Source organism: Paenibacillus sp. FSL R5-0473 (assembly GCF_038004565.1).
GTDB lineage: Bacteria > Bacillota > Bacilli > Paenibacillales > Paenibacillaceae > Paenibacillus > Paenibacillus amylolyticus.
Window position 1 is genome coordinate 3,056,587 of the sequence record NZ_JBBORL010000001.1, and the last position, 57,671, is coordinate 3,114,257.

The window sequence follows — 57,671 nt, forward strand, 5'->3', positions numbered from 1 at the left end:
TGCTACATATGAGCTACCACTTGGAATGTTATCCCTCAATGTAACGTTGGCAGCAACATTCCCTCCGTTGTTCACTTGCAGTGTATAGGTTACCAGGTCACCCACCGTGGCATTGGTGGTACTCGCCGATTTCACAATGGACAGGTTTGGCGAATAAACCGTAAGGGTGGAGTTGTTGGACGGAATAACTCCGGTAATGACCGGCCCCCCTGCTACACTTTGAAATGTAAAGGCTGCATTGGCCGAATTCACCAGTTGCAGGATGCTTGCATCCTGACCGATGAGTGCTCGATAGGTTACAACAACACTGCTGGATAAAGTTAACGAACCCAGCGGGATGCCTGCCGTCACATCAAGTGTTGGACGGGATACACCTGCAACCGTGACACTACCTGGAATAAAGGTAAGACCTGCAGGAAGTGAATCGGATAAAACAACACTGGCCGCACTCGCAGTGCCTGCATTGGTAACGGTAACCGAATATAGAATACTATCCCCGGCAACTGCACCGGCGGCGACCGTTGCCTTAGCCAATGTGATCTTGGGTGCATTAATATCAACTTGAATTGCATTGGCGTTGACAATGTAGGCATCCCCCGAGGTCGTTAATGTCAACACCGCAGATGACTGGTTATTAATCAGTCTTGCTGAAACATCCACATTGGTAATATCCCAGCCTTGACGTCCACCGATAATATTCGTACCTGGAGCTCCGTTGATCTGATTTCGTGTTCCAAACGTTCCTGTTGTATTAAGCGCTCCGGTATCTCCGTTAATCTGAGAGGCAAAAAAGTTCGCAGCTAGATTATTGGGCCCAGACAAAGCAACCGATGTAGCTGAGGTCGGCCCGAATAATGCCTGGTCACCGGTCCGGTTCGCGTCGCCCTCCTGTGCACTGAACAGTATTCTTCCTCCCAATACACCGGAAAGGGGCGTTGCAAATCCAGTCAGTGTGGTAACAACAGGTGGTGAAGTGGATTGAACGAGTACGCCCCCTGCACGCAAAGACATGTTGCGAAAAGGCAGATTGGGATTCTGATAAATGACTCCAAGTGTCCACCCCGCATGATTGGCCGTGGAATCATTTGTAATAACAATAGTCCCTACCACTGCTCCGGTGATATATGTACCTGCTCCCCCATTTTGTACAAGTGTGGTCACATTAGCGGAACGTACATAGCCAGCAGCACCGCCCCCCAGATCGAATTGATTGTAGGTAAGTGGATCAGGGGTAACACTGGAAGTCCCTGCGGGTGTAATAAACGTAACCGGATTGTTGATGGCAGCACTCAGGTTGACTGTACCATTAATGTAACTTCCGCCCCAGATCAATTCTGCATACAGAACGGTACTTCCAGCAGGTAGTGTAAGAATGGCTGCTGAACTGTTGCTCTGATACAGGCTTGTCGTTCCCAGTGGATAGGTGCCGTATTGGAGGCTGGTGTTGGTTGTGATAAAACCTCCAATACTATCCTGTGTTCCGGGTACTCCCGCTGTTTCCGAACGACTCAGTCCAAGCGTATTTCCTGTAAATGTAATTGCTCCCGTAGCATTAACGGTTGAACGAACGACAAGAGGAATGAAGATCACCTCCCCTTCATCAATGATTTCCTACATATGGAACGGAGCCATGTATATAGTCTATGAGTGTATTGTTGAGTTTTGTTTGTCCTCCATAAAAAGTTTGTGACAACTCGAAACTTCTGTGAGTCTTGTTCTCTCATAACAGTTAAATACATTTGCGTTTTGTTCATTGTGATTTATAATTATCATATACGAGAGTAATTCTGTCGTACCATTATGATGCAGTCAGCGGTGATATATGAAAGGTTTCCATACGCACAATAGTCACATTCCAACAGAGTACGAGTTCAAACATTCCAAATGGATTCAAAAAATGCTTCATGCCTACTGGGTTGTTACGATTGCACATTTCGCCATTCAGATTGGCTGTTTCCTGTTTCTGGAGTACGATCGCACACCTACAGATTTCTTGATGAATGTCCTCTTCTGGCCTACGGCCGTCAGTAGTTCATGCATTTTGTTCGCAAGCTGGGTTGATCGGCGCTTCAGTTCATATTCCTTTTACACCATGTCTATAGCCAGCACGGTTATCGCGTGGACGATTATTCATGTCAATTATGACATTCGGATTATATTAGCAATCTGTCTGTTGCCCATCTTTGCTTCGGTGCTGTTCTTCAGTAAAAAAAGAGTCTGGATTGTCTTTCTGATGCAGATGACTGGTTACTTTCTGGTTTTGTTCGATCCGGCCTACCGGTTGTACCTGTCTTCATTTGACATGGTATCCATTCCTGCTTTTCTAATCCTAGGTACATATGTAGCACAGGTTATCGTAACCAGCGGCGTTGAGGTGCTCGATGATCTTCAGGCCAGCATGCTTGCCAAGCAGGACCTTATTGTGCGAAATGCCATTATGACCAAACAGTCCAAAACAGACGGTTTAACCAACCTTTATAATCAAAGTTCATTCAAGGATTATTATGAAAAAGCATTTGAGTATGCCAACAGTGGCATGAGTCTGCATCTGGCCCTGATCGATATTGATGACTTCAAATCCATTAATGATACGTATGGTCATCGGGTTGGAGACATTATTCTGGAGAAAGTGTCCCTGATCATTCAGGAAACCATTACCTCAAGTGATATTGCAGCACGGTACGGGGGCGAAGAGTTCGCCTTATTGATGTTTGAGCAATCTTTCAAGCAGGCTTATGCCTTGGTGGAACAGATTCGTCAGAAGATTGCCCTGATGGGCCATCTGGAACTTGAAGGAGCTTCCATCACGGTGAGTATCGGTCTCAAAAGCTACAGCCCTAATCTAACCAAAGACAAATTGTTCGAGGAAGTGGATGCCTGTCTGTATGCCGCCAAACGAACAGGTAAAAATAAAACCGTAACATCACTTGATCTGACTTCATCCTTGGCAGAGAAAATATAAATAAAAAAGTTGTGCTGTACACCGGAATTCCGGTTTGTACAACACAACTTTTTTTGGGTCTGAATATGATCAGCAGGCCGATCTTTTTCATACATCTATGTTCTCATTCCGCCCATTCCCAGCGATGACGATTTTGCTCCAGCATCGGATGCAGGTATTCGGACGATCCATCAATGATGAGACGCAGCTCTTTGATCCAATCCTTGAAGGAATCAAATGAAGCAAACATATTCGCCATCTCTATCGTCAAATACAGAAAGTGAGGGGCTGGATATTCCGCAGTGATATGGCGCAGCGCGCTATCCACAGGTGTATATTTCTTTCTCTTGCCCTCAAGCCCCTCCACACGTATACGCGAAGTTGGATGTTCCCGCCGCCAATCATGCAGGCGGTCTTCTCTTTTGTAATATGCCTGTATCGAATCCTTGCTCATTCGTTTAAACGTGCTCTCGTGTAAAGGATACAACACAAGCTGTATGAATGAACGGGTATCTACCGTTGCAGCGGCGCGCTCGAGTTGCTCATCCGTCACATGTTCAAACGAGTCATAAAAAGTCAGTGTGCCTTTGCGGCTGGCCGCCGGTGGCTCATAACCATAAGGTACAGATGTATATTTTCCAGACATTTCACCCCTCCTTGTTTATACGCACATTCGCACAAAGGTGATTGGGATAACCCAGCTCATGTTATTATACGCTAACGATCTTGCTTCAACTCGGAATAAAATGTCATTCTGTTCTTGCCTGCACGTTTGGACTCATACAAAGCTTCGTCCGCCATCCGAATAATCTCACTTGGGTTGTCGCTGTTGGTTGGATATTCGGCACCTCCGATGCTACATCCAATTCGAATTCGCTCGTATTCGATAATAAACGGCTTGTTCAAGCTTTGAATGATGGCTTCTGCATAAGCCATGGCTTCTTCCCTCGGATGACTTCCAACAGACTGAAGTACAATCAGGAATTCATCTCCGCCCAATCGGACTGTTATCCCCTTCACCTGACCAAGAGCAGACAGTCGCTGGGCCACTTTCTGTAACAGTACATCTCCAGTCTGATGTCCAAGTGTATCGTTGACCCGTTTGAATCCATCGAGATCCAGATAGAGAAAAGTCAGCGTGTGATTTTCACTTTCGGTCTCCAGAGACTCCTCCAGATACACTTCTAGGGCAGTGCGATTTGGCAGTCTAGTCAACTGATCAAAATGCGCCAGATTCTGCATCACGACCAGCTCTGAGTTTTTATTCATAAGAGAGGTCAGCATATCCCGAAGTGAACGGGACAACACTTCAATCTCCTTAATCCCCTTAATCGCAGGAATCTCAAGCTCTTCCCCTGCACGCAGTCGATTGGCTACTCTGGTAAGACGCACAAGCGGGGCAGAGATCAGACGTGAGACAACCCAGCCAATCAGTGCAAACAGCACGGTAACGGCGAGTCCAGACCACACATTAAACCACATTAGGTCAAACACAGACGCAAAAGCAGATGACTTGACTTGACGAATGACTACGGTCCAGCCTAATCCGGGAAAATCCAGATGACCCTGGCTGTAGGCAAACCCTGTCACATATTCATTACCGTCAGGCCACTTTTCAATGGACCAACTGCTCTTGTTGAGCTGGGCCTCTTCAATGCCAGGCAATACTAACGGTTTACCGATCCATTCCTTCGGCCCGAGCAGCACTGTATGTTCCTTTTTGCTAACGATAAAAAATTCAATGTCCTTTTCTTCCCTTTTTAATGGGGCAAGTACGGATTCCTCAACTTCCTTCGCCCATTCCCAGCTTAAATGTGCAGCGAGCACACCTTGAATCATTCCTTTGCTATCCTTCAGCGGAAAACTGATATCGACAAATTGCAACGGCTCTCCCGTTGGATTCGGAAGCAGCTTGGCAAGAAGTACTGCATTATGCACATCTCCAATGAATTTACCCTTGATTCCCTCCTGATACACAGGTCGCTCTGATAAATTTTCCCCAAGCAAGATACCATCCGTAGCAGCTAACACTTTTCCCTTCGGGTCCATGAATCCAACCCATGAGAATGAGGGAAAGCTATCTTGTAACTGATCCAGCAGCATCTGAATCTCATCAGGTTGGAATTCATCTTCCAACGAAGCCATTCGGCCCAGCAGGTCCAGTTCACCCGCGCGAGCGGACATGAATCGATCCAGCTTGTCCGAAGCCTGTGAGGCCGTGCCTGTAAGCGAGTGACCAATCTCAGTCTCTACAGCAACAAATGACTTTTGGCTAAAAATAGACCCAATTGTCAGAGTAACCAGCAAGGATAACACAGCAAAGATGACTGTAAGCACAGTTCTAATTTTGAATGACATTACTTCCTCCATTACACGGTGAAACCATCTTGCTTCTCAACATAACTATGCTGTAAAGAGTACACGGAATGTCACCTCGGACGTGTCTCAAAACTCGCTGAAGTGCATCTTTTACCGCCTTTTCGCCCCCTGCTGCGTCACTTTCCCTTGACGTGCCCCGGCACGCCTGCGGAAAACTTCCTGGCTTGGAACGAAAATTCGGCAAAATCTGCTTCTTCGGAGTTTCAGACACGCCCTAATCGTTTTCATATTTATCGGAACTTGTGTGTTTTTTTATTATACATGCCCATACAATATTATACTGAAATCTTCACTGTGTTTCTTCCATTCAAAGAATAGACACGATTCTGTATATACATACTTGGGTTATGAATATAGAGAGCAAGCATATCCTTCAAAGGATCATGCGCCTGTATGTCACAGAGAGAGTAATCGAAATACTAAACATTGGGGGTGTTATGTTGAGCCTGCTTCATGTTGCTGTTATTCTGCCTTTTGCCGCTGGCATTCTTCTTGCCATGCTGCATCGTTTCTTCCGTAAATTACATTTGGGATGGCCGGTTCTCCTTGTCCCGGCACTATTATTTGTATACTTTGCGAGTCTCATACCCGCTGTGTCACAGCGCAATACCGTATCCGGAAATATCCCATGGATTCCTTCACTGGACATTGGATTTAATCTGTATCTGGACGGTCTGAGCCTCATGTTGACACTGCTAATCACCGGAATCGGTGTCCTCGTTGTTCTCTACTCCATCTTCTACATGGATATGAAAGAAGCGCTGAACCGTTTCTACCTGTATCTGTTGATGTTCATGGGAGCCATGTTGGGCGTGGTGCTGTCTGATAATATGATCGTGCTCTACGGATTCTGGGAATTGACCAGTATTACGTCATTCCTGTTGATTGCATTCCATTACAAACGTAAAGCCTCGACTTCAGGAGCACAAAAATCATTCCTGATTACGGTATTTGGCGGTTTCGCCATGCTTACCGGATTCATGATGATGTATCTCATTACCGGAACATTCAGTATTCGTGCAACCATTACAGGATTGGGTCAGTTTCAGGAAAGTGCACTATTTCTACCCGCACTTATCTTGATCCTGATTGGAGCTTTCACCAAGTCAGCTCAGTTCCCGTTCCATATCTGGTTGCCGGATGCCATGGAAGCTCCGACACCTGTGAGTGCCTATCTTCACTCAGCCACCATGGTCAAGGCCGGACTGTACGTTGTAGCACGGTTTACACCAATCTTCGGTGGACAGGGACTCTGGTTCTGGCTCGTTACCGGCGTTGGTCTTCTGACTTTGTGTTATGGATCATTCCTGGCGGTGAAAAAAAACGATCTCAAAGCGATTCTTGCCTATTCGACCATCTCTCAACTTGGTCTGATCATGTCCCTCTTAGGGGTTGGATCTGCTGCTCTCTACTTCGGATATGGCGAATCCTCTGCGATGTATACTGTTGCAATAACCGCTGCGCTGCTTCACCTGTTTAATCATGCAACCTTCAAGGCCGCTCTGTTCATGGTCGTAGGGATTGTTGATCATGAAACGGGTACACGTGACATACGGAAGCTCGGTGGACTTGCTTCATTCATGCCAATCACATTCACCGTGGCATTGATCGGCTCACTTGCCATGGCGGGTATCCCGCCCTTCAACGGATTCCTGAGCAAGGAGTTATTCTTCCAAGCGATGGTGGAAGTCACGCATCTACGAATCTTTGGACTTGGGTCCTGGAGTGTTCTATTGCCGGTATTCGCTTGGCTTGCAAGTGTGTTTACCCTGATCTATGCGCTTATTATCGTGTTCAAAACATTCCTCGGTCGTAGCCAAAGCGAGATCCCTGCCGAGAAGCTGCACGAAGCGCCCGCTGGCATGCTCATTCCGCCTGTTGTTCTAGGTGTTCTTGTCGTTGTATTCGGACTCTTCCCGAATCTGCTGGCCGGATCACTGATTGAACCGGCAATGGCCGCTGTGCTTCCATCCCTCTTGAATGGGAATGAGCGCTTCGATGTACATTTCTCCCTGTGGCATGGATGGACTCCGGAACTAATCATGACAATCGGAGTTGTAATTCTCGGAATCACTCTCTACAAGCTATTGCCACGATGGAGGAATATTTATGAGCATTATCCACAAGGATTAACAATTAACAATATGTACCATGTTGTGCTGGATAATCTTCAGCATTATGCACGCAAATGGACGGAAGCCTATATGAATGGCTCGGTTCGTAATTATCTCGTTTACATTTTCTCATTCACGGTCGCGTTGCTGGTCTATGCCTTCTTCCGTTCAGGAGAAAATATTACCTGGAATCTGCAAGGCAATGCACCTTACTCATTCTATGAGGTGGTACTACTAGTCACGCTCATCGGTGCTGCAGTTTCGATTCCTTTTGCCAAGAACAGACTGTCGGCAGTCATTATGACCGGAGCGGTTGGTTACCTCGTAACTCTGCTATTCGTACTCTTCCGGGCGCCAGATCTGGCGTTGACACAGATGATTGTTGAGACGGTATCGGTTGCACTGTTCCTGCTCTGCTTCTACCATCTGCCTGAGCTTCAACGTGGCAAATCAAGCCGCAGTTATCTCACGGTGAATATGATCGTAGCGATTGCAGTCGGAATCGTGATGACTTTTGTGGCACTGGCTGCAAGCGGAACAGCATCACTCGACAGCATTTCTACTTTCTTCCTTCAGGAAGCCTATGATTCGGCCGGTGGTAAAAATGTCGTGAACGTGTTATTGGTGGATTTCCGAGGCTTCGATACGTTATTGGAGATTATGGTGCTTGGGGTTGCTTCATTGTCCATCTACTCCATGATTAATCTGAACCTCGAAGCGAAGGATCTGGGAGCCCGCTTGAAGTTCCGTAAGAAGGACGAAAGTCAGGATTCCGAGCCCGATCTGGATGATGAAACAGACAATACGAAAAAGTATGGTAACCGGGAACGCAGCTCATCCTCGTGGGATACTGTCCCCCTGCAGAGTAATGATGTATTGCTACAAACGACCACCAAGGTCGTTGTGTTCATCATTCTGACGTTTGCCATGCATCTCTTCTTTGCAGGTCACCACAATCCGGGCGGAGGTTTCATCGGCGGCTTGGTAACAGCGGCAGCGCTCGTATTGATTGCCTTGGCATTCAGTACTGATACAATACGCAAAGCGTTACCCGTTGACTTCCGTGTTCTCACAGGGATCGGATTGGGTATAGCGTTACTTACGGGTGCGGGTTCATTTATATTCGGAGTCCCGTTCCTAAGTCAAACCTTCGGCTATTTCGAACTTCCTTTGCTGGGAGAGACAGAACTCGCCACGGCCATGCTGTTTGATCTTGGCGTGTATCTCGCTGTCCTGGGTGTCACCATGACCATCATTCTACAGATCGGGGAGGATCGCTGATATGGAAATATTGATGTGTGTAGCCGTTGGCATTCTGTTTGCGGTTGCCGTCTTTTTAATCTTGTCGCGGAGCCTGCTCCGCATCGTACTTGGCATGTCCATACTAACCCATGGCGTGCATCTGCTCTTGATCACCATGTCACGTCTCAAAACTGGGGCACCACCACTGCTTGGGGAGATGGCTGAACGTTATGTCGATCCACTTCCTCAGGCTTTGATACTAACTTCAATTGTTATTAATTTTGGCCTCACTGCGTTCTTCTTTGTTCTCTCCTATCGTTCTTATCTGAAGTTAAAAACAGACGATATGGAAGAAGTAAGGGGGCGCCCATATGAATAATCTCGTCGTTCTGCCGATTCTGTTACCTTTGATTACAGGTGTTCTGGCTCTGCTATTTTTCCGAAAAACAAATATCCAGCGGATCATTAGTGTCATTGGACTTTTGTTTACAGCAGCGGTGTCAACGATACTCATTACGCGGGTAGCACAGACTGGAGTTCTAACGCTTAATATGGGTGGATGGGCACCTCCCTATGGTATTGTGCTTGTTGCGGATATGGTGTCGGCGCTACTTGTCGTAGCCGCTTCCATCATTGCACTGGCGTGTCTACTGTATGCTTTCCGCAGTGTGAACAAGGAACGGGAAGAGCACCACTTCTATCCGTTCTTTCATTTCCTGATTGCGGGAGTTAATGGATCATTTCTAACCGGAGATTTGTTCAATTTGTTTGTCAGCTTTGAACTGATGCTCATCTCTTCCTATGCACTGATCGTATTGGGAGGTACGGAAAGACAGCTTCGGGAAACGATCAAATATGTCTTGATTAACATCGTTTCTTCAGCTCTTTTTGTCGCTTCCATCGGCTTCCTCTACTCCATAACTGGTACACTGAACATGGCAGATTTGTCCGTCAAAATTGCTGAAGTGGGACAGAGCGGAGTCATTACCTTAATTGCTGTTCTCTTTCTGATCGTATTTAGCATCAAGGCCGGGCTGTTCCTCTTCTTCTGGCTGTCGGGCTCTTATGCGGCACCACCTGCTGTTGTCACTGCATTGTTCGCAGGATTGCTTACAAAGGTTGGCTTGTACGCGATTGTGCGAACATTCACACTGATCTTCTATCATGATCCTGATTTCTTCCATGCACTAATCGGATGGATGGCTGGAGCAACGATGGTCCTGGGTGTCATCGGTGCGATCTCATACCGCGATGTAAACAAGATTCTCATCTACAACGTGGTCGCAGGTGTAGGGTTTGTCGCTTTTGGTATGGCCGCGGCCAGTCGCCCTGCACTGGAAGGTCTGCTCTTCTATATGCTGCATGATATGTTGATCAAAACATTGCTCTTCCTGCTCGGCGGTGCCTTGATCGCTGTTGCCGGAACATCCAAACTCGACAACATGGGCGGGCTAATCCATCGCTATCCGCTGCTAGGCTGGATGTTCTTCATTAGTGCACTTGCCTTGGCAGGTTTGCCGCCATTTAGTGGATTTCCAGGGAAGTTGCTTCTCTTTGAAGGAGGCTTGCAGGCAGGCTTGTATGGTCTTACCGGCATTGCGGTGCTTTCGAGCTTGTTGATGTTATATTCGGTACTACGCATCTTCATACAAGCGTTCTGGGGCGAACCACCTGCCGGGGTTACAAGACGCCCTTACGCGGTGAACGGCCTGCTGATTCCTGCCGGAATTCTGTTTGTATTCATCATCGTAATGGGTGTGGGGGCTGAAGGCATGTTCCAATTGACCTCCCGCGCAGGCGATATTCTACTGCATCCCAATATTTATATTGATGCCGTATTGAAGGAGTAGATGTCTATGGCCTTTCAGATTGTACTGAATCTTATCATTGCTTTTGTATGGATGTTTCTGAACAACGCCTGGAATGGTGTTGGTTTTCTCATAGGTTACCTACTCGGACTGCTTCTCATCGGGGGGATGCGCAGATTCTTCCCCCAGCGCTTCTATATTGTGCGAGTCTGGGCCATCTTCAAACTGATTACTCTGCTATTCAAGGAACTGGTGCGAGCCAGCATTGAGGTTATACGCCAGATTATCAAGCCTAAGCTCGATATAAGGCCCGGTATTTTTACGTATAAAACTCAATTGTCCTCGGATTGGGAAGTTACTCTGCTCTGCTTACTCATCTCATTGACACCAGGTTCTCTGCCGCTTGAGATCTCGGGTAATCAACGCAAACTGTTTATTCACGCACTGGATATCAAGGATGAACAGAAAATGAGAGATGATATCCAAAATACATTCGAAAAAGCAATTATGGAGGTGACGCGTTAATGTTATCCTCACTGTTGTTCATCTCATTGCTCATTCTCTCCTTAGCCATTCTGGGTTGCTTGTACAGGGTGCTTCGGGGACCATCCATGGCTGACCGGATCACGGCACTGGATACCATCGGTATCAATGTGATTGCCATCGTTGCCGTTCTGTCGATGATGCTGCAAACCCAAGCCTATCTGGATATTATCTTGCTGATTGGCATTTTGGCTTTTCTAAGTACAGTGGCATTTGCACGTTATATTGAACGGGGGGCGGTATTCAAAAATGATGGAGATCGTTAAAGTAGCCGCTGAAACCGCTATAGGTCTACTCGTACTGCTCGGTGCACTACTCAGTGCACTCAGTGCATTCGGACTTATTCGTCTGCCTGATGTATATCTACGTGCCCATGCCGCAACCAAAAGTATGACACTTGGAGTGTTCTGTGTATTAAGCGCTACATTTTTCTACTTCTGGTATTTCGATAACTATATCAGTGCCCGCTTGTTGTTAGGTATCCTGTTTGTATTCATCACGGCTCCGGTCGCCGGACATCTGAACGGACGGGCCGCCTATCGCACAGATGTACCACTGTGGGAGCAGAGCGTGCAAGATGAACTGGAACCCTTGTTAAAAGGAAAAAAAGTGAACCATGAAGCCAAGGATATGATGGAGTAATCCCCAGTCTAGGCATAACAAATACCCCCGAGGATCAGCCGCCCGTTTCGCGGCATGTTCCCGGGGGTATTTGTTTATTTTGCATACACGGATCATATCAAGCACTGATTATGCAGACTGATTAAGTAGTAAAGTCAGAATCCATTCAGTCCCTGTCTTCTCAGGTCCGCAGCCACAATACGTGCAAGCTCCGCAGCCCCTTGACGATTCGGATGCAGACTATCCCCTGTCATATACAGAGCAAGTGTTGCTGCTGGACCAATGGACGTGAAATAAGCAGAACTTAACTTATTCAGTTCAACCAGGGTGACTCCCTCTTCCTGAGCGAGTGCACGGGTTGATTGATTGTACCAGCGGTTCTCCGCTTGATGCACATTGGCTGTATTAAAATCTGTTGCCCGGCCCTGAGGTGTGGAGAGGATAACCGTTGCTCCTTTGTTCTTCGCCTTACGTACCATATCCCGCATAATCTCTTTGAACTGCGCCTCCGTTGTATTGTTCTTGGCATTGGTATCGTTAATTCCGAATTGCAAAATAAAATAATCTCCCGGCTTGATATACTTGAGAATCGCTTCCATCTGACCATCATCGCGGAAACCTCTCGCAAATTGACCACTTGCCGCCATATTTCGAACCTGGAAGATGGAATTGTTCACATAGGACGGAAACAGCTGTCCCCAACCTCCTTGTACACTGCTACCCAGCGGATAGTAATTACAAACTGTTGAGTCACCACCAATGTAGATTGTGCGGTTGGTAACGGTCTGATTGGATAACTTCCGGATTTCGAGTGCACTAAGTGTGAAGGCCGTACCTGTCTTTCCTTCTGTAACCAGCAGGTTTAATTGCCCGTCAGTCACCGGAATTTGAAATTGGTCCGTTGCCCCGTTGCCTGTCATATTGATGATCTGGTAGACACCTTCTGCAGCCACGCTGGCTCTGGAAGTATTACCCAGGATCACTTTAACTTCATATAGGCCATTGGACAGATTCACATTGAAGGTATTGTTGCTCTTGGTACCAAAAGCTAAAAACTGCACAGCGTCACTCTTAACCCCGCTTCCTGAGGCAGACACATTTCTCATATTGGCAGGTGTGTTGAAGCCATAACCTTTTGTAGGCGTATAGGCATCTCCTGCGGACACGCCTGTGTAACCGCTCTCAACAGCGCCCGAACCAAAGTCAAATCTGTAATTGTCCGTTGCCGCTTCAGCGACTTGCCCTCCACTGCTTCCCAAACCGATGCCCATTGTACTTGCAAACAGAACAAAACAGAGCAGAAGCTTTACCGATATTGACCATTTCATCACTGAATTCTCCTCTCGAATCAGAATTATATTAGTGCATGATGCACAACTTCACAGAATTTGGTCAAGCCAGTCATAGGCTTTCGCTCCGCTAATCTCATGTCCACCTGTAAAGAAATCCGCATCCAGTGATTCTGCTGCTCCCGCCTGCTCATATATGTGTGTCAAACGGGCATATGCCTCTCTCGCTGCATGGATTGGGAACACCTGATCATCACTTCCAGTTTCAATAAAAAGTGGCCTAGGCACAATCAGGCCGATGAGATCCGGCAACTCCGCTTCACGCAGGATACCTGGCACATAGTTGTCGAGACAATGGTTCCGATCCAATATGCTACCCTGGAATGTATTTGCATAACCGCTTACCACAGTTGCCCTGAACCGTTCATCCAACGCGGCTGTAAATGCGGTCACCAGCCCACCGCCCGAGATACCCATGCTTCCAATTCGCTCCAAATCCACTTCTGGCCGAGTCGATACATAATCCAATACACGTGTTGTTTCATACACCCTATGACCGGCGAGGGTCTTCCCCACCATGAGCAGATGCGCAGCAATCTTCGTACAGGAGCTTACCCCTGGTGGCGCATCGCGGTCCTCTTCCAGTCTTCGATCACCAAATCCGAGCAGCTCTGGAGCCGCAACCACATAACCACGCTTCACAAGAGCTACTGCAAAGTCCTTGTGTAATCCGGGCTCTCCTGTCCGTAGTGACCCATCCGGTTCCATACCCGATATCTCTCGGCTACCGTAGCCATGCCCATGACAAGCAACGATAGCAGGTCTCTTTGTATCAGTAACGCTTCCATCACCCGGAATTAATAAATACACTGGCATGCGAAGTCCTGCATAGGTCGTGATTTCAATCCGCTCCCGAATATATCCGTCACATGTAATGCGCTCCAGTAAGACAGGATTCAGTGCGGCCGCCATCGTGGGAAAACCTCCCAGCCGTTCTTTCACGCGAGTACGTAACTGACTGCGCCATAACTCCAGGGGTTGATCTGCATGATACGCGGAACGACCACGAAGATTCGTTTGTTGTTGTAGATAGGCTTCAATATCAGACATGGGCCTGTGTCCCTCCTGTTTTTCATAGGATAACGTAGATAAAAGACTGTTATATGGAATTAATCCCATCCATTATAGAACATCTATGTCACCCATGAATTGAACATGTTTGCCTGTTTTGAATAGAATCACACGCTTTCTAGCCAAAAAAAGGATATCTCCAACCTGAAGACAGGTTACGGAAATACCCTTCATTTCATCTGACCTGGCAGCCACCAGTTCCACCTGCCCATTAATTTCATCAATGCAGGTACCAGTATTAGACGGATTAATGTAACGTCAATCAACACCGCTGCCGTGATTCCGATCCCTAACTGCCTCACACCTGCGACTTCAGCAAAAGCAAACGGCACAGTCACCGCAAGCAGAATGGCCGCTGCGGAGGTGACCAGACGACCTGTAGAAGCCAATCCCTGTTGGACAGCCACATCACTGTCTCCGGTTCGTCTATACACTTCCTGAATACGGCTCAGCATAAACACACCATAATCCATGGATATGCCAAACACCAATCCTGCAATGAATACAGGAATCATAATGGCAATGGCTGACGGCTCCATACCTAGATGTCCTTCATTGAACACCCACACCAATATGCCAAATGAAGCGGCTAAGCTGAGCAGATTCATCAGAATTGCCTTAATTGGAATGAGCATCGATCGGAATGCCGCCAGTAACACAAGATAATTGGTGACCACTACAAATACCAGCACTTTGGGCAGTTGACTTGTGACTTCCTGCATTATTTCATACTGCTTGGCAGCTTCCCCACCATAACGTAGTTTTACGTTGTTGGAACCTGGTGCATGATCGCTATTCCTCATTCGTTCCAGCCAGTCTGCAACCTGTTCCGAACCAGGCTCCCCGTGCACGGTGGCTATCAATCGTATGGAATGGTCAGAGACCGTTGAACGCAGCCATGCCGTCCTGGTTGACTCCTTGCCTTCTATGGAAGGAGTTAGCGCCGACGGTGGAATTTGAAAAAGGCTTTGCGAACCGTTTTGATTCGGCTGTAATAGGCCCCATGGTGAAACAATGCTCAATACGCTTGAGTCCTGCAGTAGTTGACGGGCTTTGTTGTGGGCCAACTGCCAGTGAGAGGCAGTCAACAGTTCCTGCTGTCCGCCAATCACAATCTCGATGGTGGAGGTATTCTTTTGCCCCAAATCATGTTGCAACTGCTCTGCTGCCTGGCGGGAGTCCATTCTCTCTGGCAGTGAAGAGGCATCCGGGACGGACAGTTCCAGCCGGGTTACTGGATAAACACACAGGAGAAGCACAACCGTACCTCCAATGGCCATACGGACGGGTCGTTTCATAACCATTGCTGACCATCGATGCCAGACCGAGCGTCTGGGTAACCAATGGACTAACTTTCGCCTGAATACCCGATCCGCAGACAGTGACAGCAGAGCTGGCAGCAGTGTTACATTTAAAAGTAGCGATAGGAGCAGAACGATGATGGCCCCCAAGGATACACTCAGAAACATCGGCAGTCTGATCCAGAGCAGACCCAGCAGCCCAAGGAGCACGCAAGCTGCCGAGAACAACACCGCTCTGCCTGCTGTACGCAGTGTTCGCTGAAGAATCTCCCTCCGCAAAACCTCGTTCTGCATAAACAGACTTCTGCCCTGGACATTAGCTTCGCCTTCATCTTCATAAGCCCGCTGAACTTCTTCCCTGTACCTGCTCAGGATGATCAGGGCAAAGTCTATACTCAGTGCCATGCCCACCATGGGAATCACATTAATGATAAAGTTGGACAATTCCAGATGATAACCAAGGAGTGACGTGACTCCCATCGCGGTAATCACAGCACTGATCCCCATCATGACAGCAATCAACGCGGCATATAGCCCCCTGAATGCAAAACACAAAACGATCAGGGCAATCGGTAGGCCCACCATCTCTGCCCGTTCCAGATCACGAAAGCTCAGATGATTGACATCCTGCTGCACGACTGCCTTCCCCGTCAATTGCACCGTACCTGGACCGTCTGTTGCCAGCACGGCGCGCAACTGCTCCAGTAGGGGATCCATCTGATGCGCGGGCACATCCATTTTCACAAGGGCATATGCCCTTTGGTCTTGCAGCGTCACTCTTTCGCTAACATCCAGAGGGGACGTGATAGAGGTTACCGCAGGCAACACTTGAACCTGTGTCAAACGATCCTTGATCCACTGCCGGAACTGTAACGGCGAGGTATTTTCCTTTTTTTCAAAAACAAGAATAACCGGATCAGCAGGAGATCCGAATTCGTCCTCCAGAACAGCTTCAACTGCTTGCGCATCCCCGTGAACCCGTTTTAATCCGTGATCTTGAACAATGTCAGGTAACTTCCATGCCCAGACCGCTGACATCCCGATGATAAATACCCAACAGAGAATAATGAACCGCGGATATCGGCTGATGAAGGCAGCAAGTCTGCGATAACCCATACCTAAGCTCCTCTGCGATCAGATTAGTCATTCGATTATGTTCATCGGTAAGATCATAAGCACATTCATACACTTACGGTGTATATATCCTTCACTCGGGTTCGCGAACTATTGAATGCCATGATTCACAGGTGTTCTGTTCGCAATGGGGGCAGGGATGTATGTGAAAGGAAGTAACTCTGCCGTCAGTCCCGGGCCAAAGGCCAGCGCTATCCCACTGGAATGCTCTTCCTTCTGTCTGTAATCCTCACGGATGGCTTGAAGAACAAAAAGAATCGTCACGGACGACAGGTTGCCATAATCCCGCAGGATGTTTCGGCTGTAGGAGACCTGCTCATCTGTCAACTGATACAGCTTCTGAACGGCATCCACGATGCCTCTGCCTCCCGGATGGATCGCCCATATTTCCGGTAAACCGCTCCCCTCCAGCAACCGTTCTACCTCTGGACCGAGATGCAAACCAAGCAGCTTCGGAATCTGTGGTGACAGGTAGAGATCAAAGCCTGTATTGCCGACTTCCCAGATCATTTCTTCTGCACAATCCGGGAGCAGCGTTGAGTGCCCTCGGCCTAGTCGAAAACATTCATTGCGGTCTGTTCCGGACGCACCAATAACACAGGCAGAGGCGCCGTCTCCGAAGAACGATGCAGCATACAGGTCGTCCCGTTTGGCAGATGGCTGAAAGTGAAGTGTACATAGTTCCACACACACGATGAGAACTGTAGCCTTCTGATCTGCCGTTACAATGGAATTCGCCAGTTGAATCGCCTTCAGACCGGCTGCACATCCCTGAAACACCAGTGGAATCCGGTTGATCTGCGGTGACAGTTCAAGCTGTTGGATCAGCCGAACATCAAGTCCGGGCAGGAATTGCCCCGTGCAACTCACCGTAATGAGATGTGTAAGTTCCGAGGAGGTTACGTCTGCATCCTGAAGGGCCTGTCCGGCCGCCTCGAGACCAAGTGGAACAGCAGCGGCTTTGTATTTGCCCATACGCTCGGATGTAGTCGGAACCTCGTCCGCATTGGTAAAGGGTAAATATCGGCAAGAATCAACAGGCTCAAGCAGATTCGGTTCACACGTATACCGAGTCTCCACACCGCACTGATTAAAGATCCGTTTGGCCCATCTTCTCGCATCTGGCTCATGTTCCAGCGCTTGCGCGAGACGGGCAGATACATCCTTTTGCTCAATACGGTGGGCAGGCCACGCCGTTCCTATTCCCATAATACTTGCCCCAGTAGTTGCCTCAAGCTGGTTCATCGGCTTAACCCCCTTATAGTACCTGTTCAAAAGTAGGCTTTTTAAACAACCTATATATAAAATAGGTTCATATGACATGTGTGCAGGATATAGTACAAGTCTATTCACTACCTGTCCTGTTTATGTTCATATTAACAAGCAAAGGCGGACAACATATGCGAGTTTCGCACGTGCTGTCCGCCTTTGCTACCGGATTAAACCCGTTCCTATATTACATATTCGATCTGTCAGAACTACTCAGGCCGAATTATCGTGAATCTCTCCCCAAGCTTGGCATAATCATTACCCGCGAGTCGGCTGACTGGTTTCAAATGATCCATCAGGATATAGCCCTTGTCCGGATTGTAGACTTGTTCGCTGAAATGATACTGCACAATGCGTACCAGCAGCAGGTCACTCACTGGTTTGCCCTCATCATTCGTGATCGGAATGTGCTGATACAGCTCACACTCCATCCGAATGAGTGCTTCCTGAATTCCTGGCACAGCAACCTTGCTACTTGGCACTGTAGTAAGGTTTGTCCGCTCAAGCTCACTTTCGTGGGGTTCCAGTATGGCTGCTGTCTCATTCACTTCTGTTATGATTGCTTCATCACAGATATGCACGACCAGTTCTTGATGAGCAAGCACATTACGTGCAGTATCTTTCATGATACCGTCTTTACGTGCAATGGATATCGATAACAGCGGTGGGTCCGAACTAACCACATTAAAGAAACTAAAAGGCGCTGCATTAATTACACCATTCTCATCTGAAAGTGTCGTCACAAAAGCAATTGGACGTGGTACCACCGAACCACTCATCAGTTTATAGTTGTCTCTTCCCGTTATTTCACGTGGATCCAATGTATACATATGTAAATATCCCCTTCCATGCTCGTGAAGCAAATGACAACTCTACTTCATGATACGACAATGTTTCTACTTCTTTATTATATATCGTAAAATACTAAATTAACAAAAAAACTCCTTGGTGCCCACTGCACCAAGGAGTTTGAACATGCCATTTCGTATTGGCTATTTCTTATTTAACGATGCTGTTCTGAATGTCTTCCATAATTTGAAGGTTCGCTTGAACTCCGCTGTACAACCAGCTACTGGACCGGGTGAATTCAAAGACATTACCTGTCTTTACAGCAGGAATGCTCTGCCATACGGCATCTTTCAGCGCTTCTGAGCCTGCTCCCTTGTCACTGTTCACCAGGAATAGATAGTCTGCGTCCATTTCCGCGATCTTCTCCAATGAAATCTCAGACCAGTTACCCGTTGCCTTCGCAGATGCTTCCTTCACAACATTAGGCTCTGCAAGTCCAAGTTCGTTGTACATCACTTCACCACTGGAAACATTGTTGCTTACAACATAAAACTTGTTATTGAATAACCACAACGCTGCAGCGGATTTTGTTCCTCCAGTAACAGCAGTTACTTTTTCTTTGATTTCCTTTGCCTTGGCATCATAATCATCAAGCGCCTTCTGCGCTACATCCGATTTGTTCAAAAGCTCGCCGATCTTGAGCAGAGCCTGACGCGAGTCCTTGTTGACCTCATCTCCGAGTACATAAGTAGGGGCAATTTTGTTGTACTGTTCGTATTTCTCCCCTTCCACTGTACTTTCAGAACCCATAATAATCAGGTCAGGTGAGAAACTGGCCATGGCTTCAAAAGGTAGATCACTTGCAATACCAGGTATGCCATTCAGATCATTTTGCAGATAATCCTGCAAACCACTGCCGTTGTTGATGGACCACTGTGCCGCTGGCTTAACACCGAGTGTAACGAGATGGTCTTCCAGATAAGACGCGATGACACGTTCAGGGTTAGCCGGGATGGTAACCTCGTGTCCCATTGCATCTGTTAATGTGCGCTCTGTAGCGGCTTCTGTTTGTGTCTCTGTCTCCGTTGTTGTATCGTTCTCTCCTGCTGCTCCATTCTCTGCCGTCTTTGTTCCACACGCGACCAACCAGATGGACATAACCATCACCGTCATTAGAAGCATGATCATCTTTTTATTTCTCTTAAACACTTGATATATCCCCTTTCAATTCATTATAGAAACCTTATTCGGCGTTATTGTGACAGATTTCAATGTTCAAAAATATTGACACTATTATTGATACATATAATATCCGTATGTACATTTGTCCGATTCCATTGACAATGATAATTGTTATCAGTTCAGTTGTCAATTCGATTATACGGCGAGGTGATCATATAAATCTTCTTGACGGCATTCACATATAGGCGGATGCCGCCATATGCTGAATGCAGAATACGACGACAGGAAGGATGTTCTGTACATGTATTACGAATATAACCCTTATCTAAGTTATGGAGAAGACCGTTCCTTTCAATTGCCTCCACTGTTCCCAGGCGGTGGCGGCACACCGGGTGGTCCGACGTTTCCTGGTATACCTGGCGGTCAAGGCCCCTATCCTCCATACATTCCAGGCGGAGGGCCCGGTCCATATATCCCTGGAGGCATTCCAGGTACAATTCCGGGTACAGCACCGGGCGTACCTGCGCAACTGACTCAAGGCAACCTGCCCACCCTACTTAGTGCCTATCCTCGTCCGGTAGGTCAGCCTCCGGCAGAAATGCTTTTTCTGTATAACCTGATCAAAAGCAGCCCGGGTCTGCTTCCGCTCTTCCTCCAGCAACAGCCGCAAAGTCTCACTCAAGCTGTGCAATTTGCACAGACTGGTGCAGCGGCACCACGAGATAACGAAGAACGTGCGCTGCCCAACTTTTGCTATAACCGGTGGTCCCTTGTCTTCACATACAATGATGTCTACCTGATGTGGCCTGCAATTAATCTGTTTGGTTTTGTGGTGGGGTACTTCTATCCATTCCTCACGCCAGGTATACTGTCCAATACACAGATTTTGTTTGCGCTCTGCTAAACCTCTCCTTACCTACAGCAAGAGCCCCACTTGGAAGCATAATTCCTTCCAAGTGAGGCTCTTTTTCGTCCTTTTATCCAGATGTACCTTTACATTACTAAGACTCCATAAACGCAAGGTGTACAGAATCAGTACCTTTAACTCAACACTTGATCGTTCTGGCGCTTCCCGCCTCTACTGACCATTAGGAAGTAAATCACCAAGGCACCGAGATCAGCACACGCGATAACGATTCCCATTGGCACGGCTGTTCCTTCTCCCCCGAGACCTACGAGGGGAGCGACAATACCTCCGAACAGGAACGTCATCACACCAATTAGCGCAGACGCACTGCCTGCCGATTTCTCCTGATTGGCCATCGCCAAAGCGAAGGACGCGGTATTGACCAACCCAACACTGGATACCACCAAAAATAGCGGAATCAGTACAGAGATTAGATTACCTCCAGCCAGAATGGCGATGAGCAATGAAGTTCCTCCGAGCGCCGCGGTTAGCAGCCCCGCGATTAACAGGCGATTCTCTGATACCTTTCCTGCAAGTCTACCGGCAATCTGACTGGCCAGAATAATGCCTAACCCGTTAATGGCGAAGCATACACTGAACATTTGCGGGGATACCCCGTATATTTTCTGAAGCACAAACGGTGAACCTGATATGTACGCAAACATGCCAGCAGCTACAAATCCTTGGGTTAACGCATAACCCATAAACTGACGATCCCCCGCGATTTGGCGAAACGTAAGTAATGTCTGCTTCAATCCTCCGCTTGATCTGCGATTGGAAGGTAAAGTCTCTCCAAGACCGAAAATGACAGCCAACAACGTCAGTATACCGATGAGGCTAAGCAAAATAAATACGCCGCGCCACGATGTATACGTCAACAATTGTCCACCAATGATTGGTGCAGCAATCGGGGCTACGCCGTTTATCAGCATTAACAGAGAGAAGAACCGTGTCAGTTCCGGGCCCGAATATACGTCTCTTACGATTGCGCGCGAGATGACAATCCCTGCCGCTCCAGCTACACCTTGAATGAACCGTAGCACAACAAAAGAGCCCATCGTCGGGCTGACCAGGCAAAGTATGGAGGCAATCGTATAGAGCACAAGCCCTGCAATGAGCGGTGTTCGCCGACCACGTACATCACTTAGAGGTCCGGCAAGCAACTGTCCAACCGCAAGTCCAATCATACACGCCGTCAGACTGAGTTGAGCATACGAAGTAGATGAACCAAACTCATCAGCCAGCGTGGGCAATGCGGGTAAATACATATCCAGGGACAACGGCCCGAAGGCCGACAGTGTCCCCAGAATTAAAGCCATCCGTACACGAGATGTGGAGTTTGTGTTCAATGAAACTGTTGTACTTTTCATCAAATACTACTCCCCGCTACCCAGCAGCTTGAGCAAGTTGGATGGCAATGTGAACTGTTGATTGTTAATAATAATACGGCGCAATTCTTCTTCATCCCGCTCATTGTCGGCGTCCTTAATCTCCTGAATTTCCCGGTGAAGTCGCTCCATCTGTTGATCCAGCGCATTTGCCGAATCTGCCGCACTCTTTAACTCTCTCGTCAAATGCTCGGGAACATCCTTATTGTATTTATAAAAAATCTTATGCTCCAGACTCGCCCAGAAATCCATCGCGATTGTACGGATCTGGATCTCCACACATGCTCGTTCCTCGCCATTGGACATGTACACAGGCACTTCCACCAGAAGGTGAAGGCTTTGGTAGCCGTTTGGCTTTGGATTCTCGATGTAATCTTTGACCTCCAGTACACGCAGATCACTCTGGTTGCACAACATATCCTTAATGCGATAGATATCCGAGATAAAAGAACATGTAATCCGCACCCCGGCGATATCCTTGATATTTTGCTTGATGCTCTCAAACGTTAACTCATGATTTTTGCGGAACATCTTGTTCATAATGCTCTCAGGAGATTTCAGTCTGGACTTTGTATGCTCAATTGGACTGTAATCATGCAGAGACTGGAATTCTTCCTTCAGGACTTCAATCTTGGTCTCCATTTGATCCAGAGCAAATTTATAAATCATCATAAATCTGGTAATTTCATATTTGAATTTCTTGAATTGATCGATTGGATGTGGGGCGTTCATCATGGCTTTCTCCCTTTCTTTCTGCACACTAAAATTAGTTTTATGAATATGAGAACAAGCGGTCAATCCACAGGTCTCCTGAACCATTATAAATCATATGGAGCCAATAAACGAATTTCTCACATTTGGGCTGGCGATTCAGCCTGGAAGGTATGGGAACTTATTTTACGCGCATCCTATAGAAGCATCCCTGTCATTTGGCCTGTTATTACCGATGAAAGAGGTTGATTTTCCTGCTCTATCAAGTGACGTATTCATCCGATACACTTCGGGTTAAAGCTTATTTATACCTGCCACAAGGGTGTTCATTACCTGATATCACGACATATGAAACTTCTCATCCCGGCTCTATCTCCTCTGCCTTTCCGGAATTTGCTTCCATACATACATCTCTACATTTGCAACCACTCGCCAGCCATTACCCTTCTGCCAGAATGCATGATATCGCACACACACAGGAACAATGGCCTGTGCTGATCTATTGTCGCGGCGGACTTGGCAGCTATGGCGGGGTAAATACCGTTTGGCTTGAGCAGTTTGTACATAAAGGTTATATCGTGTTCGCCCCATCCTATCGTGGCAACGAAGGCGGTGAGGGTCGTGACGAGTATGGCGGGAAAGATGCCGAAGATGTGCATGCCGCTTACCGGTTAGTGCAACGTTTGCCTTTTGCCGACCCGACTCGGATATCGTTAATGGGGTTCTCCCGTGGAGCCATTAATGCTGTACATACCGCAACTGCCTATAATGAGGGACCGGACAAAGTACATAAGTTAGTTCTTTGGAGCGGTGTCTCCGATGTGGAACGCACTTACCATGAGCGAACCGACCTGAGGCGCACATTGAAACGGGTGCTAGGTGGTTCCCCACGCACGGTTCCAGAAGCTTATCTCGCCCGTTCTCCCTTGTCGAAAGCGAACAAACTATCTTGTCCCGTGCTGATCATGCATGGTACATCAGATACACAAGTGAATTATAGTCACGGAACCCGAATGTATCACTGGCTTAAGCGGCGAGGTGCAGACGTCACATTTCACGCTTATGGCGGGCAGGATCATCATTTTCACGAGAAAATACATGAGTCAGCGGTGAACAATATGTTTGATTGGCTCGCTGCACCTTAAGTCTTGCGCGATGAATTTCATTTTGAAGATGCATGGGTTATGGCTGTATACTGGAGGAGCTACGTTTTTTGAAAGGACGGATAGGATGAATCAAAGCACCCTCCAAAAATACGCCATGTTGCTTCTCTGTATGTCTGCCGGAATGGTGGACCTGATCGGATATCTGGGACTGGGGCATGTGCTCACAGCCAATATGACGGGAAATATTGTTTTGTTGGGTATTGCCATTGCCCGTGCTCAGGAATTTGTCGTGCTGCGGTCATTGCTTGCTCTCATCGGTTTTATTGCCGGCAATGCCATTGCAGCACATATGGTTGGACCTGTGCAGACCAAAAATGGCTGGTCTTCTAAGGTCACAGCTGTATTTACTGTTGAAAGCATATTGCTCCTGCTGTTCGCGATCGCCATGATTAGTCCATTTTCAGAACAACTGTCCTATCTGTTAATTGTCATCCTAGCCGTTGCAATGGGGATGCAAACAACTGCGGCACGCCGCATTGGCATTGCTGGCATCTCAACAACCGTGCTCACCAATAATTTGGCCGCTGTGGTTGAGGATACCGTGAGCATCCTCAAAAAGCTGCGACATGCCAATATCCGATCGTTAACCAAAGCCTTGTCCACAGATTCCTACCTTCGTGCAGGTGCTGTTGTCATCTATTTGATCGGCGTCATTGCAGCCGCATTGTTATTCCACCGTGTGCCCATGATTGCAGTCTGGATTCCTGTCCTGATCATTGGCGGCGTAACCCTATACGCCCGATTACATGCATGGGGAACTTCACAACAAAGCGAAAGTTAATAAAAGTTAATAGTAGAAGAAGTAACCTGTCCATGTTCAAGTGGCTGTTCAAAAGTCCGCTTTAGGATACTGAAAACTGGTCTTTTTGAACACGTACTTTAAATTGTTTTAAGTACAATCACGCTATTTATTTCATCAAAGCAGCTTGTTGGCGGATAAGCTTGACCAGATGCTGTGCAGCAGGTGATAATACCTCCCCGGCTCGTGTACATACGGCAACCGTATTTCTCAGCTGTACACCTCGAACAAATACACGTGCCAGCCTGCCTTGCTGCACATCTTCGTTCACAACCAAAGAAGATATAAAGTTGGCCCCATAACCTGCCTTCACCGCACTAATCGTTTCGTTCAGCCCGTTGAACTGAAGCGCAATGCGGGGAGCGGCCAGGTTATTTGTTGTGCAAAGGGAAACGAGTCGCTCACGTGTAGCACTGCCTTCTTCGCGCATGATGAACGGTTCTGCCATCATCTCATGCAGCTCGATTTCTTTTCCCGCATACGGATGGTCAGGGTGCACAACAAACCACATCTCATCGTCAAACAATTCATCCCATTGGACACCTGCATGTGTAATGCCACTTCCACCATACACTGCAATCTCTGCCTCATAACGAAGTAATTGGTCAAAAGCCATCCGGGTGTTGGTTGTGCTCACAACAATCTCCACATCCTCGTGCATTTGCTTAAACCGAGCAATCCAGCCCGGCAACAGAAAATTTGAAGGCAAGTAGGTTGCCGTAAGACGGATCAGTCCTTTCTTGCCCTCCCGAAAATCCTGCACAAAATTCTCGACATCCTGCTCCAGCATGAACAGACGTTCCGCATAACCTGTCAACTGTATCCCCGCATCCGTAAGCACCAGTCTTCTTCCCTCCGAAACAAAAAGCTGGATTCCTAATTCACGTTCAAACTTCTTCACCTGAGAAGATACCGCAGGTTGACTAATATTTAGTTCCTCTGCGGCACGAGTGACCCCGCCATATCTCACGATGGCATGAAATAATCGTAATCCATGCAGATTCATGTTTACACCTCTTCCACGTCAAATTACATAATCTAAAGTTATATTATCATACATAATATATATTTTATTTATATATCTGCTCCATTTATAGTTGAAATATGAAATCCAATACAAGGAACAAGGAACAAGGAACAAGGAACAAGGAAAGGAACATGTGAACATGAAAAATATAAATACGACGAACCTACAGCATACCTGGACTCAAGTCGACGACTACATGAATGATCTGCTGATTCCGTCAGATTCCCTGCTGGAACATACACTGCAAAGCAATACCGAAGCTGGACTCCCTGCTCATGACGTAACACCGAATCAAGGAAAGTTACTTCAGCTCATGCTGCAAATCCAAGGCGCATCCCGTGTACTTGAAATCGGCACTTTGGGTGGATACAGTACCATCTGGATGGCAAGAGCGCTGCCTGAACACGGACGCATCGTCTCACTGGAATCCGAATCACACCATGCAGACTTGGCCCGGGCCAATCTCACACGAGCAGGACTGATGCACAAGGTTGACCTGAGAGTTGGTCCTGCCCTAACCACCCTTCCCGATGTTCAGGAAGAATACAGGGAACCGTTTGATATGATCTTCATCGATGCTGACAAACCGAGTAATCCCGATTATCTGAGATGGGCCCTGCGACTGACTCGGCCGGGGAGTCTTATTATTGGTGATAATATCGTCAGGGACGGTGAAGTGATCCGCACAGACAGCACAGACCCCAGAGTTCAGGGCGTTCGATCATTCCTGCAGTTGATCGCGGATCACCCTCGACTTGAAGCTACAGCACTGCAAACGGTCGGTAGCAAAGGTTACGATGGATTCGTCATTGCTCGTGTGATTGATGCCCCTGAACCAAAATAAACAGTGGTCAATTCTTCCGCAAATTCCCCTTTCCTGTTAAACTGGAATCACTGCACAGGCAGACTGGGGGGAACCACTTGAGAGTTTTACAACATATTAATGATGAAATTCGCGGCTGGTCCCGCAATATTCAACTGTTTTTCCTGGCTAGCATTCTGTATCAGATCGGAAATGGTATGTTCTCTGTCTTGTATAATCTGTACATTCAGGGTCTGGGCTATAATGATACAATGAACGGCCAAATTGTAAGTATTCAATCACTCGCAACAGCCATTATGTTTGTTCCTATCGGTCTATGCGGTGATCTGTTCAGCCGCAAGCGATTACTCATTACCGGGGCGTTATTCAGCGGAATCTTTCTGATCGGACGCTCCTTCGATTATTCGGCTACAGGACTGATCTGGTTCGCGGTATTCTCTGGCCTTTTCGCTGGAGTATTCCAAGTACTGGCCATTCCTTATCTGGCGGAAAACGTCAAGAAAAGCCAGCGGCTGAAGATGTTCAGTTATTATTCATCTCTTGTGCTCGCTTCCCAGGTGCTTGGTAGCCTGGGTGGCGGTGTATTCGCAGATTTGTTACATACGGCAGGACTCGCCAAGGTGACCGGATTGCAGACGGTTTTATTTGTCGGTGGTGCAGCAACACTAGCTGCATTTATTCCACTGTTATTTGTAACCGAAGGCAAGGCTGCTCCGCAGACAACCATTCCGGCGCAACCCGTTCTTCAACCCAATGAGGAGCTAAAAGAAAGTTCAACAAATATCCCAAGCACGGACGATTCGATCACGAAGAAAAAAGATTCCCGACTGATTGGTCAGTTTATAGTGACTCAGTTGTTAATTGGATTAGGTTCCGGACTGGTTGTACCGTATCTGAATCTGTATTTCACCAATCGGTTCTCGGTTTCTCTGAGCGGCATGAGCTTACTGATTGCACTTGGTCAGATTATGACGATTGTATCGATGCTGATTGGTCCTACCTTGGCGGCAAAGGTCGGAAGCGTAAGAGCCGTTGTCATTTTCCAGGTCATGTCGCTGCCCTTCCTTCTATTAACAGGCTTCACCAATCTGTTGTTCATCGCTTCGCTCAGTTTCTTGTTCAGACAAGCATTGATGAACGCAGCCAATCCCATTCATTCAGCCATACTGGTGGATCGGATCTCGGACAAACGCCGCGGCATTGCCAATTCACTGATGCAGACCTCGTTCATGATTGGTTGGGCGACCATGGGACCCGTTCAATCCTATCTGGTCACCACGTACGGAACGTATTGGGGTTATGCGATCACTTTCAGCATCACAGGCTGTCTATACGTTATTTCATCACTGATGTACTTTGTAATGTTCAGAGAACCCAAACCTTCCGCTACGGCTCTCTCAGGATCTTAATGAGTTGAACACTAGCAGTCTGGTTGTTCCGCAGATAACGCAACGTATCTCATCATCAGGAGTGATCACACATGAACATGAATCCTTCATTAAACCTGAATGCATACCTGAATCTCATACCACCTCATTCAACCGGTAGGCTAAACGGATGGAACTGATGCGCAAGCTTGGTTCCCACGTTGTCTTTCGGTTTTTTCTTAGTCTGGGTGTCTCTGTTCTTGGCGGATTGCTGTTCACAGTCATTCATACACCGATCCCGTGGTTGCTCGGGCCAATGGTATTTATGCTGCTTGGCTCCCAAGTCGCCAAATGGCCGCTCATGTGGCCTGCCTCCATTCGGGACTATGGCATTCTGATTGTTGGTTATTCGATTGGACTCACCTTAACTAAAGAGGCACTGCACGGCATTTTGCTACAACTTCCCATGATGCTTCTGATGACCTTGCTGTTAATCGGATTGTGTGTAATTACGGCCTACATCGCTTCAAAGATAACCGACTTTGACTTCCCCTCCCTGCTGGTTGGCAGTATTCCAGGAGGACTATCCCAGATGGTGTCCCTCGCAGAAGAGATGAAATCTATCAATCTGACGCTGGTTACCTTTTTGCAGGTGACTCGGCTGATCATGATTGTCTTCTGTGTTCCGTTCCTGCTATTCAGTCCGTGGTTTGAAGGTACCGCAGGTGGAAGTTTGGATCATCCGTTCATTGACGTAGCAACGTGGGGTACCCTTTTTCCCGAGATTCTTCTCTATGCTCCGCTCTGTGTAGCTGGTGCATGGGTTGCACGCAAACTCCGATTTCCGACGGCCTTTATGCTGGGTCCCATGATTGTCATGTGTGTCGTTCAATTAAGCACAACGATGCATACGCCCAGTCTGCCAACCTCACTCTTAAACGTATCGCAATTGATGATTGGCAGTCACGTTGGACTGATGCTCAAGCCGGAACAGTTGCAACGCAAGACACAGACAGTCACGCTAGCGGTGATGAGTAGTGTACTGCTCATTGTTGGTGCGCTTGGATTGAGTTATCTGTTAATGAATGTGTTCTCCCTCTCCGCGGCAACCTCACTACTCAGTATGGCCCCTGGCGGGATGGATCAGATGAGTATCATGGCACATGAAGTGAATGCCGATCTTTCGGTTGTATCCGGGTATCAATTGTTCCGCATCCTGTTTATCTTTTTCATCGTCTCTTCCGTACTGAAGATGATTCTTGTACATATGTTAAAAGAAAAGAAAGCAGATCCCTCACTTCAATGATCATATTTCGCCCCGATTCCATGACAAAGAGAGTATCCATTTGATGTCACATCCTGCGGATACTCTCTTTTATTTGTACAGACTCATCTTCAACATTTGGCCCTCATTCAATTTTAAGCATAATGATGTCTTATGAATAAATTCGGTTGTACATCCAGCCTACAATGCCCACCGTAACCACTGTTGCCCCAATAATAAATGCATAATAGCCAATCTTACTTTTGGACTCCGAAGTCTGATGGTCATAATAATCCGAGTTACGTCGGTAAAACCCCATCCATAACTCTCCGATCATATTCACTACAACCAATACAAAACGTTTAACAAGCCCCATTGTATTCGCGTCTCCTCTCTCTAATCAACCTTCTTCCCTATTAAGTATAATTATCCCAATTCATTAAAACAACCCACTCATATTACCTTCGGTGCGGTTTCATGCTCCAACCAGTTTAGAATATCAAAGGCTTCTTGGTCGGTGCTACCACACATCTCTTCCTCAGCTTGCAATCCACTGCATACCGCAGGACGATCTTTTTGGCCAAAAATTCCGCAGCGATTATCATCGGTAAGCTGCACACAACGTACACCTGCCGGCTTGCCATGAGCCATGCCCGGTATCGGTGATGATATGGAAATCGCGATACAACATGCGGCACAGCCTGTCCTGCATTCCATACATATTCCCTCCTAATTTTAATACTTATATTACTTACAATACGTGTTCAAAAAGACCGGTTTTCAGTACCAAGAAGATGGGATGAATTCCATCTTCGATACTGATGATGCCATAAGGCATCCTTCGTAATCAAAAGCGGACTTTTTGAACTACCTCTGATATTATGAGCGATTTATCCAGGTCCAGGTTCGAGCCAGCCCCTGAGCAATTCTCCGATTCATGCTTCGATTGGAAAAATACCCCCCATGACTTAGCGGATTCCAACTCATAGCCACGCCGCCAGAGTTCACTTCAATGTCTTCTTTGACCGCTTTCTCATAAGCGGGATCAATGGGGCGTAATGGATAACCCAGAATATCATCCCGATCGTAGAAGTTCACCCACTCCCCTTCCAGCCCAGCATAGTACTGATTCACATGGGAAGAGGGCACCTGAATTGGACAACTAAAGTCATGGTAACGCAAACTCCATAAGGGCAAGGTTGTACCAAAGGAGTAAAAATTGGTCAGCGTATCCCCCCGCTCCAGAGCCGAGTTCACATCCACAACCTCAGGCACACGACTGGAGGGATATTGCAGATCGTAGAAGAAGTTACTGGCGATTACGGCACCCAAACTATGGGCAACCACACAGAGCGGAGCTTCCGGTCCATTACGCTGTGCAAGGGTATGCATCGCCTGATTCAACGTTCGATGTACGGCATCGTAGTTATGGCCTTGATTTTCCACCGGTTGATAAGCAACCGCATCAGCTAGGTAGTGGATGACAAATCGGCGCAACGCCTGAAAGTTCAATCCCGGAGAGCTGACGAGCTGTTGAAAAAGTGCCTCTTCCCGCTCCTCAAATACATCCGCCCAATATACAGGTTCGATATCCAGCATCTGTTTAGTGGCTCCAGGCAAGACCATCACCTTGTCCAATTCCTTATGCAAACAAGCAATCAGCTTGTCCGCGTACCCATCCTTCCGCATACCCAGCCCGTGAATGACCATCACCGCAATACGTGTCATGGCTCTCCTCCTCATCGATTGACTAGGATCTCTTTCTCCACCATATGAACGCCACGACTCGAACATGCCTGAAGCTTGCTTTGTCAGAAGAACCTTTCCAACCACCATTATTTTAAAAATGTGATTCTTCCATTTTATATACAGTTTACCATGATCGTCATGAAAATAACGATCATACAGCAAAAAGGAGCTGCACATCACGCAGCCCCTTCTTGTTGTTGTATTCAATTAACCTTTCAGGTGAACCTTCAACACACCGCTTTGATTAGATGTAACATCACCTGTCGTGACTTCCACCCGCTCAACCATATCCTGACCATCTGGAATGATAATCGGTGTAATCAGCGGGTATCCCGCATCTTCAATTACCTTACGATCAAACTCCAACAGCTTTTGTCCAGCTTTTACATGTTCGCCAGCTTCCACATGCATGTTGAAGCCTTCACCCTTGAGGGATACTGTATTAATCCCGACATGGATCAGAACTTGTAATCCACTCGCGTGTTCAAGAATCACCGCATGTTTACTTTTGATTACATGAGCTACCTGAGCATCGAACGGAGCAACAACAACGTTGCCAGAAGGTTCAATCGCTACACCTTCACCCATCTGTTTCTCGGCAAAAGCCGGATCTGGTACTTGCTCCAGTGACACGGCCTGGCCTGTTAAAGGCGCCATGATTTCCAGTGTATTCACGGCTTCGTCTCCTACTTGAGCTGCACTACGTGTGCGCTGGTTTGGATCTGTTTTTGCAGTTGAAGAGGTAACACCCGAAGCAGACTGCGATGTAGCCGCTTTAGGCTCAGCAACGGTTTCATTGCTTGCACTACGATCTTCTTTTCTCAGTTTGGCTCTGCCAAAAAGGACGGTCAGTACAAACGGTACAACCAAGACAATCGCCATGCCGATGAAGAAAACGCCCCATTTGTCAGGGAAAATCGACAGGAATCCAGGTACACCACCTACACCGATGGAGGTTGCCTGAACATTATTCATCGTCAGCAGCACACCACCAATCGCGGAACCGATCATACCAAAGATAAACGGATAACGGTAACGGATATTCACTCCGAAGATCGCCGGCTCAGTTACCCCGAGGAAGGCCGATACCGAAGACGTTGCCGCAAGTCCTCTCATTTTCTTTTCACGCAGGACAAGCATCATCGCAAGTGCCGCCGAGCCTTGTGCGATATTGGACAATGCCAGCATCGGCCACAGGAACGTACCGCCCTGACTACCAATGAGCTGAACATCCACCGCGAGGAACGTGTGATGCATACCGGTGATAACGAGCAAAGCGTACAGACCACCGTAGATCAGACCACCCAGCGCCGCGTATGAATCGTATACATAGATCAAGCCGGATGTAATTGCATTTGCAATAGCAAATGTAACCGGTCCAATAATCGTAAATGCCAGGAATCCGGTAATCAGCAACGTAACTGGTGCAACGACCAGCAGTTTGATCGAATCATGTACCCTTTTATTCAGGAAAATTTCCATCTTCGCAAGCAGATAGGCCGATACCAGTACTGGCAGAACCTGCCCTTGATAACCAATCTTCTCAATCTCCCAACCGAACAGATTCCATGTTGGCACCGTGCCATTATTCACAGCATCAGCGTAACCATATGCACTCAGCAGATCGGGATGTACCAGAATGAGACCCAGCACGATCCCGAGCAGCGGACTGCCGCCGAACCTTTTTACAGCTGCCCAACCAATTAGAGCCGGCAGGAACGTGAAGGCTGTACTTGCGATTGTATTAATAATGGACGCAAGATCCTTCCAGGCTGGATAAACATCCACCAGTGATTTTCCATCAAAGAAAATGCCTGGGCCTGTCAGAATATTGTTAATCCCGAGCAAAAGACCTGCCGTAATGATTGCAGGCAAGATCGGAATGAAGATATCCGAGAGTGTTTTAATCGCTCGCTGGATTGGATTTTGCTTTTTACCAGCAGCCGCCTTCACATCATCCTTGGAAGAACGATCTCCCCCGGTAATCTGAATCATCTCATCATAGACTTTATCCACCAGACCAGGCCCAATAACGACCTGGAATTGTCCTTGGGAAGAGAACTGTCCTTTGACCAGATCATTCTGATCCAGACTTTCAGTATCCACTTTACTCTCATCGTACAAGGCAAAACGGAGTCGTGTAACACAGTGTGTAGCAGCTTCAATATTCTCTTTGCCACCGACAGCCCGGACGATCTCCTCAACCTGTTTTTTATCGATTGCCATAGTGTCACTTCCTATTTATAAAATGTGATTAGTCCTGTTGTGGCACAAGCCACATATAGGATGCATACGGACTGAGAGAGATTTCCTGCGTCAGCACAGGGGCTGCCTCCGTATTTCCTATGAGTAACTCTGCTGATTTGCCTGCAATGTGATCATTCCAGACCGCTTCCGGAAGCGAGAACGTGACGTCTCGTTTACTGAAGTTGGATACAACAATCAGAGTTTCACTTCCATTGGTCCGTGCGTACGCGAATACATTCGGGTGTGCATCATCCAATCGTTCATACAGACCGTCGATCAGCACGTTAACCTGTTTACGCAGGGCAATTAATTTGCGGTAGTGATAGTAGATCGAATCTGGATCAGCCAGCTGCTGTTCCACGTGAATGGAAGGATACCGCTCATCCACCTTAAGCCAAGGTGTTCCGCTAGTAAATCCGGCGTTCTTACTTCCATTCCATTGCATCGGTGTCCGAGAGTTGTCCCGGGAACGCTCTTTTACAATGTTGAATGCTTCTTCAGCGGATTTGCCTCGTTCTTCCTGAAGCAAACGGTACATATTCGTTGATTCGATATCGCGGAACTCGCTAACGTCATTCCAGACCGGATTCGGCATGCCGATCTCTTCTCCCTGGTAGACATAAGGTGTACCTTGCATGCCGTGTATCGTTGTTGCAAGCATCTTCGCACTCTCGGCATGATAGTCACCATCATCGGCGAATCTGGACAGTGCCCGAGGCTGATCATGGTTATTAAGGAACAGCGCGTTCCAGCCACCACCAGCTTGCATGCCTGTCTGCCACTCACTAAAGAGCTGCTTCATCGCTTCGAAATCATACGGCATCAGTTCCCACTTCTGACCATTCGGATAATCCACTTTCAGGTGATGGAAGTTAAACGTCATCGAAAACTCCCGGGAAGCCGGGTTCGAATATTGGATACAATGTTCCAGTGTTGTGGAGGACATTTCCCCTACGGTCACCATGTTGTAAGGCCCGAATACTTCATCGTACATCTCGGTGATGTACTCATGCACACGCGGTCCATCCGTGTAGTATTTGCGTCCATCACCCGGTGACACGCTACCATCATCATCAGGGAACCGCTGGTCTTTGGAGATCAGGTTGATCACGTCCATACGGAAACCATCCACACCTTTTTCGGCCCAGAACTTGATCATATCCCGTACAGCTTTGCGTACTTCTTCATTCTCCCAATTGAGATCTGCCTGCGTTTTATCAAATAAAGTCAGGAAATATTGTCCCGTCTGTTCATCGAACTGCCAAGCAGGCCCACCGAACTTGGATTGCCAGTTGTTTGGCACACCGCCATCCGGAGCAGGATCTTTCCAAATATAATAATCCCGATACGGATTATCCTTGGAAGAACGGGATTGCTGGAACCACTCATGATCGGTCGAGGAGTGATTCACCACGATATCAATCATCAGTTTCATATCACGAGCCTTCAGACCTTTCAGCAGTTCGTCAAAATCCTCCATCGTTCCATAATCCGGATTAATCCGGTAATAGTCCGCTACGTCATACCCATTATCATGCTGCGGAGATACATATACCGGCTGCAACCACACAATATCGATACCCAGATGCTGCAAATAATCAAGCTTCTCGGTTAATCCACGAATATCTCCAGTACCCGATCCGGTTGTATCATTAAAACTCTTCGGATATACCTGATACACCGTTGATGTCTTCCACCAAGATGACGGAGTTGTGTTATTAGAACTCATGTTAACGCCTCCAATAAATTGTAATGCTCTTATGTGATGTTCTCGGCTAACTTCATATCTATATTACATAAGTAAACATGTATATACAAGTTGAAACTATAATATGTATATTCTCCGCCTCTTCTACACATTCCCCATAAATCTTTCCTCTGTAACATTTATTTTGGAACCTGCGTTCGTGAACCCAATGATATCTGTATTGAGACAACAAGAAACCGTCTGTTCTTCCCACCATTGGTGCGGGCAACAGACGGTCTAATTTGGTTGAACTTGGTTGAACTTTTTAAATGTATTCTACTGTTTTTTACTGTTGTAATGGATTGTTATTATAAAGTTGCTGTCACTTGACTTCATCACCACAGCGGAGACACGCCTCTTACGACATCTCTGGTGAAACAACGGCTTTCCCTTGTTTTTCCTGCATATTCAACTTCAATAAAGATAGTGCAGCTTGCTCTTCCCTTTCCAGTTCAGCGGCACTGATCTCACCAGAGAGTACGGCACGCATTCGCTTTTGATCCAGCAGACCTTCCCATTTTGCCACCACAAATGCTGCGACACAGTTGCCCATCAAGTTGGTGAATACACGCATTGTATCCATGAATCGATCTGCACCAAGCAGCAGAGCAACCGCTGCTACCGGAAAAGCATTGACAGCCACTGCCGTTGCGGACAGGGCCAAGAATGCGGAGCCAGGTACTCCTGCCATGCCTTTGGAACTTAACATCAACACCAGCAAAATCGTAATCTGCTGCATCAATGTCAGTTCAATCCCTACGGCCTGAGCAACAAAAACCGTTGCCAAGGATAAATAGATCGAAGCGCCATCCAGATTAAACGAGTACCCCGTCGGCACTACAAGACCCACAACCGCACGATCACAACCCGCCTTGGTTAGTTTGTCCATCATGCGTGGCATCACCACTTCTGATGATCCGGTTCCAATCGCCAGCATCACTTCAGAACGGGTATATTTCACAAATTGCAGGAAATTTAGCCCGGTAATCCACCAGGCAGCCAATGCCAACATGACCAAAAACAGCAGTGCTGCGCCGTAACAGGCCAGAATCAGCAGACCAAAGGACGACAATGTGGAAGCCCCATAAGCACCTACCGTGTAAGCCATGGCTCCAAATGCACCAATTGGTGCGAGTTTCATGATATAACCGATGATACGAAACACAATGCCGAGCAAGTTCTCAATCAGCGTCAGTACATTCTCTTTTGCCTTACTCTCTGTTGCTGCCAGGGCAACCCCGAACAGGCATGCCACGAGCAATACTTGCAGAAGTGCATTTTGTGCAAAGGCATCTACAACACTTGTCGGAATAATATTCATGATAAAGTCTACCGTATGCGGTAACTCGGAACCATTGGTTTTTGCTTCAATGCCGCTTGCATCTATGGTTGAAGGGTCCACGTTCATTCCGGCACCGGGGCGAAGCAGATTGGCTGTTCCCAATCCAAGTACCAGTGCCACTGTAGTTGCAATCTCGAACCACACGATGGCTTTCAGCCCGATGCGACCTACCGACTTCAGATCACCGATCTTGGCAATACCTGTTACAATCACCATGAAAATCAGTGGTGCGATGATCATCTTGATCAATTTGATGAAACCTGTTCCGAGCGGTTGCAGCAGGCTACCCAGATCCGGCCACAGGATGCCTACGCCAATCCCGATGATTACCGCTACAATAATTTGAAAAAATAATGATTTCATAAATGACATGAACGCTCCCCCTGTTTGCGGTCAATTCGGATTTCCGTTTGGTTTCCGTGTAACTTTTTATATCATTCTAAAAGGGAGTTCAACAATGGAATTTCAATTTTTTTGTCATTTGTACCAACTCTATTGGTGAAAATTGAACCTAAAACCGAAAAAAGACGAATACCGCGTCAGTTATCTTGACGTGATATTCGTCTTTTTCCATAAATCCATTTATTATTGAACAGCGGTTAAATGTGCATCACAGGGTAATCGATTCTCCCGGGGCTAGCACACGTCCTTCCAACCCTTTTGCAGCAAGTTGCTGCACGAAGTGTTCCGCATCCTGACGAATTACCGGGAACGTATCATAATGAACCGGAATCGTCAGTTTGGCATTAAACCATTCGGCCGCTTGCAGCGCATCCTCAGGTCCCATGGTGAAATGTCCACCAATCGGCAAGAAAGCTACATCAATATCATGACGATCACCGATCATTTTCATATCCCAGAAGAGACTTGTGTCTCCGGCATGCAAAATCGTTTTACCACCAATATTAATGATATATCCAGCAGGCAACCCTGCATACATGATCCGTTGTTCTTCTTCGAGCACAATCCCGGAAGTATGGAACGCCTGAATCATTTTAGCTTGAGCAAATTCAAGATCTACCGTTCCGCCCATGTTCATGCCGAGTGTATCCAGACCCTTCCAAGACATATATGTAGCCAATTCAACAATAGCCACAACTTTGGCGTTATTTGCTTTGGCAATAGGTTCAGCATCGAGGATGTGATCCATATGTGCATGTGTCAGCAACACAACATCTGTCTTAATATCTTCAGGCTTCGTGACGGCAAGCTCGTTGCCACGCAGGAAGGGATCAATGATCAGAGACTTTTCTTCTGTGCCCAGCTGTACACTGGAGTGACCGTGGAACGTAATATTCAACAATTTGGATTCCTCCCGACATATGTTTTATTATTTTGAAAACCACTATATATTATAAATCATACCTCTTCACCAACGCAAAATCACGCTAGCCTCCGTGTCACCGCTGCTTACGATATACTCTTGCTTCATACGGCTGAAGCTGAATCGCACCTTCATCGGTAGAATAACGTCTGCTCACATTGCTGATGATCAGCTTGGCATGCTCGGAAGTCCAACCTTCCGGCCAGTGCATCTCAGGTTCATGCCCACGGAAATTCAGAATGACCAGCATCTGCTCATCTTCCAGCGTTCGGGTATAGGCATAGATATCCGGATCATCCGGTAGCAGCAGTTCATACGCACCATAGATAAGTACTTTATGTTGTTTGCGAAGGGCAATTAACTTACGGTAATAATGCAAAATGGATTGCGGATCACTTTCGGCATCAGCCACATTAATCTCAGGATAATTATCATTCACCTGAATCCACGGCTGACCCTGGGTAAACCCTGCATGTTCCGTCTCATCCCATTGCATCGGCGTGCGGGCATTATCGCGACTCTTCAGCCAGATCGCCTGCATAACTTCATGCTTTGATTTACCTTGACCAATGTAATGATTGAAATAATTTTTGGTCTCGATGTCCCGGTATTGTTCGATATTCGGGAAAGCGACATTGGTCATGCCGATCTCTTCTCCTTGATAGATGTAGGGGGTCCCTTCGAGTGTAAGCATCCATGTCGCCAGCATCTGAGCAGAACGCACCCGATATTTACCATCATCACCAAAACGGGAAACCGGACGTGGCTGGTCATGGTTGCCCATATAATTGGCGTTCCAGCCTCTACCATGCAAAACCGTTTGCCACCGGCTCATGATTTCTTTGAGATCGGTCAATTTCCATTCCTTATAGTTCCACTTACCAATTCCGGAGGATTTAGCATCAATGAACATATGCTCAAACTGGAATACCATATTAAGCTCGTCACGATCCGTGCCCACATAAGCCAAGGCCTGCTCAGGTCCAAGTCCTGAAGTCTCGCCAACTGTCATGGGTCCGTAGGGTTTCAGGATCATGTTATTCAGTTTCTTCAAGATCGAGTGTACCTGTTCCAAGTTGGAAAAGAGCTGATACGCTGGAACCACCGGCAGATTATCCGGATTGTGGGCACTTGGCAGCCCCTCTGCCTTGGCGATATGCGCCACTGCATCGAAACGGAATCCGTCGACCCCTTTTTCCAGCCACCAATGCACCATCTCATACATCTCTTCTGCCATCTGTGCATTGTTCCAGTTGAGATCCGGTTGCTGTTCGGAATACAGATGCAGATAATATTCATTTGTCTCGGGATCATGCTTCCACACTGAACCCCCAAAATAGGACTCCCAATTATTCGGCACCTGTCCATTTTTGCCTGAACGCCAAATATAATAGTCCCGCTTTGGATTCATCTTTGATGAACGTGATTCGGCAAACCACGCATGTTCATCTGACGTATGATTCAGCACCAGGTCCATCATGATCTTGAGACCACGCTTGTGGGCCTCTGCCAATAATCGATCAAAATCCTCCATCGTGCCATACTTGCGTAAAATGCCGTAATAATCCCGGATATCATATCCGTTATCATGTCCTGGTGAATCGTAAATGGGACAGAGCCAGATCACATCTACGCCCAAATTCTCCAAATAATCGAGTTTCTCATAGATCCCCTGCAAGTCGCCATATCCATCTCCGTCCGAATCCTTAAAGCTGCTCGGGTAAATCTGGTATACCACACTCTCTTTCCACCAAACGATATCGCCCACCTCGCTCTCATCATTGTTCAATATATAAATTGAACTAAAGAATATTTACACTGGACACTCCGATGACAGAACAACCTTCCGATCGCTGTTATCCCCAGATTTTATGAATTCCCCTTATAAGGGGAAAATCCGGTGATAAAGGCGAACGCTTTCGCTTCTTCAGGTTATTTCTGTCCTCTCCGTTTCGTGTAAATGTTTAGTTAAATTTATATATAAACTCTGCTCACGATATAAATAAGCCGTTAATATGTTTTATCCGAAATGATTCCCTTGTAAACATTTGAAAGGTATCTTATGCAAGAAGACCCGGTCATGGACCGCGATCTGCGGTTCAATTCCGAGTCTTTTTTTGTGAATATAAGACTAACTTAAATCCAGTGTAACCTATCCAGGCACCGATCGTGTTCAGAATAATGTCATCCACATCAAACGAACCTACACGTGTAATCAATTGTGTGACCTCAACACCCAGCAGAAGCAAAACAACTGTAGATGTAAAGGTCAGGAACGTACGGCACCTTCGAAACAACCATGGGATCCAGATGCCCAGTGGAATGAACAATACGATATTGCCAAACAGGTTTTTGACCCAGGTATCTGTATTGTACCTCTCCCTCTCCATAAGAAGTGGACGAATCGTCTCGAAGGGTACGAGATTATATTGATAATACATGCTAGGTGTTCGTCCACTGACAAACAGTAAAATGCCCATAATCAGTAGGTAAAGCACTGCCATGCAAGCAACAATGGTCAGTATCCACTTGGAGTGGAGCCACGACTTTTCGCTCATCCATCTGTCCTCCGACCTTGAATTCCGCGAAGCGGTAAGGTCTATTTTAACGGGATATATATCTTCATGTCCAGTTGTTCAGGGGTCGATTTCCAGACATCCGTCACTTCAAAGTCTGGTCCTTCCCTCCGTTCATAGTTAGACTGCGGCAACCAGCTGCCATAGATCATTTTCCGAATATCCTGCCCGGAGCCTTCCACGGTGAACTCTGCATACAAGCCGCCCGGAATTTCAATCGAAGTAAAACCGGGTTCAAGTACCTGCGATGCTCCACTGCTTTCTTCACCCACAATAAAAGAAAATGCTCCATCCTCTTCAAAATGACAGGCCACACCATAAGCCATATCAGGTCGTGTCCTCTCCGGGATCGCCATGAATTTCTGTTCCATGCCAAAATCGTGATAAAATCCGGGTATTTCAGCATAATGCTGATTGTCATTCAGGTTGGTCTTATATTCATAGCCGACAATCCAGTTCGGTTCCCGTGTGACCAGACGGGGTGTGTTCATGTGGAAAGTTCCATCAAGCCGAGTTCGATAATCGTTAAAATCAATGCTCTGTTGCATCTTCAGAAGAGACAACTGATCCACTTCCAGCTTACGTAGCTTCGCCGGTGTCATTCCAAAGTAGGCTGAAAATGCACGGGTAAATGCCTCTTGAGATTGATAGCCAAAGCTCATCGCAATGTCCAGTATGCCTTCCGATGTGCCCCGCAGCATCCCTACAGCTTCCGTTAATCTGCGTCTGCGCACGTACTCCAGTACCGTGAATCCCGTGATCGCCTGAAATAAACGCTGAAAATGAAACGCCGAAAAGCTCGCAGCAGCGGACGTCTCTCTGATATTAAAATCATCTTGCAAATGCTGCTCCAAATACTCAATAGCAAGCTGAATTCGTGTGTAATGATCCATAGTGACGGCTCCCCTATCTAATTCAAAATATCAAACGATTTCTTATGTAGTATGACTGAGATCCAGATCTTTTTTTTGATTTTGTGTGCGAACTTGTATGACGAAAGATACGCGAGTTCCGATTCTCTTCAAGTTGAATGACACTATGATACACTGTATGCCAAAAACCCCTTGTTCTACAAGGAGATGCTCTCTACGCTGGTTGATTTACCAACAGAGATAGCTCTTGTGAACAAGGGGACTTGTTTGTTTAACAATCTATGCTTAACCTTTCCAGTTCCCGGACACGGGATGAATACCCCAGATATCTGTCGCATACTCACTAATGGTACGATCACTGGAGAATATGCCGGAATGTGCCGTGTTTAATATCGCTTTCCGAGTCCAGCCCGGAATATCCCGATACGCCTGGTCAATCGCAGCATGCGCGTCGGCATAAGCAGCAAAATCACGCAATACAAAGTATTCGTCACCATGGGCCAGTAAGGAGTCATAAATATCCCAGAACTCCCCGTCACGATAACAGAATGCACCTGGATGCACCAGTTGCTCCACGACCTCGCGAATGCGTTCATCGTGCTGCACGATCTCATTCGGACGATAGCTGCCAGAACGATAATACTCAAGTACTTCGTCTGCACGCAGACCATAGATGAACATATTTTCTTCCCCAACCTGCTCCGCCATCTCCACGTTGGCTCCATCCATCGTGCCAATCGTTAAAGCCCCGTTCATCATAAATTTCATGTTGCCCGTACCGGAAGCTTCCTTACCTGCGGTTGAGATCTGTTCACTAACATCCGCAGCGGGGATGATCTTCTCTGCAAGAGAGACGGAATAATTTTCGAGGAAAAATACCTTCAAGCGGTCATTCACGGCCGCATCCCGATTCACCGTGTCAGCCACGTTGTTGATCAGCTTGATAATTTTCTTGGCAAAATAATAACTCGGCGCTGCCTTGGCACCAAAGATGAACGTACGTGGTACCATATCAAACGAAGCATCATTCTTAAGCCGGTTATACAGATGCATAACATGCAGAATGTTCAACAGTTGACGTTTGTACCCGTGTAGTCTCTTCACCTGTACATCAAAGATGGAATCCGGATTCACTGCTGTCCCGGTATGATCCAGAATATACGCAGCAAGCCGCTCTTTGTTATCCCGCTTAATTGAACGGAACTGCTCCTGGAATGATGTATTATCCGCAAAACCAGCCAACTGGTCCAGCTTGCCCGGCTCTGTTATCCATTCGTTACCGATTGTATCCGTGATGAGATCCGACAGTTTCGGATTGGCATGCATCAACCAGCGGCGATGGGTGATACCATTCGTTTTGTTATTGAAACGCTCTGGATACAGTTCATAGAACGGAGCCATCTCGCGCTCTTTCAAAATCTCGGTGTGCAGAGCAGCAACACCATTCACGCTATGACTGCCTACAATCGCCAGATGTGCCATCCGTACCTGATCGTTTGCAACAATCGCCAGATGCCCTATGCGATCCTGATCTCCCGGATACCGGTCCAGCAGCATGCCACAGAAACGTTTGTTGATCTCTTCAATGATCATGTAGATTCGTGGCAGCAGCCTGCTGATCATGGATACAGGCCATTTCTCAAGAGCCTCACTAAGCGTTGTATGATTGGTATACGATACAGTACGGGTTGTGATATCCCATGCTTCATCCCAGCCGTAACCCTTCACATCAATCAGGATGCGCATCAGTTCTGGAATAACCAAGGTTGGATGCGTGTCATTAATGTGGAAGGCCACTTTATCAGGCAAACGATCATACGGTAACTCCAGCTTGTTGAACGTACGCAAGGCGCTCTGTACACCTGCTGAGCACATGAAGTATTGCTGCTTCAATCGCAGCAACTTTCCTTCATACTGAGAGTCATCCGGATACAGGAATTCCGAGATTGATTCAACCGATCGGCTATAATCCAGATAACCGTAGTAGTTCGAAGGGGTGTCGAGTGAAGTTTCGCGCTTTGGCTCGGCACTCCATAGACGCAATGTATTCACATGGGTTTGACCATAACCGATGACAGGCACGTCATAGGGTATGGCGACAACCGATTCGGCATCTTTTGTAACAAACTGATATTCTCCATCCTGCTCATGAGCTTCTACTCGGCCCCAGAACTGTACTTCCACCTTTTTGTCTGGACGGCGGACTTCCCATTCATTGCCCTTATCCAGCCAATTGTCGGGTAACTCTACCTGATTACCATTGATGATTTTTTGCTCAAACAACCCGTATTTATATCGAATCCCGCAACCATGTCCTGCATATCGTAGTGATGCGAGTGAATCCAGGAAACAGGCAGCGAGTCGTCCCAGACCTCCATTACCGAGTCCTGCATCCGCCTCCTGTTCTTCTATCTCCTCCAAGGAGAAGCCCAGCTCAGCTAAACTGTCACGCACCAATTCCAATTCATTCACATTCAACAGATTGTTGCCGAGCAGACGTCCAATCAGGAATTCCAGCGAGAAGTAATAGACCTGTTTATCCTGGCGCTGCTTGAACCCCTGATTCGACGCTGCCCAATCCTGGCCTGCATATTCACGAATCATGCTTCCCAGTACATGGTACACGTCTTCCTGTGTTGCTTCTTCAATCGGTTTGCCCAATTTGCTGACCAGATTCCGTGTAAATATACTCTTGAACGTTTCCTTGTTGTCAAACAAAAGTAGGTTCCTCCCGGGGAAATCCTGCAGGATGGTGGCGGTTCATACACTCTGTTGCTCAACATTGTGCAAAGTGGCCGTTCCGGTTACGAATCGTTCTTTTGATCGCTGTTGTCTCCAAATTTTCTTGATTAATCTATATAAATTGAACTAGAGAATATTTACACTGGACACTTCGATGACAGAATAACCTTCCGATCGCTGTTATCCCCAGATTTTTTTGATTCCTTTTAAAATGGGAAAATCCGGGGATAAAGGCGAGCGCTGCGCTTCTTCAGGTTATTTCTGTCCTCTCCGTTTTGTGTAAATGTTTAAGTTGAATTTATATAATCAAGGGTAAAATTTGAAGCCAAAGGCGAACGCTACGCTTCAGAATCGATTTCGTCCCCTCCACTACGTTTGCATGCTGGTGAGAACTTTCGAAGATGCAATTCATGCGTCGAAAGTGTATGAACCTTAAATCCATCCTGCAGGATTTTTATTTTATATATATTTATAGAAGATATCGGTTACGTGGGGGCATTAGATAATAGTACTTTTCGCTAAGATGTATGGATTTGACGGGTCACCGATCAGCGTCTGTCCTCCGGTCAGCTTCACGTCTTTATCGAGAATGACGTTCTCAAGTACCGTCCCCTCACCAATGTAACATTTCTGCATGATGATGGAACCTTTTATTTTGGCACCCTTGGCCACCTGTACACCACGGAACAGAATGCTGTCCTCCACCTCTCCACCAACAATGCAGCCATTCGCGAGAAGTGAATGTTTAACATCGGCGGTATCCAGGTATTTGGCAGGCGCTTCGTATTTAATTTTGGTCTGGATCGGATCTTCCTTGAAAAGTTGTTCATATTGCCCTGTGTTCAGCAGATCCATACTATTGCGATAATAACTGTCAATGGAATTGATGACTGCGTGATAGCCATCATATGCATACGCAGCGATATTCAATCCATCCGGATTTTTTTGAATCACATCCCGGAAGAAATGGCTCTCGCCATGATCGATGCAGCGTTGCACCTGGCGCAAGAACAATTCTTTTTCCATGATGAAAATTTCTGTATATATATTCGGGTGATTAGCGCTTTGGTGAATGTCCACCACGTTACCGTCCCCGTCATGTTCAACTTTGACACAGGCGTCATGTTCAGGCAGCAGCTGATCTACTTTTTTGCAGACCAGTGTAACGTCCGCTCCTTTACTGATGTGATACCTGTAGACATCCTGGAGGTCTGCTTTGGTCACATGGCGACTGCCCGCATGCACAACATATTGTCCTGCCCCTCTGTGGAAAAAGTCCAAATTGTTATGGAAATGCTGCAAATCCCCTTGTGATGTATCTGTTGGATCGTTCCAGTCTGGTGGCAAAATAAACATGCCCCCATGCTTGCGATCCAAATCCCAAGGTTTACCGTCACCAAGATGGTCCATCAACGAGCGATATTTTCGCCGTACAAATACACCAATACTCTCAATGCCTGCATTCATCATATTGGATAGAACAAAATCGATCAGACGGTAACGTCCGGCATAAGGCACCGCGGCTCCGCAGCGAAAATACGTCAATTCCTTCAATTCTTCAAGTTCATGGTCAAGGTTAATAACTCCGATCAATTGTTTCATCGCATGCACCGTCCTTTTGACTTCAATTAGGCCTTGCTGGTTATTCCTTGGCGAAGCTGACGTTCCAGTTCTTCCTGATCCACGAGCAATATATCACTCTCATCTTCCGGTGCAGGCGAAATCTGTGTTCCATCCGGAATAACCAATCCTTCTGCGATAATAGCTCGGTAAATGCGCACATTTTGCCCGATTTTCACTCTTGGCATGATCACCGAATCGATGACCGCACTGTTCTCACCAACTTCAATTCCATAGAACAGAACAGAATGATTGACCTCACCATGCACTACAGTACCTTCACTAATAATACAATTCCGCACCTTTCCCGAAGGTGAGATATATTGTGCAGGTTGGTTTGGATTACGTGTGAAAATACGCCAGTCCGGATCATTCAGATTAAACGGTGTGTCTTCGTCCAAAAGGTCCATATTGGATTCCCACAGACTGCGAATGGTACCAACGTCTTTCCAATAACCTTCAAATGGATACGCATATAAGGATTTTTCATTTTGAAGCAATAAAGGAATAATATCTTTACCAAAATCATAGGAGGTGGATGCCTGTTGTTCATCTTGGATCAGGAAACGTTTCAGTACATCCCACTTGAAGAGATAGATACCCATGGAAGCCAGTGTGCTCTTGGGCTCAGGAGGTTTTTCTTCAAATTCATAGATGCTATAGTCATCATTGGTGTTCAACACCCCGAATCGGCTGGCTTCTTCCAATGAAACATCAATGACCGATATGGTGCAATCCGCATCTTTATCTTTGTGATACTGGAGCATTTTTTCGTAGTCCATCTTATAGATATGATCCCCTGACAGAATGAGCACATGCTCAGGATCGAATTGTTCAATAAAGTTCAGGTTGCGGAAGATCGCATCCGCTGTACCCCGGTACCAGTTGCTACCGTCTTCACGTTCATGTGGAGGAAGTACATATACCCCGCCGTTTTTCCGATCCAGATCCCAGTCACTGCCAATGCCAATATAGGAATGTAAGACAAGTGGTTCATATTGGGTCAATACACCCACTGTATCAATACCAGAATTAGAGCAGTTACTCAGCGGGAAATCAATGATTCGGTACGTGCCGCCAAAATATACAGCCGGCTTAGCCAGTGATTTGGTCAATCCTTTTAACCTCTTACCTTGCCCTCCGGCAAGTAGCATCGCTACAACTTCTTTTTTCGCCATCATTACAGCCTCCTCCACATGCATTCGTTCTGATTCATTTCAGAGCCCATAATCGATATTCTGTTGTGTGGACACTGTTGTCTTGATTAGGAGCTTGCTGTACAGATGTGTAACCGGTGAATCTTTGTTTCAGTTGAACTTCTTGGATTGTAAAGCCTGAAATAGAGATGATGCTGGTGTAGAATTGCTTAACTGTCTTACAGAGGTGAATGTTAGATGCAGAACTTCAGGTGTAGCTCGTGAAAATGAAATAGACTACTCCTATTTAACATTAAACACGAAACGGACTGGGGAATCTTACTGGAAAACATAGACATCAAGTTGCGGGTAAGATTACCCTTTCTCGTGCCGCTGTTATTCATATTGTATTCGATATAAGAGAAGTAAACTCCTTTTGGAAAATTCATGGTAAAAGTGTGACACTACTAGACCCATAAACCTATAAAATCAAAAATACAGGTCTTACGAATCAGAAAATGGCAATAAATTTGTAAATTTTTAGAGGAATATATAGAAATGTGTCGAATAGATAGATGTAGTATAGAAGTTATGATCAGAATTGCCAAAGCAATCTATCAGAAAATTACATACTAATAACTATAAATTATTTGGAGGTCTATATGGGGAATATTATCAAGTTCAACAGATTTACTGATAACGGAAGTTTATCACGTGAAAAGGAAAATTTATCATATACTTTATTTGAGAAGTTAGATTTTATTAATGTTCTTCCTAAAATTTCATTTTTCAGAAGTGATTTTAGAGGATCAAGATTCATAAATGTAACTTTTCATAAAAATAATTTCGATCGTGCTGATTTCATTTCAGCAATATTTGAGAATTGTTCATTTAATGAGGTTGATATTGCTGCCTGTGAAATAAAAAACTGTTACTTTAATAATTGCAATTTTACTCTGAATAATTATGCAAACACGTCGATACAAGAATGTACATTTGAAAATTGCACTTTTGAAAATGAACAGTTTTTAGTACACATGAAAAATTGTGTGTTTATAAATTGTACTATGAAGAATTGTAATTTTGATCGTTCTAGTACTGAAAAAATGGAGTTCACAGAATGTGAAATCTTTAATACTAATTTAGCCACTATGCATGCTGAAAATCATCGTTTTAAATCGTGTGTATTAGAAGACGTGAGTCTAGGAAAAAACTTTATTTTCGGTTATTTATTTTATAAAACTGATACATCAAGGCTCGATGTGCTATATAGAGGAAACACCGTAAAAATGAATGTTGATAACTTCTCAGAATATATCATTGAATTATTACCGCAACAAAGATTCTTTGAATTTATAAATGCAAATATCTTGTTCAGAAATTTCAAAGAAGTTCCTGATCAAATAAGTAATGCATTAAATGAATTATCAAAAATAAATAATACAACTCGGAAATTAGAAATCACAAATTTATTAGACATGTTTTCATTCTATGTCTTCAATAATCAATTACCGTATAAGCTTGTTTCCAATGTGTTGAATGTTTTAGACGATTTTAACTGGGCGGTATTCCCATTTGAAGAACAACTTGTTTATATGTCAATGCATAAAAAAATTGAAATGATCATGAATAATTTTCATTATGATAACAGTTTTATTGAAAGTGCAGCAGGTGAAACACTTTTTGTAACTTTCAGATGTAAAACAGATGACTATCAAGAAGCTCTAAAAATAACCAGTGACCTATTGGACGAACTGCATATAAAACTGGGATTAGAAAAAAATTATAAATTAATACAGAGTGAAAAAGGCTCCTGGATTTTAACTTTTGCAGTTGTTGGTACAGTAGCGTTAATGATGCCAAAAATGTTAAATGACTACTCCAAAACTTTCTTTGATTTTTCCTTAAAACGAAAAAAATTAAAAATTTTAGGAGTGTTGCTTGACAATATTCGTATAGACCCTGAAAACATACCCAAATCTTTAGAGCAATTCAACTTAATTTTAGACACCTCTGAAAAATCAGGTCTGACAAATCCAACATTTGATAATATTATTGTGACTGAAGCTTTCAAAGAAATAGTTAATCAAATAGATATTGGTGCATAAGGAGTTTTAGATCTACTATAGAACTCTACAATTTTTCTTAAAGCAGGTATTAGTATAGACTGTTCAATCGAAAGATTGACTCTGAAATAATAATGGGTTTGACTTTCAAAGAGATATCTATCATGGGGTATTGTTAGTATGTTAATATTCTCTATTAACTTGCTAGCAATATCCATGTTGTTTTTATTACCTATTTCGCTATAAGGTACCCCTATTAAACAGAAGTATCCACTTTCACAAGCACTAATAACATATTCCGTGTCCATTAATAATGTTTTAATCAACTCAAAATTATTCATTGCAAATAAAATATTACTTTTAATTGTATTTAATACTGTGGATCTATTGTTGCTATCATAAAGTTGTTTAAATAGCGTGACCTGTGAGTAGACTAAAGAACCAAGGGAATGAACGGAAACTCTTTCAAATAGGCTTATATTTTCTTTACTACCATAAACTAAACAATTCTTGATTCCATTTAAGAACAGTCTCTTAGATATGGATTCAATGATAATAATTTCTGGATATATATCGAATAAACTAAGTAAAAATTCATCTATAACATTTAAATTTCTCAAATTCCACTCCATACCGCCATACATAAAATCAATGAACAATGTAACATCATGCTTTTTGCAAATGTTAACAATATCAATATACATTTCTTTTGTAATTTTAATACCGCTTCCCAATAAAGGATCATTCATTATTAGTAAATTAATTCCATATTCAATAATGATGTCTTCTAATTTATGCAAATTTATGGTTACTTTTCCTTCCTCCAAAACCTCAATATAATATGTATCAACTTTTAAATCTTGCAAAACTTTTATATAAGTAAAATAAATTGGTGTAATTAACAATGCCTTCAGTTTCTTTTTCATATGAAATAGATTAATTAATAAATATGCACTCGAAGTTCCATTTGAAGATATTGAGAAGTCGAAATTATTTGAATTAACATTGGTATTGTCTAAAGCCTCGTGGATAAACCATTTCTTTGCTTCCTGTAACTCATCTAAAAAAAAGTAATTATTTTGACTTTGATCAAGACTGCTGTTCACAGCATTTTTAATAATTTCAGGGGGAAAGTTTAGATTATTGTTTTCTTTATTCCAATTGGATAAGAAACATGTTTCACTATTAATTTTATGTAAAAGTGGTTCTATATTTGTATCATGATATAACGGCAATTTCATTACAAGACCTCCAAATAATTTATAGTTATTTGGAGGTTTTTCTCTACACTTTTAGATTATTTCTCGGATTAAATCTCGACAGCACATCTTTCTTCCGTTCAACAGACACTTCTGTGTATATTTGGGTCGTGCTGACATTGGTATGTCCGAGAATTTCTTGGACTGATCGTAAATCTGCACCATTATTCAGCAGATGTGTAGCAAAGCTGTGCCTGAGATAGTGCGGTGTTGATTTTTTGCTAACCTTAGACAAGTCCCTGTATTTAGAGTAAATATCCTCAATGGAGTAAATGGAGAGTCGATCACCGTATTTGTTAAGGAACAGAGCATCAGATTGGGGGTCGAAATGTTCGCGGGCATGCAACCATGTTTTAATTTTATGGATGACTTCGCTGCTTGAAATGTAGAGCAATCGCTCCTTACGACCTTTTCCAAAAATCAACACGGTTTTCTCTTCGAGATCGATGTGCTCCATATCAATATTCACTAGTTCTCCAATACGAATTCCAATAACATAGAGCAGTTCAATGATTGCATCGTTGCGAAGGTTGATTCTTCTTCTAAAACTCGTGTGTAATTGTTTCATGTGCTCTTGTGGTGCATTTAATAACTTTTCAACCTCATTGACAGAAAGTGTCTTTGGAATACGTCTTGCCGTTTTGAATTTTTTTCCGAAACCAATAATTGGGGACTCGATTATATCTCCGCTTTGAACCAAATAATTAAAAAATGCTTTGAAGCATATGTACTTTCTTTTAATGGTCGAGTCTTTAAGCGTGTGTTCACTGTTTAATTGTTCCAGATACATTCGTAAATTTTCTCTAGTTACATCATGAATATGTTTAGTATCAAGCCATTCTACAAGTCTGTTGAGATCAGACAGATAGGCTTTAATGGATTTAAGAGATAGATTACGCTCCACGCTTAAATAAGTCTCATATTGCTTAATATAGGTGTTTAGGTTACTTGTACTAAGTCTCATGATGCCTCCTGATGTCGATGTCATATGTTGCCAATGGCCCGACCTACATTATTACGCATTGAACTCCATTTGTGAAGATGCCCAAAGGCATAGATACAATATCCGAGATTTGAAAAACAAAAAAGAGCCGGATCCCCTCCGACTCGATACGTTCTCACTTATATAATTTTGCGGAACAGCTCCATCACTTCATCCTTGGACGGTTGATAGGGATTGCCTGGTGCACAGGCATCTTTCATCGCGTTATCGGCAAGCAGTTCCACATCGGGATCTTTTACACCCAGTTCAGACAGTTTCTCAGGAATGCCTACTTCCTTCGATAGCTGACGTATGGCCTCAATGACGTAATCGGAACACTCCTCATCACTTCTACCCTTCACATCCATACCAATTGCCTTAGCAATATGACGGAATTTGCCGGGTACATGCTTGGCGTTCAACTCTTCCACATAGGGGAGTAACATTGCGTTACAGACACCATGCGGCAGATCATATACGCCACCCAGTTGATGCGCCATCGCATGGACATAACCCAGGCCCGCATTATTAAAAGCAATCCCGCCAAGGAAACAGGCATACGTCATATGTTCCCGCGCTTCCAGGTCACTGCCGTCTCTCACAGCTCTTGGCAAATATTCAAAGATCAGTTCAACAGCTGCAGCAGCTGTCGCACTTGTCACTGTAAATCCACCCGGTGTAACCATGGCTTCTACGGCATGTGTCAACGCATCCATTCCTGTGGCCGCTGTGAGACTTGCAGGTTTACTGAGCATCAGCTCAGGATCATTAACCGACAGGGAGACCAGACTGTTGCGGTCCACCATCACCATCTTTACTTTACGTTCCTCATCTGTAATCACGTAGTTAATTGTCACCTCGCTCGATGTGCCAGCCGTTGTGTTAACAGCCACAAGTGGCACAGACTTATGTTTTGATTGATGAAATCCTTCATATTCACGGATATGCCCACCGTTCGTAGCTACAATGCCAATGCCTTTGGCAGCATCCTGCGGTGAACCTCCGCCTATCGATATAATGGCGTCACAGCCATGATCCTGGAATACTTGTAGTCCATCATGTACATTCTGACATGTTGGATTAGGCTGAACCTCATCATATACTACATAGTCTAACCCTGATTTTCTTAGTATAGACAGTACCTGTTCAGCAACGCCTGAAGTAATCAATTGACGATCACTTACAACCAGCGCCTTGCGGATACCCATCTGTTCAATCATCTGACCTGCTTCTTGTAAACAACCTCTACCCATCAAGTTCACGGGCGGAACATAATATGCATGTGTTGCCATTTGAACCAGCCTCCTGTAACCCCTGATTTACTATCTTCATTGTAACTGAATCCGTTTTCAGATATAGTGAAATAAATCACAATGAAACCGATAAATGTTACACTTGCGGTTGATTTTTCCCCGTAATGAAAAAGACGACCCAGACACCCGAAGGTCTCCAAGCCGTCTTACTTATCTATCTTAAAGCTTTATCCACTACTTATACCTTACCGAAGGTACTTACACTAAAAGCATCCTTACGAAGGCTTACAGCGCCTTATCGTTCACGCCGTCAAGCCATGCCTCAATCTCCCCAATTACGGAGGATACACAGCCATCCTCGAATGGTGAGTTCAATCCAGCCAGTTCAACCAATCCAGTGAAGGACAGGCTTCCTCCCGCTTTGCACAATGTCAGATAGTCGGCCCATGCGGACTTAATGTCCTCATTGCTGCGTTTCCAGAACTGGAATGCACAGATTTGTGCCAACGTGTAGTCAATGTAATAGAACGGCGATGAGAAAATGTGACCCTGTTTATGCCAGAAACCACCTTGCTCCAAATACGCATTATCTTTGTAATTGATGTGTGGCAGATAGGTCTTCTCAATGTTGCGCCATGCCTGCTTACGCTCAGTTGGAGTTGCATCCGGGTTCGCATACACAAAATGCTGGAATTCATCCACAGCTACACCATACGGAATGAACAACAGACCGGAAGACAGGTGATCAAACTTGTACTTGTCCGTATCTTCCTTGAAGAACAACTGCATCCACGGCCATGTGAAAAACTCCATACTCATGGAATGAATCTCAGCCGATTCATATGTCGGCCAGTTGTATTCAGGCACTGCAAAATCACGGCTCTCATACACCTGGAAAGCATGACCTGCTTCATGTGTCAATACATCAATATCACCGGAGGTACCGTTGAAGTTGGAGAAGATAAACGGCACTTTGTAATCGTTCAGGAACGTACAATATCCGCCGCCCTGTTTACCTTTTTTACTTACCAGATCCATAAGCTCGTTTTCGGTCATCATCTGGAAAAATGCATCCGTCTCTGGTGATAATTCAGCGTACATTTTTTTACCATTATCAATAATCCAGTCCGCGTCACCTTTAGGTGTCGGGTTACCCGTCTTGAAGCTGAAACCCTGATCGTAATAATACAGCGTATCCACATCAATCCGATTACGCTGACGCTCTCTGAGTTTGGTCGCCACAGGCACGATATAATCACGGACTTGTGCACGGAAGTTGGCAACCATCTCGGCGTTGTAATCCGTACGGTTCATACGATCATAGCCAAGTTCCACATAGCTTGGATATCCCAGTTTCTTCGCGATCTGTGTACGTACTTTAACCAGTTCGTCGTAAATGCGATCGAATTCAGCTTCATGTTCAGCCATGAACGTGTATCTGGCTTCCGAAGCACGCTCCCGCATGGAGCGATCCGTGGACAGTTCAAATGGATGAAGCTGTGGCAACGTGCGCTCTTCACCTTCGAACGGAATTTTGGCCGATGCGATCAACTGATTGTATTCTGTGGAAAGTTTGTTCTCCTTCTGGAGCTCTTCAATAATTTCCGGGCTGAATGTTTTCAGTGAAAGATCCGCCAGTTGGAACAGCTGTGAACCCCATTTTTGTTCCAACTCGTTGCGGAATTTGGAGTTAACCAATGCACGGTAAAAATCCGTGATATATTCCTGTACAATCGGTGCATTCTCATCCAGAAATTCGTTCTCAGCCTTATAAAACTCATCATTGGTATCAATGGAATGACGGATGTAGACCAATTGGGCTTGTGTCTCAAAATCACTGCGCAGCGCGTTAATCTGATCCATGAACCCACTCTGTTCTTCAACCGTTGCCGCAGCTTCAAAACCGCTCAACAGCTCACGGAAAGATGTCTTGATGTGTTCCAGATTCGGACGTGTATACGTATACTCACTAAATTTCATTTATGTACACCCTTTCCTGTTTGGCAGAATTTCGGGAGTATCCCGAGTTAAACTACCCCCTATTATACAAAAGAGCAGCTAAAAAATCCCATAATTACGAAAAATATTTGTCCATCGGTCAAATTGTGCAACATGAATGGTTACAAATATTACTTACTTATGTAAGGTCAGTGCCTCAAAATTTTTCCCCACACAAATAAGCCCGCCTCGCGTTAGCGAAGCCAGCTTATAGGTTGTCTCTCTTCTTTTCACATTTAAACAATACTAGCTTTGGTCTTTATCCATAATCTGATAGAACCAGCCCATTCCGACCATGCCCACGACCATAATAACGGCCATAATAATGATATATGTCATGAATGTAACCTCCCTGCTTCCGTATATTCATCACACTACTACTAGTGTACACGGTGAAGCGCCGTTTGAATTGACCGAACATTGACAAAAATACGAAATCTTTAATTTTAATAAATGGATTATTTCCCCGATCACACTAAATCATACGTACCTCGCTGCACGGTGCAAAGTTTCATCCGCCATGCTTACGGTGTATACTATACTTCTATGAAATGGAATTTGGATTTTTACGCAGAAAGGTTGAAAGACATGTCAACTCGCATTCCCTTACGTCAGCTATTTCTTACTGTTTTATTAGCCCTTATGTTATCTGTTTTGACCGCCTGTGCTGATGGAGAAGCCCATCTAACGGTAAATATGGATGGATCAACGGATCTGGATCTCAATCTCAACGTAAAGAACTCCGCTCTTGGAAAAATTGGACAAGACAATCTCATGCCTCTGATCGCAGATGCATTGAATCGAAATAACTTCCAGGCAGAGGTTTCGGAACAGGGAGATCAGAAGCAGCTCACAGCGACCACCCATTATGAAAAAAGCAATAAAACCAGCTTTGATACGTCCAAGTTACCACAAGGGATCAAAGTTGAACAAACAACTTCCCCCGGCTTCTTCACTTCCAAGATGCACATTACAGCAGAAGCCGACCTCATGGAGTCCATGCCCGATGGTGAGATCAAAAATCAAATTAACAAGGTGCCTAGCTTTCTTAAAAACCTCTTGTTAAAAGATGTTAACTTTGACTTCAAGTTGTCTTTGCCCATCAAGGCAGCCGATTCCAATGCCGATCAAGTAGAGGATGGCGGAAAAACGCTCATTTGGCACGTTTCACCCCTCCAGATGAATAAACTGGATCTGACTGTACAGGTTCCTAATATCCGGAATATCATCATCATTGCAGTCATTGGTCTATTATTAATCGCTGCTCTGCTCATGTGGTTTTTTGTTCGTCGCAGGCGGGCCAGACAGCGCCACAGTGCAAGTTCATATCGCGGAAAAAATTAATTCTTCACACCAATTTTATTTGTGACTTGCCAAACGGTGTTATGGATAGTAGAATACATCCGTACTGTGTGAACGGTTAATTTTTTATTAAGCAAAGCTAAAGAGGTGACAGGTTTCATGAATATCCGCGAATGCCCACTACCTGGTATCGGAGTTAAGTACCAGTTTGATACAAAGGGCGGCCAGCAGTTAGTCATTATTGTGCATGAGGACGGACGCCGTGAATTATTCTCCGTTGATCCACAAGACAACGAAGAACTCACTCTGATTGCAGATTTGGAAGATGATGAATGCGTAACCCTCTCCGGGTTAATCGGAGGCTGGTCGTAAATGACAGAATAACCTGTACCTTGAATTTCAAGGCGCAGGTTATTTTTCCGTTACGTTACCCTTTGAGAGCGGATATATGGAACCCATGTATTTAATACGCGGCTAATCTCCGTGGAATGAAACGGTTTGCTGATAAAGTCCTGCATCCCGCATTTCAGACACTCCTCACGGTCACCGGCGCCTGCAAAAGCTGTAATCGCTGCAATAACCGGTATGTCTGGGTGGCTCTGTCTGATGTGGCAGGTCGCTTCAATCCCATCCATAACTGGCATTTGAATATCCATAAACACCAGGTCATATTGAACCTTGTTCAATGAATCGACGGCCTGTGCACCATTCTCAACGATATCACATACTCCGCCAAACTTTCGCAGCATCTCCTCCAACAGATGACTGTTGACCGCTTGATCCTCAGCAATCAAAATTTTGATGTCATGGGCTAGATTCGCTCGATCCAATTGCAGTTCATCATTCGTGGTGATTTCGATTGGGTCATTACTCTCCTCTAACCACCGCTCCACTACGAGGGTGAACTGGAATTCTGCCCCCTCACCGATCTCACTCTGTACACCAATCGCGCCGCCCATTAATTCTACCAGTTTTTTGCTGATCGCAAGGCCTAGACCTGTCCCGCCAAACTTACGATTGATGGCCGGATCAAGCTGTGAGAAGGATTGGAACAACTGATGCTGCTTTTCTATTGGAATGCCAATCCCCGTATCTTTTACCTTAAAGGTCAACATCAGGTTATCCTGACCATGCTCATCTGAGAAATCAGCACCTACGCTCACCATAATACGGCCCTGCTCTGTGAATTTAACGGCATTACCCACCAGATTAATCAAAATCTGCCGGATTCGTGTCTCATCCCCTCGAATGCGTTCAGGAATATGGTCCGACACTTCACAATAGAGTTCAATATTTTTCTCTGATGCCTTCAGTACAAACAGCTCGATCACCCCACCCAGCATCGCCTTAATATCTACAGGTGCGCGCTCAAGATCCATTTTGCCTGCTTCGATTTTGCTGAAATCCAAAATTTCGTTCAGAATGTACAAAAGGGATTCGCCGCTATCAATCATGATTTCCGCAAAACCTTTCTGTTCATCATCCAGCTCGGTTTCCATTAACAGATGGGCCATGCCCATGATGCCGTTTAATGGCGTACGAAGCTCATGACTCATGATGGCGAGAAACTCGGACTTTGCCCGGTCTGCATGCTCTGCTGCTTCCTTGGCACGTATGATGTCCTTAACAGATGTCATATCACGGAAAACCAACACTGCTCCGCGGGTTCTACCCTGATCCATAATCGGCTTCAATTGGAACTCCGCCAGGAAACTGGACCCATCCTGTCTCCAGAATACGGATTCGGTACGTGGCAGACCTCGTCCCTCACGAACAGCCTGTAGAATTGGTGTATCCTTGGATGGGTAGGGGATGCCTTCGCTCTGCATTTGGATCATCATCTGCTCTAATGGTTTGCCATTCAATTCACTTGGACAGAAGTTCATGATCTCCGCAGCGGCCGGATTGGCAAAGTTCAGATTCCCTTCCAGGTCCAGTCCAATAACACCCTCAGACATGCCATTCAAAATCAATGCCCGTTCATAACTAAGATTCTCGATTTCCTCGACGTAACGTTTGGACTCTGTAATGTCACTCGTAATCCCGTAGACCCCAACAACTTTGTCCCCAAGTATAATAGGAACATTAATCACATTTGTTTCAATCCGCTGCCCATTTTTGTGAATTAAACCTATCTCGTAGCTCTGTGCATTGCCCTTCACCGTTTCCTCAAAATGATATCGAGTCTTCTCCAGATCCACAGGATCAATGAGGTGATCAAAAGGCCGACTCAGCAGCTCCTCTTTGGTGTGTCCTGTCAA

At 45.6% G+C, this 57,671-nt stretch carries 46 protein-coding genes (2 of these 46 only partly in view); 16 read left to right on the forward strand and 30 right to left on the reverse strand.

Features of this window, described 5'->3' with window-relative positions; genetic code table 11:
• A protein-coding gene (locus tag MKY28_RS13100; RefSeq protein ID WP_051449715.1) for a DUF7507 domain-containing protein crosses the window boundary here: on the reverse strand, positions 1-1,590 show its start. 5,121 nt of this gene lie to the left of the window's left edge; only the first 1,590 of its 6,711 coding nucleotides appear in the window; it begins with the start codon at positions 1,588-1,590; its stop codon lies off the left edge, out of view.
• Positions 1,591-1,822: 232 nt separating this feature from the next.
• Here MKY28_RS13100 and MKY28_RS13105 point away from each other — a divergent pair, with 232 nt between their 5' ends.
• A complete protein-coding gene (locus MKY28_RS13105; RefSeq protein ID WP_047842681.1) occupies positions 1,823-2,962 on the forward strand; it encodes a GGDEF domain-containing protein in 1,140 nt (379 codons plus the stop codon).
• A gap of 103 nt (positions 2,963-3,065) precedes the next feature.
• On the opposite strand, the gene MKY28_RS13110 is transcribed toward MKY28_RS13105, so the two are convergent.
• The gene (locus MKY28_RS13110) at positions 3,066-3,587 is read right to left on the reverse strand and encodes a hypothetical protein (protein ID WP_036608711.1); all 522 of its coding nucleotides are present in this window, start codon (positions 3,585-3,587) and stop codon (positions 3,066-3,068) included.
• Between the two features lie 71 nt (positions 3,588-3,658).
• Positions 3,659-5,311, reverse strand: a complete 1,653-nt coding sequence (locus MKY28_RS13115; protein ID WP_340936149.1) for a sensor domain-containing diguanylate cyclase — start codon at positions 5,309-5,311, stop codon at positions 3,659-3,661.
• Between the two features lie 449 nt (positions 5,312-5,760).
• On the opposite strand from MKY28_RS13115, the gene MKY28_RS13120 reads away from it, so the two are divergent.
• The 6 genes from MKY28_RS13120 to mnhG are packed head-to-tail and all read left to right on the forward strand — an operon-like array spanning position 5,761 to position 11,669.
• Positions 5,761-8,715 carry a Na+/H+ antiporter subunit A gene (locus MKY28_RS13120; RefSeq protein WP_076327933.1) on the forward strand — a complete coding sequence of 985 codons (2,955 nt, stop codon included), beginning with the start codon at positions 5,761-5,763 and terminating at the stop codon, positions 8,713-8,715.
• A gap of 1 nt (position 8,716) precedes the next feature.
• Positions 8,717-9,055, forward strand: coding sequence for a Na(+)/H(+) antiporter subunit C (locus MKY28_RS13125; RefSeq protein ID WP_036670645.1), 339 nt, complete (start codon positions 8,717-8,719; stop codon positions 9,053-9,055).
• Entirely contained in the window at positions 9,048-10,526 is a 1,479-nt protein-coding gene (locus MKY28_RS13130; RefSeq protein ID WP_036608717.1) for a Na+/H+ antiporter subunit D, read from the forward strand. The genes MKY28_RS13125 and MKY28_RS13130 overlap by 8 nt, the downstream gene beginning before the upstream one ends.
• Positions 10,527-10,532: 6 nt before the next feature.
• Positions 10,533-11,009: a Na+/H+ antiporter subunit E gene (locus MKY28_RS13135; protein ID WP_036608718.1), complete on the forward strand. Its 477-nt coding sequence runs from the start codon at positions 10,533-10,535 to the stop codon at positions 11,007-11,009.
• On the forward strand, positions 11,009-11,293 hold the full coding sequence (locus tag MKY28_RS13140) for a Na(+)/H(+) antiporter subunit F1 (RefSeq protein WP_017688855.1): 285 nt from the start codon (positions 11,009-11,011) through the stop codon (positions 11,291-11,293). The genes MKY28_RS13135 and MKY28_RS13140 overlap by 1 nt, the downstream gene beginning before the upstream one ends.
• The gene (gene mnhG, locus MKY28_RS13145) at positions 11,277-11,669 is read left to right on the forward strand and encodes a monovalent cation/H(+) antiporter subunit G (protein ID WP_017688856.1); all 393 of its coding nucleotides are present in this window, start codon (positions 11,277-11,279) and stop codon (positions 11,667-11,669) included. Before MKY28_RS13140 ends, mnhG begins: the two co-directional genes overlap by 17 nt.
• A gap of 134 nt (positions 11,670-11,803) precedes the next feature.
• Here mnhG and MKY28_RS13150 read toward each other — a convergent pair whose 3' ends face one another.
• From MKY28_RS13150 to MKY28_RS13175, 6 genes are all read right to left on the reverse strand, one after another.
• Positions 11,804-12,919, reverse strand: coding sequence for a rhamnogalacturonan acetylesterase (locus MKY28_RS13150; protein ID WP_340937920.1), 1,116 nt, complete (start codon positions 12,917-12,919; stop codon positions 11,804-11,806).
• Positions 12,920-13,027: 108 nt separating this feature from the next.
• Complete coding sequence (locus MKY28_RS13155; protein ID WP_340936150.1) at positions 13,028-14,047, reverse strand: dienelactone hydrolase family protein; 1,020 nt, start codon at positions 14,045-14,047, stop codon at positions 13,028-13,030.
• A gap of 191 nt (positions 14,048-14,238) precedes the next feature.
• Complete coding sequence (locus tag MKY28_RS13160; protein WP_340936151.1) at positions 14,239-16,485, reverse strand: MMPL family transporter; 2,247 nt, start codon at positions 16,483-16,485, stop codon at positions 14,239-14,241.
• 108 nt (positions 16,486-16,593) lie between these two features.
• On the reverse strand, positions 16,594-17,748 hold the full coding sequence (locus MKY28_RS13165; RefSeq protein ID WP_340936152.1) for a type III polyketide synthase: 1,155 nt from the start codon (positions 17,746-17,748) through the stop codon (positions 16,594-16,596).
• Between the two features lie 233 nt (positions 17,749-17,981).
• Positions 17,982-18,602, reverse strand: a complete 621-nt coding sequence (locus MKY28_RS13170; protein WP_340936153.1) for a flavin reductase family protein — start codon at positions 18,600-18,602, stop codon at positions 17,982-17,984.
• 169 nt (positions 18,603-18,771) lie between these two features.
• Entirely contained in the window at positions 18,772-19,770 is a 999-nt protein-coding gene (locus tag MKY28_RS13175) for an ABC transporter substrate-binding protein (protein WP_340936154.1), read from the reverse strand.
• 232 nt (positions 19,771-20,002) lie between these two features.
• Here MKY28_RS13175 and MKY28_RS13180 point away from each other — a divergent pair, with 232 nt between their 5' ends.
• Entirely contained in the window at positions 20,003-20,647 is a 645-nt protein-coding gene (locus MKY28_RS13180) for a hypothetical protein (RefSeq protein WP_340936155.1), read from the forward strand.
• 137 nt (positions 20,648-20,784) lie between these two features.
• Here the strand turns inward: MKY28_RS13180 and MKY28_RS13185 are convergent, their stop codons facing one another.
• Together MKY28_RS13185 and MKY28_RS13190 are read right to left on the reverse strand one after the other, a co-directional pair.
• A complete protein-coding gene (locus MKY28_RS13185) occupies positions 20,785-22,020 on the reverse strand; it encodes a multidrug effflux MFS transporter (RefSeq protein WP_340390252.1) in 1,236 nt (411 codons plus the stop codon).
• Between the two features lie 6 nt (positions 22,021-22,026).
• Positions 22,027-22,770, reverse strand: a complete 744-nt coding sequence (locus MKY28_RS13190) for a GTP pyrophosphokinase (protein ID WP_036608962.1) — start codon at positions 22,768-22,770, stop codon at positions 22,027-22,029.
• A 245-nt stretch (positions 22,771-23,015) separates the two neighbouring features.
• On the opposite strand from MKY28_RS13190, the gene MKY28_RS13195 reads away from it, so the two are divergent.
• Together MKY28_RS13195 and MKY28_RS13200 are read left to right on the forward strand one after the other, a co-directional pair.
• Positions 23,016-23,894 (forward strand): alpha/beta fold hydrolase, encoded by an 879-nt coding sequence (locus tag MKY28_RS13195; RefSeq protein ID WP_083669726.1) that lies wholly within the window; start codon positions 23,016-23,018, stop codon positions 23,892-23,894.
• Between the two features lie 85 nt (positions 23,895-23,979).
• Positions 23,980-24,696 (forward strand): YoaK family protein, encoded by a 717-nt coding sequence (locus MKY28_RS13200; RefSeq protein ID WP_076318115.1) that lies wholly within the window; start codon positions 23,980-23,982, stop codon positions 24,694-24,696.
• A gap of 127 nt (positions 24,697-24,823) precedes the next feature.
• On the opposite strand, the gene MKY28_RS13205 is transcribed toward MKY28_RS13200, so the two are convergent.
• Complete coding sequence (locus MKY28_RS13205; protein WP_036670626.1) at positions 24,824-25,720, reverse strand: LysR family transcriptional regulator; 897 nt, start codon at positions 25,718-25,720, stop codon at positions 24,824-24,826.
• A gap of 160 nt (positions 25,721-25,880) precedes the next feature.
• Here MKY28_RS13205 and MKY28_RS13210 point away from each other — a divergent pair, with 160 nt between their 5' ends.
• The 3 genes from MKY28_RS13210 (at position 25,881) to MKY28_RS13220 (ending at position 29,237) form a co-directional block, all read left to right on the forward strand.
• A complete protein-coding gene (locus tag MKY28_RS13210; RefSeq protein WP_051449713.1) occupies positions 25,881-26,585 on the forward strand; it encodes an O-methyltransferase in 705 nt (234 codons plus the stop codon).
• A 77-nt stretch (positions 26,586-26,662) separates the two neighbouring features.
• On the forward strand, positions 26,663-27,973 hold the full coding sequence (locus MKY28_RS13215; RefSeq protein ID WP_036670625.1) for an MFS transporter: 1,311 nt from the start codon (positions 26,663-26,665) through the stop codon (positions 27,971-27,973).
• Positions 27,974-28,121: 148 nt separating this feature from the next.
• Positions 28,122-29,237: an AbrB family transcriptional regulator gene (locus MKY28_RS13220; RefSeq protein ID WP_235193798.1), complete on the forward strand. Its 1,116-nt coding sequence runs from the start codon at positions 28,122-28,124 to the stop codon at positions 29,235-29,237.
• Positions 29,238-29,367: 130 nt separating this feature from the next.
• On the opposite strand, the gene MKY28_RS13225 is transcribed toward MKY28_RS13220, so the two are convergent.
• The 13 genes from MKY28_RS13225 to MKY28_RS13285 all read right to left on the reverse strand — a co-directional run bounded on the left by MKY28_RS13225 (position 29,368) and on the right by MKY28_RS13285 (position 46,592).
• Entirely contained in the window at positions 29,368-29,571 is a 204-nt protein-coding gene (locus tag MKY28_RS13225) for a hypothetical protein (RefSeq protein WP_017688872.1), read from the reverse strand.
• Positions 29,572-29,648: 77 nt separating this feature from the next.
• Entirely contained in the window at positions 29,649-29,912 is a 264-nt protein-coding gene (locus tag MKY28_RS13230) for a zinc/iron-chelating domain-containing protein (protein WP_036670624.1), read from the reverse strand.
• A gap of 162 nt (positions 29,913-30,074) precedes the next feature.
• Positions 30,075-30,923: a hypothetical protein gene (locus MKY28_RS13235; protein ID WP_036670623.1), complete on the reverse strand. Its 849-nt coding sequence runs from the start codon at positions 30,921-30,923 to the stop codon at positions 30,075-30,077.
• A 228-nt stretch (positions 30,924-31,151) separates the two neighbouring features.
• Complete coding sequence (gene treP, locus MKY28_RS13240; protein WP_036670622.1) at positions 31,152-33,170, reverse strand: PTS system trehalose-specific EIIBC component; 2,019 nt, start codon at positions 33,168-33,170, stop codon at positions 31,152-31,154.
• A gap of 28 nt (positions 33,171-33,198) precedes the next feature.
• Complete coding sequence (treC, locus tag MKY28_RS13245; protein WP_036670620.1) at positions 33,199-34,920, reverse strand: alpha,alpha-phosphotrehalase; 1,722 nt, start codon at positions 34,918-34,920, stop codon at positions 33,199-33,201.
• Between the two features lie 376 nt (positions 34,921-35,296).
• Entirely contained in the window at positions 35,297-36,652 is a 1,356-nt protein-coding gene (gene dctA / locus MKY28_RS13250; RefSeq protein ID WP_036670619.1) for a C4-dicarboxylate transporter DctA, read from the reverse strand.
• Positions 36,653-36,890: 238 nt separating this feature from the next.
• Positions 36,891-37,583: a metal-dependent hydrolase gene (locus MKY28_RS13255; protein WP_036670618.1), complete on the reverse strand. Its 693-nt coding sequence runs from the start codon at positions 37,581-37,583 to the stop codon at positions 36,891-36,893.
• 97 nt (positions 37,584-37,680) lie between these two features.
• Positions 37,681-39,372 carry a glycoside hydrolase family 13 protein gene (locus MKY28_RS13260; protein WP_143781014.1) on the reverse strand — a complete coding sequence of 564 codons (1,692 nt, stop codon included), beginning with the start codon at positions 39,370-39,372 and terminating at the stop codon, positions 37,681-37,683.
• Positions 39,373-39,703: 331 nt separating this feature from the next.
• Positions 39,704-40,162, reverse strand: a complete 459-nt coding sequence (locus MKY28_RS13265; protein WP_051449712.1) for a VanZ family protein — start codon at positions 40,160-40,162, stop codon at positions 39,704-39,706.
• 41 nt (positions 40,163-40,203) lie between these two features.
• Positions 40,204-41,073, reverse strand: a complete 870-nt coding sequence (locus MKY28_RS13270) for an effector binding domain-containing protein (RefSeq protein WP_036670617.1) — start codon at positions 41,071-41,073, stop codon at positions 40,204-40,206.
• A 264-nt stretch (positions 41,074-41,337) separates the two neighbouring features.
• Entirely contained in the window at positions 41,338-43,770 is a 2,433-nt protein-coding gene (locus MKY28_RS13275; protein WP_036608763.1) for a glycogen/starch/alpha-glucan phosphorylase, read from the reverse strand.
• 522 nt (positions 43,771-44,292) lie between these two features.
• Positions 44,293-45,396, reverse strand: a complete 1,104-nt coding sequence (gene glgD, locus MKY28_RS13280; protein WP_036608765.1) for a glucose-1-phosphate adenylyltransferase subunit GlgD — start codon at positions 45,394-45,396, stop codon at positions 44,293-44,295.
• A 26-nt stretch (positions 45,397-45,422) separates the two neighbouring features.
• Entirely contained in the window at positions 45,423-46,592 is a 1,170-nt protein-coding gene (locus tag MKY28_RS13285; protein ID WP_076318116.1) for a glucose-1-phosphate adenylyltransferase, read from the reverse strand.
• Between the two features lie 620 nt (positions 46,593-47,212).
• On the opposite strand from MKY28_RS13285, the gene MKY28_RS13290 reads away from it, so the two are divergent.
• Positions 47,213-48,658 (forward strand): pentapeptide repeat-containing protein, encoded by a 1,446-nt coding sequence (locus MKY28_RS13290; RefSeq protein WP_340936156.1) that lies wholly within the window; start codon positions 47,213-47,215, stop codon positions 48,656-48,658.
• Here MKY28_RS13290 and MKY28_RS13295 read toward each other — a convergent pair.
• The 4 genes from MKY28_RS13295 to MKY28_RS13310 form a co-directional block, all read right to left on the reverse strand.
• Positions 48,637-49,857 carry an aminotransferase class I/II-fold pyridoxal phosphate-dependent enzyme gene (locus tag MKY28_RS13295; protein WP_340936157.1) on the reverse strand — a complete coding sequence of 407 codons (1,221 nt, stop codon included), beginning with the start codon at positions 49,855-49,857 and terminating at the stop codon, positions 48,637-48,639. The two genes, MKY28_RS13290 and MKY28_RS13295, sit on opposite strands and share 22 nt — an antisense overlap.
• A gap of 43 nt (positions 49,858-49,900) precedes the next feature.
• Positions 49,901-50,839 (reverse strand): tyrosine-type recombinase/integrase, encoded by a 939-nt coding sequence (locus MKY28_RS13300; protein ID WP_101313923.1) that lies wholly within the window; start codon positions 50,837-50,839, stop codon positions 49,901-49,903.
• 158 nt (positions 50,840-50,997) lie between these two features.
• Complete coding sequence (locus MKY28_RS13305) at positions 50,998-52,149, reverse strand: iron-containing alcohol dehydrogenase (protein ID WP_036608771.1); 1,152 nt, start codon at positions 52,147-52,149, stop codon at positions 50,998-51,000.
• A gap of 246 nt (positions 52,150-52,395) precedes the next feature.
• Complete coding sequence (locus MKY28_RS13310; RefSeq protein WP_100528828.1) at positions 52,396-54,090, reverse strand: M3 family oligoendopeptidase; 1,695 nt, start codon at positions 54,088-54,090, stop codon at positions 52,396-52,398.
• 606 nt (positions 54,091-54,696) lie between these two features.
• Here MKY28_RS13310 and MKY28_RS13315 point away from each other — a divergent pair.
• Entirely contained in the window at positions 54,697-55,452 is a 756-nt protein-coding gene (locus MKY28_RS13315) for a DUF3153 domain-containing protein (RefSeq protein WP_179088655.1), read from the forward strand.
• A 117-nt stretch (positions 55,453-55,569) separates the two neighbouring features.
• Positions 55,570-55,782, forward strand: a complete 213-nt coding sequence (locus tag MKY28_RS13320) for a hypothetical protein (RefSeq protein ID WP_076249592.1) — start codon at positions 55,570-55,572, stop codon at positions 55,780-55,782.
• Between the two features lie 50 nt (positions 55,783-55,832).
• Here the strand turns inward: MKY28_RS13320 and MKY28_RS13325 are convergent, their stop codons facing one another.
• Positions 55,833-57,671, reverse strand: partial view of a PAS domain-containing hybrid sensor histidine kinase/response regulator gene (locus MKY28_RS13325; RefSeq protein ID WP_340936159.1) — the 3' portion only. 909 nt of this gene lie beyond the right edge of the window; only the last 1,839 of its 2,748 coding nucleotides appear in the window; the start codon falls outside the window, past its right edge; the stop codon is at positions 55,833-55,835.

What these genes read in the sequence shown, in the direction of transcription:
- glgD (WP_036608765.1), bottom strand. Translation starts at nt 45,396, where the DNA reads ATGAAACAATTGATCGGAGTTATTAACCTTGACCATGAACTTGAAGAA.
- MKY28_RS13285 (WP_076318116.1), bottom strand. Translation starts at nt 46,592, where the DNA reads ATGGCGAAAAAAGAAGTTGTAGCGATGCTACTTGCCGGAGGGCAAGGT.
- MKY28_RS13300 (WP_101313923.1), bottom strand. Translation starts at nt 50,839, where the DNA reads ATGAGACTTAGTACAAGTAACCTAAACACCTATATTAAGCAATATGAG.
- MKY28_RS13320 (WP_076249592.1), top strand. Translation starts at nt 55,570, where the DNA reads ATGAATATCCGCGAATGCCCACTACCTGGTATCGGAGTTAAGTACCAG.
- mnhG (WP_017688856.1), top strand. Translation starts at nt 11,277, where the DNA reads ATGATGGAGATCGTTAAAGTAGCCGCTGAAACCGCTATAGGTCTACTC.
- MKY28_RS13155 (WP_340936150.1), bottom strand. Translation starts at nt 14,047, where the DNA reads ATGTCTGATATTGAAGCCTATCTACAACAACAAACGAATCTTCGTGGT.
- MKY28_RS13135 (WP_036608718.1), top strand. Translation starts at nt 10,533, where the DNA reads ATGGCCTTTCAGATTGTACTGAATCTTATCATTGCTTTTGTATGGATG.
- MKY28_RS13235 (WP_036670623.1), bottom strand. Translation starts at nt 30,923, where the DNA reads ATGACACGTATTGCGGTGATGGTCATTCACGGGCTGGGTATGCGGAAG.
- MKY28_RS13150 (WP_340937920.1), bottom strand. Translation starts at nt 12,919, where the DNA reads ATGGGCATCGGTTTGGGAAGCAGTGGAGGGCAAGTCGCTGAAGCGGCA.
- MKY28_RS13315 (WP_179088655.1), top strand. Translation starts at nt 54,697, where the DNA reads ATGTCAACTCGCATTCCCTTACGTCAGCTATTTCTTACTGTTTTATTA.
- MKY28_RS13305 (WP_036608771.1), bottom strand. Translation starts at nt 52,149, where the DNA reads ATGGCAACACATGCATATTATGTTCCGCCCGTGAACTTGATGGGTAGA.
- MKY28_RS13140 (WP_017688855.1), top strand. Translation starts at nt 11,009, where the DNA reads ATGTTATCCTCACTGTTGTTCATCTCATTGCTCATTCTCTCCTTAGCC.
- MKY28_RS13105 (WP_047842681.1), top strand. Translation starts at nt 1,823, where the DNA reads ATGAAAGGTTTCCATACGCACAATAGTCACATTCCAACAGAGTACGAG.
- MKY28_RS13200 (WP_076318115.1), top strand. Translation starts at nt 23,980, where the DNA reads ATGAATCAAAGCACCCTCCAAAAATACGCCATGTTGCTTCTCTGTATG.
- MKY28_RS13180 (WP_340936155.1), top strand. Translation starts at nt 20,003, where the DNA reads ATGCTGAATGCAGAATACGACGACAGGAAGGATGTTCTGTACATGTAT.
- MKY28_RS13160 (WP_340936151.1), bottom strand. Translation starts at nt 16,485, where the DNA reads ATGGGTTATCGCAGACTTGCTGCCTTCATCAGCCGATATCCGCGGTTC.
- MKY28_RS13170 (WP_340936153.1), bottom strand. Translation starts at nt 18,602, where the DNA reads ATGTATACATTGGATCCACGTGAAATAACGGGAAGAGACAACTATAAA.
- MKY28_RS13310 (WP_100528828.1), bottom strand. Translation starts at nt 54,090, where the DNA reads ATGAAATTTAGTGAGTATACGTATACACGTCCGAATCTGGAACACATC.
- MKY28_RS13165 (WP_340936152.1), bottom strand. Translation starts at nt 17,748, where the DNA reads ATGAACCAGCTTGAGGCAACTACTGGGGCAAGTATTATGGGAATAGGA.
- MKY28_RS13190 (WP_036608962.1), bottom strand. Translation starts at nt 22,770, where the DNA reads ATGAACGCCCCACATCCAATCGATCAATTCAAGAAATTCAAATATGAA.
- MKY28_RS13210 (WP_051449713.1), top strand. Translation starts at nt 25,881, where the DNA reads ATGAAAAATATAAATACGACGAACCTACAGCATACCTGGACTCAAGTC.
- MKY28_RS13270 (WP_036670617.1), bottom strand. Translation starts at nt 41,073, where the DNA reads ATGGATCATTACACACGAATTCAGCTTGCTATTGAGTATTTGGAGCAG.
- treP (WP_036670622.1), bottom strand. Translation starts at nt 33,170, where the DNA reads ATGGCAATCGATAAAAAACAGGTTGAGGAGATCGTCCGGGCTGTCGGT.
- MKY28_RS13295 (WP_340936157.1), bottom strand. Translation starts at nt 49,857, where the DNA reads ATGAAATTGCCGTTATATCATGATACAAATATAGAACCACTTTTACAT.
- MKY28_RS13115 (WP_340936149.1), bottom strand. Translation starts at nt 5,311, where the DNA reads ATGGAGGAAGTAATGTCATTCAAAATTAGAACTGTGCTTACAGTCATC.
- MKY28_RS13225 (WP_017688872.1), bottom strand. Translation starts at nt 29,571, where the DNA reads ATGGGGCTTGTTAAACGTTTTGTATTGGTTGTAGTGAATATGATCGGA.
- MKY28_RS13265 (WP_051449712.1), bottom strand. Translation starts at nt 40,162, where the DNA reads ATGAGCGAAAAGTCGTGGCTCCACTCCAAGTGGATACTGACCATTGTT.
- treC (WP_036670620.1), bottom strand. Translation starts at nt 34,920, where the DNA reads ATGAGTTCTAATAACACAACTCCGTCATCTTGGTGGAAGACATCAACG.
- MKY28_RS13205 (WP_036670626.1), bottom strand. Translation starts at nt 25,720, where the DNA reads ATGAATCTGCATGGATTACGATTATTTCATGCCATCGTGAGATATGGC.
- MKY28_RS13220 (WP_235193798.1), top strand. Translation starts at nt 28,122, where the DNA reads ATGGAACTGATGCGCAAGCTTGGTTCCCACGTTGTCTTTCGGTTTTTT.
- MKY28_RS13110 (WP_036608711.1), bottom strand. Translation starts at nt 3,587, where the DNA reads ATGTCTGGAAAATATACATCTGTACCTTATGGTTATGAGCCACCGGCG.
- MKY28_RS13130 (WP_036608717.1), top strand. Translation starts at nt 9,048, where the DNA reads ATGAATAATCTCGTCGTTCTGCCGATTCTGTTACCTTTGATTACAGGT.
- MKY28_RS13290 (WP_340936156.1), top strand. Translation starts at nt 47,213, where the DNA reads ATGGGGAATATTATCAAGTTCAACAGATTTACTGATAACGGAAGTTTA.
- MKY28_RS13125 (WP_036670645.1), top strand. Translation starts at nt 8,717, where the DNA reads ATGGAAATATTGATGTGTGTAGCCGTTGGCATTCTGTTTGCGGTTGCC.
- MKY28_RS13230 (WP_036670624.1), bottom strand. Translation starts at nt 29,912, where the DNA reads ATGGAATGCAGGACAGGCTGTGCCGCATGTTGTATCGCGATTTCCATA.
- MKY28_RS13185 (WP_340390252.1), bottom strand. Translation starts at nt 22,020, where the DNA reads ATGAAAAGTACAACAGTTTCATTGAACACAAACTCCACATCTCGTGTA.
- dctA (WP_036670619.1), bottom strand. Translation starts at nt 36,652, where the DNA reads ATGTCATTTATGAAATCATTATTTTTTCAAATTATTGTAGCGGTAATC.